We start from the raw sequence: 56,454 nt of genomic DNA, 5'->3' as shown, positions 1-56,454 counted from the left end.
CTGGGCAACTTCCCTCAGGCGTTCAGCCACATCGGCCTGGTGAACAGCGCCCTCGCCCTGTTTGGCGACGAGGAGGCAGGATAGGGCCATGGATCTTGGACTGAAGGACCGGGTGTACGTCGTCACCGGGGCCACCCGCGGGCTGGGCCACGCCTCCGCGCGGGCGCTCGTCGCCGAGGGCGCGAAGGTGGTCGTCACGGGGCGGAAGGAGGACGCGGTCGCCGAGGCCGTGTCCGCGCTGGGGCCGGACGCGGCGGCCGGGGTGGCCGTCGACAACGCCGACCCCGGGGCCGCCGAGCGGCTGATCGCGGCCGCGCGCGAGCGGTTCGGCCGCTTCGACGGCGTCCTCGTCAGCGTGGGCGGACCCCCGCCGGGGTTCGTCGCCGACACCACGGACGAGCAGTGGCAGGCGGCGTTCGAGTCGGTGTTCCTCGGCGCGGTACGGCTGGCCCGCGCGGCCGCCGCGGAGCTGGGCGAGGGGGGTGTCATCGGCTTCGTGCTGTCCGGCTCGGTGCACGAGCCGATCCCCGGCCTGACCATCTCCAACGGACTGCGCCCGGGCCTGGCCGGCTTCGCCAAGTCCCTCGCCGACGAACTGGGCCCCCGCGGCATCCGCGTGGTGGGCCTGCTGCCCGGACGCATCGACACCGACCGCGTGCGCGAGCTGGACTCCCTCTCCGCCGACCCGGAAGCCACCCGCCAGGCGGCCGAGTCCCGCATCCCCCTGCGCCGCTACGGCACCCCCGAGGAGTTCGGCCGCACGGCGGCGTTCCTCCTCTCCCCGGCGGCGTCGTACGTCACGGGCGTGATGCTGCCGGTGGACGGGGGCTCTCGGCACGGGTTCTGAATCCGGCTGATGTGACGTCAGGTGACGCGTTCCGGGCGGTGTTTCACCGCCCGGAGGCGCACCTCCGACGGAAGCTCCGGGAGGCCCGCCGAGGTGCGGGCGTGGGTCAACGGGCCCGCGGTGAAGGTGTCCAGGGCCGTGCCCGGGTTTACGTGGGGTTCCAGGAGGAGGACGACCCGGGTGTGCGGGGTGCCGCGGCGGCCGGTGAGCAGGACGCGGGCCTCGGCGACGCCGTCCTGACGATTCGCCTCCCCGGCGAGCGCGTGCTCCAGGGAGCGGCCCCGCAGCGTCGCGATCTCGCCGTCGCCGGTGTCGACCACGACCTCCGACATGCGCCGCCGCCGGAGCACGGAGACCAGCCACCACAGGCAGAGCAGCACCAGCACGGCGAGCGCGGCGATCACTGCCGGCCACCACCAGCCCTCGTCCCGCCACCGGGTCCGCTCGGAGTCGTCGAGCAGCACGTCGTTCCGTCCGTCGTGCAGCCACCAGGAGGGCGCGGGCGCGCCCAGGCCGATCGCCAGCACCGAGCCGCCCAGCGCGAACAGCACCAGCCCGGCCAGGGCGAGCAGCACACGGTTGACGGTCGTGTTCACGGTCACCGCCCCTTCCGGCCGGGCCGCCGCACACGCAGCGTCAGCGGGGACGGCCGCGCCAGGCCCAGCCCCCGGATCGCCCCTTCCAGCACGGCGGTCAGGTCCTTCCGTACGTCGTCCAGGTCGCGGAAGTGCGACACCGCCCGCACGTCCGTCCTCCTCCGCTTCACGGCCACCCGCACCGACTGCACACCGGCCACCTCCAGCGCCCGGTCCCGCAGCACCATGGCGGCCGCGTCCCGGTGGAGGCCGGCGCGGACGTCGGGGTGGGTGCGGTGCATCGTCAGCACGGACCGCAGTCCCGGGGTGAGGGCCAGCACCAGCAGCCACAGGCCGAGCGCGGCGGCGACGGCGGCACCGGTCAGCACCCACACGTCGTCCAACTGCCGTTCGGCGAGCTGCCGGGCGAGCTCGTGCCTCCAGCTCATCCCCGGCCGGTGGGCGCGTACCGCCGCGATGTCGTAGAGGAACCAGCCCGCGATCACCAGGACCGCCAGCGCCACCAGGCCCGCCGGCACGCGGCGGGCCGACCAGAAGCGCCGGCGTCCGCCGCTCGCGCCGCCCATGGTCGCACCGCTCTCCGCGGCCGGTGCCGTCGGACCGGCCGTCGTGTCCGGCGTCCCGCTCATGCCGGCCTCCCGACGGGCGTGTCGGGGTGGGCGGCCAGATGCAGCCGCTCCACCTGGACGACGACCTCCGGGACGGACATCCCCGCGAGGTCGCGCACCCGGTCGACGATCCGCCGCCGCACGCGCGCGCAGCGGCCGCCGACGTCGCCGGGATAGTCGAGTTCCACGTGCACCCGCACGCGGGCGTGGCCGTGCCGGACGACGACGCTCGCGTGCGGCGGCTCCGCGTCCCTCGGCAGCGTGCCGAGGGCCTCACGCGCCGCCTGGGACGCGATCTTCGCGACCACCCGGTCGGCGATCGTGGTCTCCCCGCGCTCCGCCGGAGGGACGACGGTCCGCGGGTCTCCGCCGAGCTCCACGGCCCCCGCGCCCACCCCCGTCACCGCCGCCGTTCGTCACGGGGACGGAAGAAGTCGCCGAGGTCCAGGTCGCCCTCGAGCAGCCGGCCGACCACGAAACCCACCGCGCCCAGGGCCGCCACCAGCAGGAAAGCCCCGAATCCGCCGAAATATCCGGCGAAGCCCAACGCCATGCCGGCGATCATGCCGACGACGGCCATCCTCATGCGTCGCTCCTCCGCTCAGCGTGTCTCACTGCAGCCGGGTCTCGGGCTCGTCCTCCTCCTCGTCGGGCAGTTTCACGTCGCTCACCGCGATGTTGACCTCGACGACCTCGAGTCCGGTCATCCGCTCGACGGCCGCGATGACGTTCTCCCGTACGTCCTTGGCGACGTCGGCGATGGACACGCCGTAGTCGACGACGATCTCCAGGTCCAGCGCGGTCTGCACCTCGCCGACCTCGGCCTTCACCCCGCGCGTCGCCGACTTCGACCCGCCGGGCACGCGCTCGCGCATCGCGCCGAAGGTGCGGGAGATGCCGCTGCCCATGGCGTGCACGCCCAGGACGTCCCGGGCGGCCAGATGGGCGATCTTCTCGACCACGCCGTCGGCGATGGTCGTACGGCCACGGGCCGCGGGGTCGCCGCCGCCACGCCGCGTGGACTGCCCCCGGCGCGTGCCGGAGTCGCCGAGCGTCTTGTCGCTGTCAGGAGCCCGTACCGAGCCGCCTTCGGTCATGTCGGTCATCGCCATACATCCCTTCGGTCGTCCTCCTTCGACCACATTATGCGCGGTTGCCCCGATCCGCTCCGGCAATACGGCAGGCTGGAGGAATGACGGCGGACCGATGGACGCGGATGGTGCGGCAACAGGTGCGGCTGGGCAGATTCCTGCCGCTGGGCGGGCCGTACGACGGCGCGTGGATCGCGGAACGGGCGGCGAGAGGGGCGCTGCGCGCGGCGGCGGAACGGGAGGTGCCGGAGGTACGCCTGGACGGGGTCCGGCTCGGCCTCGCAGACCTCGACACGGCCGTCGAGCCGGCGGTCCCTGCCCCGCCGAGCGCCCTCCCCCCGGGCCCGCTGCGACTCACGGCGGAGTTCGCGACGACGGCGGCGTGGCCCCTGCCGGAGACGGCGTCTCGACTGCGGACGGCGTTGGCGGTGGCCGCGACGGAACGGGTGGGGCTGGACGTGGTGGAGGTGGACCTCCGGGTCACGGAGCTGCTCGACGAGGAGCCGGGGGCGGGCCGGGGCGGGGCGGCGGAACCGCCGGAGGGTGCGGACGGGGCCGGGGGCGCGCGGACGCCCGGGGGTTCGGACGGGTCCGGGACGGCGGACACGCCCGAGGCCGCGGACAGCGCCGGGGGCGCGCGGACGCCCAAGGGTGCCGACGAGACCGGGGCGGCGGACACGCCCGAGGCCGCGGACAGCGCCGGGGGCGCGCGGACGCCCGGGGGTTCGGACGGGTCCGGGACGGCGGACACGCCCGAGGCCGCGGACAGCGCCGGGGGCGCGCGGACGCCCAAGGGTGCCGACGAGACCGGGGCGGCGGACACGCCCAAGGGTGCCGACGAGACCGGGGCGGCGGACACGCCCAAGGATGCGGACCGGACCCGGGGCGCGCGGACGCCCGGGGGTGCGGACGGGTCCGGGGCGGCGGACACGCCCGAGGGTGCCGACGAGGCCGGGGCGGCGGACGAGTCCGGGAGTGAGGGCAGGCCCGGAGCCGCGGGAACGCCCGGGGTCGTGGGCGCGGCCGGAGCCGCGGACGCTCCCGAGGGCGCGGGCGCGCCTGACGCGGGGCGGGTGGCCGGTGCCTCCGGCGGTGCGGGCGCGCGGGACACCGCACAGGCTTTCGGCAGTGGTGCCGCGGTTGACCGTGGTGCCGGGCCGGAAGGCGAGCGGGTCGCCGACGTGGTGTTGGGGGTGCCAGGGGTGAGCCGCCTGACCGGGGTGTGGGGGCGGGGGGTGCGGCTCGGCGAGCGGGCGTCGGCGGCCGGGGACGCTCTTCCCCGGCGGCACGCGCGCGTGGATCTCGCCGTCGCGGCCGGCTTCCGGCCGCTGGAGGTCGCCCGTGCCGTGCGGGCGGCCGTGGCGGAGGCGTCGGCGGACCGGCCGACGGTGGCCGTCCTGGTCACCGACCTGGACTGACCCGCCGTCGGCCGGTCACGGCCACCGGACTACTCGCCGAGCCCGGCCAGGTCCCGCAGGCGACGCGCCTGGGCCGCCCGCTCGGCGCCCCGCTGCTCGTCGTAGGTGCGCCCCTGCGCGCCCCGCAGCAGCGCCTTCGTCTCGATGACGGCGTCGCGCGGCGCGGCCAGCAGCGCCGCCGCGAGGTCCTGCACCGCGCCGTCGAGTTCGGCGCCGGGCACGGCGAGATTGGCGAGGCCGATGTTCACCGACTCCTCGGCCGTGACGAAACGGCCCGTCGCGCAGATCTCCAGCGCGCGGGCGTAGCCGACAAGGCCGACGAGGGGGTGCGTGCCGGTCAGGTCGGGCACCAGGCCGAGGCTGGTCTCACGCATGGCGAACTGCACGTCGTCCGCGACGACGCGCAGGTCACAGGCGAGGGCCAGTTGGAACCCGGCCCCGATGGCGTGTCCCTGCACGGCGGCGATGGACACGATGTCGTTGCGCCGCCACCAGGTGAACGCGTCCTGGTAGCCGGCGATGGCGGCGTCCAGCGCGGCGTCGTCACTGCGCGCCAGGTCGATGAAAGACGGCTCACCCGGGATTCCCTCGGGCGAGAGCATCTGCCGGTCGAGCCCGGCGGAGAACGACTTGCCCTCCCCGCGCAGCACCACGACCCGAACGGAGCCGGGCAGCAGCTGACCGGCCTCGGTCAGCGCCCGCCACAGAGCGGGGCTCTGCGCGTTGCGCTTGGCCGGGTTGGTCAGCGTCACCGTGGCGATCGCGTCGTCGACGGTGAGCCGTACGCCGTCCTTGTCGAGAACCGGACCGAGGTCCTGGGGGGACGAAGCCATGGGGCGCCTCCGATGGGTGCGGTCGTCTAAGTGACTGCACAGTAACCACCCGGCCGGTCGGACGGCCGACCGGGTGGCCACCATCGGGTCTGCGAGCCCCCGGGGATCAGGCCGACGGGGACTTCTTGCCCCGTGTCGCCCCGCCACGCCCTCGGAGCGTGACGCCCGACTCGCTCAGCATGCGGTGCACGAACCCGTAACTGCGGCCGGTCTCCTCGGCCAACGCACGGATGCTCGCACCGGCGTCGTACTTCTTCTTCAGGTCTGCCGCGAGCTTGTCGCGCGCGGCGCCGGTCACCCGGCTGCCCTTCTTCAGAGTCTCGGCCACCCGTGCCTCCTCATGGGAAGTGCGCTCTGGTCTCCTCATGATCACCCCTCCCGGGCCCGATGGCCACCCATTCGGCAAGGTCGATAAGACAACCTTGTGACGACGGGAGCGTGTCCCCACATCCGGAATGAGGAATTCCAAGCGGCTCCGACGCGACCGCCGAACGGGTTTCTCCAGGAATTCGCAGGTCAGAAAGACGCGACGGCCGAACCTTCGTTCCGAGAGGGTCCGGCCGCGAAATCCGTGTAGGACACACCTCAGGATGAGGAGATCTCACACGATTGATGGATCACCGATGGGCCGAATGATCCATACACAGTGGATCACGCATTCGATCAAACTCCGCTGACCCCGCCACAGGGGTTTTCGGATCAGGCGAGCGCGACCAGATCCGCGTAGTCGGAGCCCCACAGGTCCTCGACGCCGTCCGGCAGCAGAATGATCCGCTCCGGCTGGAGCGCCTCGACGGCGCCCTCGTCGTGGGTGACGAGGACGACCGCGCCCTTGTAGGTGCGCAGCGCGCCGAGGATCTCCTCACGGCTGGCCGGGTCGAGGTTGTTGGTGGGCTCGTCGAGCAGCAGCACGTTCGCCGAGGAGACGACGAGGGTCGCCAGCGCGAGACGGGTCTTCTCACCGCCGGAGAGGACCCCGGCCGGCTTGTCGACGTCGTCGCCGGAGAAGAGGAACGAGCCGAGCACCTTGCGGACCTCCACGAGGTCCAGATCGGGCGCGGCCGAGCGCATGTTCTCCAGGACCGTGCGGTCCGGGTCGAGGGTCTCGTGCTCCTGCGCGTAGTAGCCGAGCTTGAGGCCGTGACCGGGGACGACGGCGCCCGTGTCGGGCTGCTCGACGCCCGCGAGGAGCCGCAGCAGGGTGGTCTTGCCGGCGCCGTTCAGCCCGAGGATGACCACCCGGGAGCCCTTGTCGATCGCCAGGTCGACGTCGGTGAAGATCTCCAGCGAGCCGTACGACTTCGACAGGCCTTCCGCCATCAGCGGGGTCTTGCCGCAGGGCGCTGGCTCGGGGAAGCGCAGCTTGGCGACCTTGTCGGACTGGCGCGCCTCCTCCAGACCGGCGAGCAGCTTCTCCGCGCGGCGGGCCATGTTCTGCGCGGCCACCGTCTTGGTCGCCTTGGCGCGCATCTTGTCGGCCTGGGCGTTCAGCGCGGCGGCCTTCTTCTCGGCGTTCTGCCGCTCGCGGCGGCGGCGCTTCTCGTCGGCCTCGCGCTGCTGCTGGTAGAGCTTCCAGCCCATGTTGTAGACGTCGATCGTGGCGCGGTTGGCGTCCAGGTAGAACACCTTGTTGACGACCGTCTCGACCAGGTCGACGTCGTGGGAGATCACGATGAAGCCGCCGCGGTAGGTCTTCAGGTAGTCGCGCAGCCAGACGATGGAGTCGGCGTCGAGGTGGTTCGTCGGCTCGTCGAGGAGCAGGGTGTCCGCGTCGGAGAACAGGATGCGGGCGAGCTCCACGCGGCGGCGCTGACCGCCGGAGAGGGTGTGCAGCGGCTGGCCGAGCACCCGGTCGGGGAGGTTCAGCGCGGCGGCGATCGTGGCGGCCTCGGCCTCGGCGGCGTACCCGCCCTTGGTCAGGAACTCCGTCTCCTGGCGCTCGTACTGCTTCAGCGCCTTCTCGCGGGTGGCGCCCTGGCCGTTGGCGATGCGCTGCTCGTTCTCGCGCATCTTGCGGATCAGTACGTCGAGACCGCGGGCGGAGAGGATGCGGTCGCGGGCGAGGACGTCGAGGTCGCCGGTGCGGGGGTCCTGGGGCAGGTAGCCGACCTCGCCGGAGCGGGTGACCGTGCCGGCGGCGGGCATGCCCTGGCCGGCGAGGACCTTGGTGAGCGTGGTCTTTCCCGCGCCGTTGCGGCCGACCAGGCCGATGCGGTCGCCCTTGGCGACGCGGAAAGTGGCGCTTTCGATGAGGACACGGGCACCGGCGCGCAGCTCGATGCCGGAGGCGGAGATCACGGACAGACTCCAGGGCAGGTGTGGAGGGCGGTGGGCGGCTGAGGGCGTTCCCGCCGTCTAATGCGCGAGGAGAATGGCCATGCGAGCCATTCTAACGGGGCGGGGCAAGGGGTTTTCCGCGCGCGGACTGCTGTCTGTGGTTGTCGGTGGCGGGTGTCACACTGACCTGTGACGAGACATATCGGTGCGCTTCGGACACGAGGAAGTGATCGTCATGGCGGGTGCGAGCGTCGTCCCGACGCTGCTGTACGCGGACGCGAAGGCGGCGATCCGTCAGCTGACGGAGGGGCTCGGCTTCACGGAGGTGTCGGTGTACGAGGGGGAGGACGGCACGGTGGAGCACGCGGAACTGGCCCACGGGAACGGGGTGGTGATGCTGGGGTCCAAGGGGCGTGGGGGTGTGTTCGACAAGGCGATGGAGGGGGCGGGGCCGGCGGGGGTGTACGTCGTCGTGGACGACGTGGACGCGCATCATCGGCGGGCGGTGGAGCAGGGGGTGGAGGTGCTGATGCCTCCGGCGGATCAGGCGTATGGGTCGCGGGACTATATGGTCCGGGATCTGGAGGGCAACGTGTGGAGCTTCGGTACGTATGCGCCGGAGGTGGGGGGCTGATTGCGCGGTGGCCGTTGCGGCACCTGGGTACCGCGCCTCAGCTACCGCGTCCCGCGGGGGTGCCGCACCGTGCCCCCGTCCTCAGCCCCCCTTGTGGACCTGGAACGCCGCCCTTCGGACCGCCTTCGCGAAGGCCGGGTCCGGGTGGGCTGCTGCCAGGGCTACCAGGACCTGGACCGTGCGGGGGTGCCCCACCGCGCGGATCTCGGCCAGGAGGGCCGGCACCGTCGGCTGGACCGCCGTCTCCAGGTGACGCAGCAGCAGCGGCGCCTCCCCGTGGTCCGCGACCGCCGCGGCCGTGTCGACCCACAGCCACGTCGCCTCCTCCCGCGTCAGCACCTCGTGCGCGTCCTCGGGGTCCACCCCGTCGTGCTCGGCGAGCCACAGCAGGGCGTAAGGACGCAGCGCGGGCTCGTCGAGGGCGGCGCGTACCTCCGGCTCGGCGGGGGCTCCGACCACCCGGAGCGCCTCGAAGGCGAGCCCCCGCAGCAGCGCGTCCTCCCCGCGCGCGGCGGCGATCAGCTCGGTGACGGCGCTGCCGACGGGCCGGGCGGCGAGCCAGGCGCGGTACTCGGCGCGGGCCGCGGCCGGACGGAGCCGCGCGCACCCGCGCAGCATGTCCTCCGCGCCCTGCTCGATGTTGCCGGCCGGGCTCTGCGCGGCGACGCAGATCTGCTCGAGCTTGACCCACACCGCCCAGCTGCCGAGCGGTGTGAGGGTGGCCTGGCCGTCGCCGTAGGTGAGCGCGCCGACGGAGGCGAGGGCGCGCAGCGCCCAGTCGAGGAGCGGCTGGAGCGGGGCGTCCGCGGAGGGCGCGGGGCGCGGCTCCGGGGCGACGGCGGGCGCGTGGGGCGCGTCGGGCCGCGGCCCGTAGTCCACCTCGCAGCGCTCCGTGCGCAGTTCGGTGACCCGCTGCTCCAGCAGGTCGAGCAGCTGGGGCACGGGCACCGGCCCGGCGGAGAGCTGGAGGAAGGACAGCACCTGCGGCATGGCCGTCACGGCCTCGGCGACGGCGGAGGGCTCGTAGTCCTCGGGCTCGGGGCAGGCCAGCGACCAGGCGTCGCAGAGGGCGACCCAGCCGCGCAGCACGGCGCTGTCGTCGCGGTCCCAGGCGCGCAGCCGCCAGCCGGGGCGGGCGCTGTCGCCGTGCACCTCGATGAGGCCGGCCAGCCGGGCGGTGTCCCAGTCGGCACGGACCTGATCGACGGTCAGGCCGAGGGCCTCGGCGGCCCGGCGGGCGGTCACGTCGGACAGGGTGGCCTTGCCGTCGGCGGTGGCGCTGTCGCCGCCGGGGCCGAGGGCGCGGTCGGCCCAGCGGGCCACGCGGGCGGCCGCGGCAAGGACGGAGCGAGCCATTCCGGCCAGCTCGGCCGGTGCGGGCGTGCCCTCCGGAGGGCGTGGCGCGGGGCGGCGCACACGCCGCTGCTCGATCGCTGCGGGGGCGGCGGCCAGGGGTCGCGGGCGGACGAGTCGAAGCCTGGAGTCGCGCGGGATACGGGACGTCACGGGTGCAGTCTTCCGGTTGACGGTCCGAAAACCCAAACGGAATGCCGCGGGGCGCCTCGGCGACCGTCGTCGTACCGGCCCGGACGGTGCCGGAGGGACCTGATCAAGCCAATGGCCCGGCCGTAAACGGAATCCGTCGCACCGCCCGCCGCGGCACCCCTCGGGAGGGCCCGCCGCAATGGCGTCCACGCGCCGCGCCGGCTCACATCAGCGGGACGAGGAACCTCCGCAGCGACTCCTCGTACGTGGCGGGGTCGGCGTTCCACATCGCGGCGTGCGGGGCGCCCCTGACGGTCTGCAGGGTGACGGTGTTGGGGTGGGCGGCGGCGAGGCGGCGGGAGAACCGCCAGGGGGCCACCGTGTCGTCGGGGCCGTGGAAGATCTGCGTGGGGACCGCGATGCCGTCCAGGCGCACCGCGCCGGGCCGGTGGTCGCCGTAGAGGCCGGTGCGGCCCTGGGCGGCGCGGACGGCGAGCGGCAGGAGCACGCCGGGGGTGCGGCGGGCGCCGGCGAGGGCGCGCAGGGTGGACTCCCAGTCGAGCACCGGGGAGTCCAGGAGCAGCCCGGCGACGTGTTCGCGCAGTTCGGAGCGGGCGGCGGCGCGCAGCGCCATGGTCGCGCCGGTGGAGAAGCCGTACAGCACCACCTTGCGGGCGCCGGAGTCGACCGCGTGCCGCAGTACGGCGTCGAGGTCGCGCCACTCGGTCTCGCCGAGGTGGTTGAGCCCGTCCGGGGAGCGGGGCGCCTCCGGGTCGCCCCGGTAGGCGGGGACGAGCACCGGGAACTGGTTGCGGTGCAGGGCGTCGAGCACGTTGAGGACGTGTTCGCGGGTGGTGCCGAGGCCGTGCACGGCGATCACCCAGGTGTCCCGGGCTCCGGGCACGAACCACACGGGCAGCGGCCCGAGTTCGCCCGGCACGTCCAGGACGGTGTGGTCGACGCCGAGCGCGGTGGCCGGGTCGCCGACGTGGACGTTCGGGGCGAAACGGGCCCGGTCGCCGGGTTCGGGCGTCCCGTAGGTGACGCGTTCGAGGCGGCGTACGACGGTGTCGGCGGAGTGAGCCGTACCGGCCAGAACGGGTCCCACGACCGCGTGGAAGCGCTCGCCGACGAGTCCGTAGCGGCCGGGCCGCAGGGCGGCGAGGTCACGCGTGAGGGTGACCTGGCCCGCGGCGGTGGCGTGGACGGTGAGCCCGGGCTCGGTGGGCAGGGGCCGGCCCGAGGGAACCCTCAGGGCGGCGTCGCTGGCGAACCGGCCGGCGGCCACCGCGGCGGCGCCGGCCCCTATCACGGCGGTGACGGCTGCTGCCGTCGCAGTCACAGTGCGCACGCCTCCCAGTGTCGACTCCGGACGCGGACCCGGCCAGTGGGCGCGAGGCCCGGGTCCGCCCGGGTGCGGTCGGCCTCCGGCCACGTCAGCGGTCGGGGCCGGGGTGCGTCACCCGGTCCGACGGTGGGGTTCCCGGCGAGGCGGACATGACACCCGCGGGACGGCCCTCGGCCGACGGAGAGACGGCCCGGGGCCGGGGTCCCCGGGTGCGGTCGGCCTCCGGCCACGTGAGCGCTCACCCGCGTGAGCGGTCGGCCGAGTGAGCGGTCGGCCGAGTGCATCACCCGGGCCCGGTGGCGTTCCCGAGGCGGACATGACACCCGTGGGCGGACGGCCCTCGGCCGACGGAGAGACGGCCCGGGGCCGGGGTCCCCGGGTGCGGTCGGCCTCCGGCCAGGTGAGCGCTCACCCGCGTGAGCGGTCGGCCGGGTGAGCGGTCGGCCGAGTGCATCACCCGGGCCCGGTGGCGTTCCCGAGGCGGACATGACACCCGTGGGCGGACGGCCCTCGGTCGACGGAGCCTCCTCGCTGTCCGAGACGCCAGGCCGCCGGCCGGACGGGAAAGCGGGCGTCCGAGGCGGCACGCGGAGCCGCCCGAGTACAGACGCCCTACGACGCTCCACCGGTCGGTGCGGCTCTCTCCCGACGGGCCGAGCGGCCTGGCAGGGTCGCCCGGGCGGTGTCCCGCACCCGCCACACCACCAGCACCGCCACCCGCAGCGCGACCCCGCCCACCCCACTCCCCGGCCGGCGGGCAGCCCCGCCCGGACACCCCGGGCCCCAGGGCGTTCCCCTACCGGCCGCCAGGCCGACACCCCCTCACCCCCGCTGCCCGTACCCCCGCAACCGCTCCCCCGCCTCCGCGAGCTGTTCCGGGCTGAGCAGGGCCGGGGTCAGGCCCGGGACCGAGGAGGCCGTGAGCCAGACGCGGCACATCCACTCCAGCTGGGCCGTGCGGTCGTACGCCTGGGCGAGGCCGGCGCCGTACGTGAGGGTGCCGTGGTTGCGCATCAGACAGCCGGTGCGGCCTTCGAGGGCGTGGAGGGTGTTCTCGGCCAGTTCCGGGGTGCCGTAGGTGGCGTAGCGGGCCACGCGGACGGGGCCGCCGAGGGCCGCGGTCATGTAGTGGATCGCCGGAAGTTCGTCGACGAGCGTGGAGACGGCGGTGGCGTGCACGGCGTGCGTGTGGACGACGGCGCGCGCGTCGGTGGCGCGGTAGACGGCCAGGTGGAGGGGCAGTTCGCTGGTCGGGACCAGCGTGCCGAGCACCTGCCGGCCCGTGAGGTCCACGCCCGTCACGTCGTCCGGGGTGAGCCGGTCGTAGGGGACGCCCGTGGGGGTCACGAGGACGGTGTTCCCGACCCGTACGGAGACGTTGCCCGAGGTGCCGACGACGAGGCCGTCGGCGACGGTCCTGCGGGCCGTCCCGACCAGCTCCGACCAGGCCTCCGCCACCCCTTCGCCGGGCCCCGGAGAGCCCTCACCGCGCGTGCCCGGGACGCCACGCAGAGCGCCCTCCGCTTCCTGTCCTGTCCCGTACTGTTCGGCCATGTGGAGATCCTGCCAGGAGCCCAGGCCGCCTGGGCCGGACGGCGGAGCGCACACCCCCTCTTACGGTCACCCCGATGCCCGTTCCAGTTCATCTTCCGTTCACCCTGGTTACCTACGTTCGACCAGCCAATGACCTCGAACGATTGCCTGGGTAAATGGAAAGCTTCTCGCTGATCCTCGCGATTGTGGTGGTAACCGCACTCGCGTTCGATTTCACGAACGGTTTCCACGACACCGCGAACGCGATGGCAACGACCATTTCGACCGGTGCGCTCAAGCCCAAGGTCGCGGTGGCCATGTCCGCCGTGCTGAACCTTGTCGGCGCATTCCTTTCGGTGGAGGTCGCCAACACGATCTCCAAAGGCCTCGTCGACGAGGCCGGCATCCGTCCCGAGGTCATCTTCGCCGCGTTGGTCGGCGCGATCCTCTGGAACCTCCTCACCTGGCTGGTCGGCCTGCCGTCCAGCTCGTCGCACGCCCTCATGGGCGGTCTGATCGGCGCCACGGTCGCCTCCGCCGGCTTCGGCGCGGTCCACGGCGACGTGCTGGTCACCAAGGTCCTGCTCCCCGCGATCGCCGCCCCGCTGGTGGCCGGCATCGCCGCGATGTTCGCGACCCGGCTCACGTACCGCATGGGCCGCGGCGCCGACACCAAGGCCTCCGAGAAGGGCTACCGCGCCGGGCAGATCGCCTCGGCCGGCCTGGTCTCCCTGGCCCACGGCACCAACGACGCGCAGAAGACGATGGGCATCATCACCCTCGCCCTGGTCGCCGGCGGCGCCGTAGCCCCCGACTCCGACCCGCCGATGTGGGTCATCCTCTCCGCGGGTCTCGCCATCGCCCTCGGCACCTACCTGGGCGGCTGGCGCATCATCCGCACCATGGGCAAGGGCCTGACCGACCTCCAGCCGCAGCAGGGCTTCGCCGCCCAGACCAGCGCCGCGACGGTCATCCTGGCCTCCTCGCACCTGGGCTTCTCCCTCTCCACGACGCACTCCGTGTCCGGTTCCGTCATGGGCGCGGGCCTCGGCCGCAAGGGCGGCGTGGTCCGCTGGTCCACGGCCACCCGGATGTTCGTCGCCTGGGGCCTGACCCTGCCGGCCGCCGCGCTGGTCGCGGCGATCGCCGAGTGGGTGTGCGGCTTCGGCAGCTGGGGCACCGCCGTCGTGGCCGTCTTCCTGGTCGCCTCCAGCGCGGCCATCTGGAAGATCTCCCGGCGCGAGGTCGTCGACCACACCAACGTCAACGACCACGACACCCCCGAGGCCGCCTCCGAGGAGCCCGCCGGTGTGGTCACCCAGGCGATCGCCGCCGTGACCCCGCCCCCGGCCGGCCCCTCCGAGGAACTGTCGGCCACCATCCCGGCCCCGGCCACCGCCGACCCGCAGGCCCCGTCGGCCGCCTCGACCGTCTGACCGCGTCCGGCACGAAGGAAGTAGCAGCATGAAGATCGACTGGGCGGCCCTCGGCTCCGTGTTCGGCGTCAGCCTCGTGGTCACCGTGGCCCTGGTGGCCCTGTTCACCCTCGGCATCTCGGGTCTGTCCCGCCGCGAGCGGGCGTCCGCCGAGGGCCGGTCCGCGGCCCTCGCGGTCACCGGCGCCTACGCCTGCTTCGCCACCTGCGCGGCGGCCGTGGGCTACGGCATCTACCTGATCATGGCCTGACCGACGGGCCGCACGCGTGAGCGGGCGGGACGGGAGCAGCGGCTCCCGTCCCGCCCGTCGCCGTGTCCCCGCCCGTGCCGGACGTGCGCGCGCGTCCACGGGCCGCTCACGGCGTTCACCCACGTGAGCCCCTCTGTGGGCCTCGGCACACTTCAGCCCCGCAGGTCAAAGGCAAGTTGACGGCCCTTCCAGGGGCATGGTGGACTGCCTCCGCCAATACGGCGGCAGGAGAGGAAGCCGGTGCGAATCCGGCGCGGTCCCGCCACTGTCACCGGGGTGCGAACCCCGGGAGCCAGGAACTCTCGCCGCCGGTCTCGTCGAACCAGGGCGCGGACACCCTGAGTGAGGACATATCGCCATGCGCGGCAGCCTGCCGAGGTCGACCAGCGACACCCCACCCCCCTTCGGGGCCGTACCCTCCGGATCCGTCACCGGCTGAACCCATGGGTGCCGATCGCGTGTTCGCGTACGGCGCCGCCGCCGGCCTCCTCGGCGACCTGCTGCTCGGCGATCCCCGCCGCGGTCACCCGGTCGCCGCTTTCGGGCGGGCCGCGGCTGCCGTGGAGCGGGTGCTGTGGCGGGACGACCGTGGCCGCGGGGCCGTGCACACCGCCGTGTGCGTCGGCGGCGCCGTCACGCTCGCCGGCCTGGCCGCCCGCGCCGTACGCCGTTCCCCCGCCGCCTCCGTCGCCCTGACCGGCGTCGCCACCTGGGCCGTCGTCGGCGGGACCTCGCTGGCCCGGGAGGCGCGCGCCGTCGGGCGGGCGCTCCAGGACGGGGACGTCGAGGCCGCCCGCGCGCGGCTGCCGCACCTGTGCGGCCGTGACCCGCAGGCGCTGGACGCCGACGGAATCGCCCGCGCCGTGGTGGAGTCCGTCGCCGAGAACACCTCCGACGCCGTGGTGGGCGCCCTGGTGTGGGGCGCGGTCGCCGGGGTGCCGGGCCTGGTGGGCTTCCGGGCCGTCAACACCCTGGACGCGATGGTGGGTCACAGGTCGCCCCGGTACCTCCGCTACGGCTGGGCGTCCGCCCGGCTCGACGACGTCGCCGGCTGGCCGGGCGCGCGCCTGACGGCCGTCCTCGCCGCGCTCACCGGTCCCGACCGGCGCGGGGCGGTACGGGCCTGGCGCGCGGACGCGGCGAAGCACCCCAGCCCCAACGCCGGTCCCGTGGAGGCGTCCTTCGCGGGCGCGCTCGGCGTGCGGCTCGGCGGAACCCTCTCCTACGGCGGGCGGGTCGAGCACCGGCCCGTCCTCAACGGCGGCGGACGCCCCGTCGCCGTCACCGACATCGACCGGGCGGTGCGCCTGTCGCGGCGCGTCGGCTGGCTGGCGCTGGCGGCCGGGGTGGCCGCGCGGCGCGTGCTGAAGGGACGTGCCCAGTGAGCGGTCGCGGACTGCTGGTCGCCGGGACCACCTCGGACGCAGGCAAGAGCGTGGTCACCGCCGGAATCTGCCGGTGGCTGGTGCGCCAGGGGGTGAGGGTCGCGCCGTTCAAGGCGCAGAACATGTCGCTGAACTCGTTCGTCACCCGCGAGGGCGCCGAGATCGGCCGCGCGCAGGCCATGCAGGCGCAGGCGTGCCGGGTGGAGCCGACGGCGCTGATGAACCCGGTGCTGCTGAAGCCGGGCGGCGACCGGTCCAGCCAGGTGGTGCTGATGGGCCGCCCGGTCGGCGAGATGAGCGCCCGCGGCTACCACGGCGGCCGCCAGGAGAAGCTTCTCGGCACGGTCCTGGGCTGCCTGGAGCAGCTGCGCGCCGCGTACGACGCGGTGATCTGCGAGGGCGCCGGAAGCCCCGCCGAGATCAACCTGCGCCGCACCGACATCGTGAACATGGGGATCGCGCGGGGCGCCCGGCTGCCCGTGCTGGTCGTCGGGGACATCGACCGGGGCGGCGTCTTCGCCTCCTTCTTCGGCACGGTCGCCCTGCTCTCCCCCGAGGACCAGCAGCTGGTCGCCGGGTTCCTGGTGAACAAGTTCCGCGGGGACGTCTCCCTGCTGGAGCCGGGCCTGGAGATGCTGCACGGCCTCACCGGGCGGCGCACCTACGGCGTGCTGCCGTTCCGGCACGGGCTCGGCATCGACGAGGAGGACGGGCTGCGCGTCTCCCTGCGCGGCGCCGTGCGGGAGTCCGAGGTGGCCGCGCCGGCCGGCGAGGAGGTGCTGCGGGTCGCGGTGTGCGCGGTGCCGCTGATGTCCAACTTCACCGACGTCGACGCGCTGGCCGCCGAACCGGGCGTCGTGGTGCGGTTCGTGGACCGGCCGGACGAACTCGCCGATGCCGACCTGGTGGTGGTGCCCGGCACCCGCGGCACCGTGAAGGCGCTGCGCTGGCTGCGCGAGCGGGGTCTCGCGGACGCGCTGGTGCGGCGGGCCGCCGAGGGCCGGCCGGTGCTGGGCATCTGCGGCGGCTTCCAGCTGCTCGGCGAGCACATCGAGGACGACGTGGAGAGCCGCGCGGGACATGTGGACGGGCTCGGCGTGCTGCCCGTCCGGGTGCGGTTCGCCCGCGAGAAGACCCTGGCCCGCCCCGTCGGCGAGGCCCTCGGCGAGCGCGTCGAGGGCTACGAGATCCACCACGGGATCGCCGACGTCAACGGCGGAGACGCCTTCCTGGACGGCTGCCGGGTCGGCGGCACGTGGGGCACGCACTGGCACGGGGCGCTGGAGTCGGACGGGTTCCGGCGGGCGTTCCTGCGCGCGGTCGCCGAGCGCGCGGGACGCCGTTTCGTGCCGGCCCCCGACACCTCCTTCGCCGCGCTGCGCGAGGAGCAGCTCGACCGGCTCGGCGACCTGATCGAACAGCACGCGGACACGGACGCGCTGTGGCGGCTCATCGAGTCCGGCGCGCCACGAGGACTGCCCTTCATTCCACCGGGAGCGCCCGCATGAGCACTGTGTTGTTGTTGTCGACCGCCGACACGGACCTGCTGGCGGCCCGGGCCTCCGGCGCCGGCTACCGCATCGGCAACCCCACCCGCGTCGACGTCGCGGAGGAACTGCCCGCGCTGCTCGACGGCGCCGACCTGGCCGTGGTGCGGCTGCTCGGCGGCAAGCGCGCCTGGGAGGACGGCCTGGCCGCGCTGAAGGCGTCCGGCGTCCCCACGGTGCTGCTCGGCGGGGAGAGCGTGCCGGACGCGGAGCTGATGGCCGAGTCGAGCGTCCCGGCGGGCGTGGTGGCCGAGGCGCTGCGCTACCTCGTCGAGGGCGGCCCGGAGAACCTCGCCGAGCTGGCGCGCTTCCTGTCGGACACCGTGCTGCTGACCGGCGAGGGCTTCGAACAGCCCCGCAGGATGCCGGAGTTCGGCGTGCACGGCTCAAGGGTCGAGCAGCCGGGACGCCCGACCGTCGGGGTGCTCTTCTACCGCGCCCACGAACTCAGCGGCAACACCGCGTTCGTGGACACCCTGTGCGACGCGATCGAGGCACGCGGCGCCAACGCGCTTCCCGTGTACTGCGGTTCCCTGCGCGGCGCCGACCCGGAGCTGTACGCGCTGCTGGGCCGGGCGGACGCGCTGGTCGCCACCGTGCTCGCGGCCGGCGGCAGCCACGCCTCGCAGGCGTCGGCGGGCGGCGAGGAGGAGGCCTGGGACGTCGGCGCGCTCGCCGAGCTGAACGTCCCCGTGCTGCAAGGCCTGTGCCTCACCACCTCACGGGCCGCCTGGGAGGAGTCCGACGCGGCCCTCTCCCCCATGGACGCGGCCATGCAGGTCGCCATCCCCGAGTTCGACGGCCGGCTGATCACCGTGCCGTTCTCCTTCAAGGAGCAGGGCCAGGACGACGTGCCGGTGTACGTCGCCGACCCCGAGCGCGCCGCGCGGGTCGCCGGGATCGCCGTACGGCACGCTGCTCTGCGGCACAAGCCGAACGCCGAGAAGAAGCTGGCGCTGGTCTTCACCGCCTACCCGACAAAGCACTCGCGCGTCGGCAACGCGGTCGGCCTGGACACGCCCGCGTCGGCGGTGCGCGTACTCGACGCGCTCAGGGACGCCGGGTACGCCGTCGAGGGGCATCCGTCCGAGGGCGACGAGCTGATCCACCGGCTGATCGAGGCGGGCGGGCACGACGTCGAGTGGCTGACGGAGGACCAGCTGGCCGCCGCCCCCGCACGGGTGCCGCTGGCCGACTACCGGGCGTGGTTCGAGAAACTCGACCCCGAACTGCGGGACGCGATGACCGAGGCGTGGGGCGAGCCGCCGGGCTCCCTGTACGTCGACGGGGACGACATCGTGCTGGCGTCGCTGCGGTTCGGGAACGTCGTCGTGATGATCCAGCCGCCGCGTGGCTTCGGCGAGAACCCCATCGCGATCTACCACGACCCCGACATGCCGCCCTCGCACCACTACCTGGCCGCCTACCGCTGGCTGGAGGCCGCACCGTCGGAGGGGGGCTTCGGCGCCGACGCGGTCGTCCACATGGGCAAGCACGGCACGATGGAGTGGCTGCCCGGCAAGGGCCTCGGGCTGAGCGCGGGCTGCGCCCCGGACGCGGTGCTGGGCGACCTGCCGCTGGTGTACCCGTTCATCGTGAACGACCCCGGCGAGGGCACCCAGGCCAAGCGGCGCGGCCACGCCACGGTCGTCGACCACCTGGTGCCGCCGATGGCCCGCGCCGACACCTACGGCGACCTCGCCAAGCTGGAGCAGCTGCTCGACGAGTACGCGCTGGTCAGCGACCTGGACCCGGCGAAGGCCCCGGCGGTGCGGGCGCAGATCTGGACGCTGGTGAAGGCCGCCGAGCTGCACCACGACCTGCATGTCGACGACCAGCCGGACGACGACGCGTTCGACGAGTTCGTGATGCACATCGACGGCTATCTGTGCGAGATCAAGGACGTGCAGATCCGCGACGGTCTGCACATCCTGGGCGGCGGCCCGGTAGGTGAGCCGCGCGTGAACCTGGTGCTGGCGGTGCTGCGCGCCTCCCAGGTGTGGGGCGGGCGGGCGAACGCCCTGCCGGGCCTGCGGGCCTGCCTCGCCGCGCACTTCGGGCTGGTGGAGAAGGAGCTGCTGGCCGAGCCCGGCGCCCCGGTGAAGGCGCCGGTGGAGCTGACGGACCTGGCCGACGGCCCCTCCCGCACGGCCGCCGACGCGATCGACCTCCTGGAGCAGCTGTGCCGGCGGCTCGCGGAGGGCATGGAGGAACGCGGCTGGGCGGCGGACGCGGTGCCGGGCCTGGTGCGGGACGTGCTGGGCACCGAACTCCCGGACGCGGTAGCCGTGTTGCGGTTCGCGTGCGACGAGGTCGTACCCCGGCTGGAACGGACGACGGACGAGATCGGGCACATCCTGCGCGCGCTGGACGGCGGGTACGTCCCGGCGGGCCCGTCGGGATCGCCGACGCGCGGACTGGTCAACGTCCTTCCGACCGGCCGCAACTTCTACTCTGTCGACCCCAAGGCGATTCCCTCGCGCCTGAGTTGGGAGGTCGGGCAGTCGCTTGCGGACTCGCTGGTGCAGCGGTATCTGCAGGACACGGGCGCCTACCCGACGTCCGTCGGCCTGACGGTGTGGGGCACGTCGGCGATGCGCACCCAGGGCGACGACATCGCCGAGATCCTGGCGCTGCTGGGCTGCCGCCCGGTGTGGGACGACGCGTCCCGGCGCGTGACCGGCTTCGAGGTCGTCCCCCTGGAGGAGCTGGGCCGGCCCCGCATCGACGTCACGGTCCGCATCTCCGGCTTCTTCCGGGACGCGTTCCCGCACGTCGTGGGGCTGATCGACGACGCGGTACGGGCGGTGGCCGAGCTGGACGAGCCCGCGTCGCAGAACTTCGTCAAGGCGCACGCCGACGAGGACACCGCCGAGCACGGCGACCGCCGGCGGGCCACCGCGCGCATCTTCGGCTCCAAGCCGGGGGCGTACGGGGCGGGGCTGCTGCCGCTGATCGACGCCCGGAACTGGCGCTCCGACGCGGACCTCGCCGAGGTGTACGCGGTCTGGGGCGGCTACGCCTACGGCCGCGGGCTCGACGGGCGCGCGGCGCGCGGCGACATGGAGACGGCGTTCCGGCGGATCGCGGTGGCGGCGAAGAACGTGGACACGAGAGAGCACGATCTCGTCGACGCGGACGACTACTTCCAGTACCACGGCGGCATGGTCGCCATGGTCCGGCACCTGACGGGGGCCTCCCCCGAGGCGTACGTCGGTGACTCGGCGACCCCGGACCAGGTGAAGACGCGCACGCTGGGCGAGGAGACGCACCGGGTGTTCCGGGCGCGGGTGGTGAACCCGCGCTGGATGGCGGCGATGCGCCGGCACGGCTACAAGGGCGCCTTCGAGATGGCGGCCACCGTGGACTACCTGTTCGGCTACGACGCCACGGCCGGGGTCGTGGACGACTGGATGTACGAGAAGCTCAGCGCGGAGTACGTGTTCTCGCCGGAGAACCGGGACTTCATGAAGAAGTCCAACCCGTGGGCGCTGCGCGGCATCACGGAACGGCTCCTGGAGGCGGCGGACCGGGGGCTGTGGGCGGAGCCGGACCAGGAGACCCTGGACCGGCTCCGGGCGACCTACCTCGAGCTTGAGGGAGATCTGGAGGGAGACGGGTGATCTCCCGGGAATTCCCCGCAGGTGCGGGGAGCACGCTCTGCGTCAGATCGCAGCGACCTGTGCCGCAGGACCACCCCCGCGCGTGCGAGGAGCAGAACCTCAGCCTGGCATCCAACCTTGCACCCGTCGCGCAGTCATCGCACCAACCACTCGAAGGAGTGATCACCGCGTGAGCACCCCCTATCCGTTCACAGCCGTCGTCGGCCAGGACGACCTGCGTCTGGCGCTGCTTCTCAACGCTGTGAGTCCAGCCGTCGGTGGCGTCCTTGTGCGTGGCGAGAAGGGGACCGCGAAAAGCACCGCCGTACGCGCTCTGGCCACGCTGCTCCCAGAGATTGGTGTCGTACCCGGGTGCCGTTTCTCCTGCGACCCGATTGCCCCTGACCCGACCTGTCCCGACGCGCCGCACGAGCCGGGTGTTGCCATGTCGCGGCCCGCCCGCATGGTCGAACTCCCCGTAGGCGCCTCCGAGGACCGGCTGGTCGGCGCACTCGACATCGAACGGGCGCTGGCCGAGGGCGTGAAGGCGTTCGAGCCGGGACTGCTGGCCGCCGCACACCGGGGAATCCTCTACGTCGACGAAGTCAACTTGCTGCACGACCACTTGGTCGACCTGTTGCTCGACGCTGCCGCCATGGGCGCCTCGTACATCGAGCGCGAGGGTGTCTCCGTACGGCATGCCGCCCGCTTTCTGCTCGTCGGGACCATGAACCCCGAGGAAGGCGAACTGCGGCCCCAGTTGCTGGACCGGTTCGGGCTGACCGTCGAGGTGGCCGCCTCCCGCGAGCCCGACCAGCGGGTGGAGGTCGTCCGACGGCGTCTGGCGTACGACGACGATCCGGCCGCCTTCGCCGCCTCTTGGGGCGACGAGGAGACCGCCGTACGGCAACGGATCGTCGCCGCACGCACGTTGTTGCCGCGGGTGCGCCTCGGTGACTCTGCGCTGCGGCAGATCGCCACGGTGTGCAGTGCATTCGAGGTCGACGGGATGCGGGCCGACATCGTGATGGCGCGTACGGCGACCGCTCTGGCGGCCTGGGCGGGGCGGACGGACGTACTCGCCGAGGATGTGCGGCAGGCGGCGCTGCTGGCCCTCCCCCACCGGCGGCGGCGCAATCCCTTCGACGCGCCGGGGCTGGACGAGGACAAGCTCGATCAGACGCTGGAGGAGTTCTCCGACTCCTCCGGGGACGACGACCCCGGCCCGGACGGGGACGGCGGCGGCCCCGGTGGGGGCGGTGGGCGGCCGGAGCCGGACGAGGGTCCCGCGGGTGACGGCGCCGACGCCGGCGCCCGGCCCGAGGAGGGTGAGGGTGAGCCCGCGCCCGGTGGGGCCGGGGAGCAGTCCCCCGTGCGGGCGGCGGAGCCCTTCCGTACCAAGGCGCTGAGCGTCCCCGGCATCGGTGAGGGGGCCGCCGGGCGGCGGTCGCGGGCGCGGACCGAGCACGGGCGGACGACGGGGGCGCGCCGGCCCCAGGGCGCGCTCACCAAGCTGCACCTGGCGGCGACCGTCCAGGCGGCGGCTCCGCATCAGCGGGCACGGGGGCGCTCGGGGCGGGGGCTCGTCGTGCGCCGGGACGATCTGCGGCAGGCGACCAGGGAGGGCCGCGAGGGCAACCTCGTGCTGTTCGTCGTGGACGCCTCCGGGTCGATGGCCGCGCGGCAGCGGATGAGCGCCGTGAAGGGCGCCGTGCTGTCGCTGCTGCTGGACGCCTATCAGCGGCGCGACAAGGTGGGTCTGGTGACCTTCCGGGGGTCGGCGGCCGATGTCGCGCTGCCGCCCACCTCGTCGGTGGACGCGGCGGCGGCCCGGCTGGAGTCGCTGCCGACCGGCGGACGCACCCCGCTGGCGGCGGGGCTGCTCAAGGCGCACGACGTGCTGCGGGTGGAGCGGCTGCGGGATCCCGCGCGCCGGGCGCTGGTCGTGGTGGTGACGGACGGACGGGCGACCGGTGGGCCCGAGCCGGTCGCACTGGCCTCGCGTGCGGCGCGGCTGTTCGCGGCGGAGGGCATCGCCTCCGTGGTCGTGGACTGCGAGTCGGGGCCGGTGCGGCTCGGGCTCGCCGGGCAGCTCGCGGATGAGCTGGGCGGGACCGCCGTGACGCTGGACGAGCTGCGGGCCGACTCGATCGCCGGTCTGGTGAAGGACGTGCAGAGGAGGGCCGCGTAGTGCCCAAGGGACAGCCGAGTGTCGTGCCGGACGACGGTCTGACGACGCGGCAGCGGAGGAACCGGCCGCTGGTCGTGGTGCACACGGGCGTCGGCAAGGGCAAGTCGACCGCCGCGTTCGGGCTGGCGTTGCGCGCCTGGAACCAGGGGTGGCCGGTCGGGGTGTTCCAGTTCGTCAAGTCGGCGAAGTGGAAGGTCGGCGAGGAGCGGGCGCTGCGGGTGCTCGGGGATTCCGGTGAGGGCGGGTCCGTCGCCTGGCACAAGATGGGCGAGGGCTGGTCCTGGGTGCAGCGCGACGCGCAGATGGACAACGAGGAGAAGGCCCGCGAGGGCTGGGAGCAGGTCAAGCGGGACCTCGCCGCCGAGACGTACAAGCTGTACGTGCTGGACGAGTTCGCCTACCCGATGCACTGGGGGTGGGTGGACACCGCCGAGGTCGTGTCCGTGCTGCGGGAGCGGCCGGGGACGCAGCATGTGGTGATCACGGGGCGTAACGCGCCGGCCGAGCTGGTCGATTTCGCGGATCTGGTGACCGACATGTCCAAGGTGAAGCATCCGATGGACGTCGGGCAGAAGGGGCAGAGGGGGATCGAGTGGTGACGGGGGTGGGCTCCGCCGGCTCCGTTCCCCGGCTGGTCGTCGCCGCGCCCTCCTCGGGGAGCGGGAAGACCACCGTCGCCACGGGGTTGATGGCCGCCCTGTCCGCGCGCGGGACGGCCGTGTCGCCGCACAAGGTCGGGCCCGACTACATCGACCCCGGCTATCACGCGCTCGCCACGGGGCGGGTGGGGCGGAACCTCGACGCGTACCTGTGCGGGGCCGAACTGGTGGCCCCGTTGTTCGCGCACGGCGCACGGGGGTGTGACATCGCCGTCGTCGAGGGCGTGATGGGGCTGTTCGACGGGGCCGCCGGGGAGGGGGAGCTGGCGTCCACCGCGCAGGTCGCGAAGGTGCTGCGGGCGCCGGTGGTGCTGGTGGTCGACGCGTCGGCGCAGGCTCGGTCGGTGGCGGCGCTGGTGCACGGGTTCGTGAGCTTTGATCCTGAGGTGCGGGTCGGGGGGGTGATTCTCAACAAGGTCGGGTCGGAGCGGCATGAGGGTCTGCTGCGGGAGGCGTTGGAGGCTGTCGGGGTTCCTGTGCTGGGGGTGTTGCGGCGGGGGGCTCGGGTGGAGACTCCGTCTCGGCATCTTGGGTTGGTGCCTGTGGCTGAGCGGGCGGCTGACGCCGTTGCCGCCGTTGACGCGATGGGGGCGATGGTCGCCGAGGGGTGTGATCTGGCCGGGCTTGTCGCCCTCGCTTCCAGTGCGGGGCCTCTCGTCGGTGCGGCTTGGGATGCGGATGAGGCGCTTGTTTCTTCTCCCCCGCCGCCCCTTCCCTTCCCGTCCCTGGGGGCTGCGCCCCCAGACCCCCCTGCCGGCCCTGGCGGGCCTCGTCCTCAAACGCCGGACGGGCTGACAATGCCGGTCGTCGCCCTCGCCGGTGGAGCCGCGTTCTCCTTTTCCTATGCCGAGCATGCCGAGTTGTTGACGGCCGCAGGAGCGGAGGTCGTCACCTTCGACCCCCTCCGCGACGAGGAGTTGCCCGAGGGGACCTCCGGGGTCGTCATCGGTGGGGGTTTTCCCGAGGTGTACGCCTCCGAGCTGTCCGCCAACGAGAGCCTGCGCAAGCAGATCGCCGAGCTGGCCGCGAGTGGCGCTCCCGTTGCCGCCGAGTGTGCCGGGTTGCTGTATCTGTGCCGGGAGTTGGACGGGATGCCCATGTGCGGCGTGCTGGACGCGTCCGCTCGGATGTCGGAGCGGTTGACGCTCGGGTATCGGGATGCCGTCGCCGTGAACGACAGCGTGCTGGCGGCGGCCGGGACGCGCATGCGGGGGCACGAGTTTCATCGGACCGTCGTCGAGCCGGGGGCCGGAAGCTCCCCCGCGTGGGGAGTGCGTGTGCCCGAGCGGCGGATCGAGGGGTTCGTCGTGGGCGGCGTGCACGCCAGTTATCTGCACACCCACTGGGCGTCGGCGCCCGGTGTCGCCCGTCGGTTCGTGGAGAGGTGCCGGACGTCATGAGCAGCAGGCTGATCGGGGTGGGCGTCGGGCCCGGGGACCCGGAACTGGTGACCGTCAAGGGGGTCAACGCGCTCCGGGCCGCCGATGTCGTCGTCGTGCCCGTGATGGACACGGGTGAGCGGGGGCGGGCCGAGGCGACCGTGCTGCACTACGTGCCCGCCGAGAAGGTCGTCCGGGTGGTGTTCGCGCTGAACGAGCGGACGGACCGGGCGCGGCGGGAGGCCGCCTGGGACGCCGCAGGCCAGCGGGTCGCCGGGATGCTGCGGGAGCGCCGCTCTGTGGCGTTCGCGACCATCGGGGACCCCAACGTCTATTCGACGTTCACCTATCTCGCGCAGACCGTCGGTGAGCTCGTGCCGGGGGTGGTGGTCGAGACCGTGCCCGGGATCACCGCCATGCAGGACCTCGCCGCCCGGTCCGGGGCCGTGCTGACCGAGGGGACCGAGCCGTTGACGCTGGTGCCGGTCACCGCCGGGAGTGCCGTGCTCAAGGAGGCACTGGCCGGGCCCGGCACGGTCGTCGCGTACAAGTTCGGGCGGCAGGCCGGTGAGGTCGCGGAGGTGCTGCGGGAGACCGGGCGGCTCGACGACGCCGTGTGGGGGTCCGCGCTGGGGCTGCCGGAGGAGTCCGTGCGGTCGGCGGCGGAGATGGACGGGACGCCGTTGCCGTATCTGTCGACGCTCATCGCGCCGCCCCGGCGGGGCGGCGGGCGGGGCGGCAAGCTGTGAACGGGACCGACGGGCGGTCAATGGGCCGCGCCTACGACCAGCCAGATGAACAGCACCCCGGCGACCGTGCACACGAGTGTGGAGCGGGCCGGGTGGGCGTGGTGGGCCTCGGGGAGGATCTCGGCCGCCGCGAGGTAGAGCAGCGCGCCGCCGAACAGGCCGAGGTAGCCGCCGAGCAGCGGCTCCGGGATCGTGAAGAACAGGGTGGACGCGGCGCCCGCGACCGGCGCCACCGCGTCCGCCCACAGCATCGCGAGGGCACGGCGGCGGGCGTTGCCGTAGGCGTGGGCGAGCGTGTACGTGTTGAAGCCGTCCGCGAAGTCGTGGGCGATCACGGCGACCGCGACGGCGGCGCCCATGCCCCCGCCGACCTGGAAGGCGGCGCCGATCGCCACGCCGTCCATCGCGCTGTGCCCGACCATCGCCGCCGCCGCGGTGAGGCCCACCTCCGGTGTGCGGCCGTGGTTCTCGGCCGCCCCGTGCGCCGCCTGACGGTGCGCGAGGAGCCGTTCCACCAGGTGGGCCAGCAGGAAGCCGGTGACGAAGAGGAGCAGCGCCACCGGCACGCCGTACAGCTCGGTGCCGGCGGCCTCCAGGGACTCCGGGAGGAGTTCCAGGCCGACCACGCCGAGCATCAGTCCGCCGGCCAGGCCCAGCACGAGGTGGCGGCGGTCGGTCACACGGTGTGCCGACCAGCCGCCGGCCAGCGTCATCAGGAACGCGCCCAGCGCGACGAGGACCGCCATGTGCTCTTCGTATCCGATCGGCCTGTGTCCGCGCACGCGTGACAGCCGCTCGGCCCCCCTTCGACTTCCGACCGTCTTCAGGGAAGGACCCTTTTCCATGTCCGACGCCCCCACCGGCAAGGTGACCTTCGTCGGGGCCGGTCCCGGCGCCGCCGATCTGCTGACGTTCCGCGCCGCGCGGGCCATCGCCGAGGCGGACGTGGTGATCTGGGCCGCCAGCCTGGTCCAGGCGGAGGTCCTGGAGCACGCGCGTGAGGACGCGGAGATCCTCGACTCGGCGACGATGTCGCTGGAGGACGTGGTGGCCGTGTACGCGCGGGCCCGTGACGAGGGGCTGAAGGTCGCGCGGATCCACTCGGGTGACCCCGCGCTGTGGGGCGGCACCCAGGAGCAGTTCGACCGGTGCGTGGAGCTGGGCATCGCCACGGAGATCGTGCCGGGGGTGTCGTCCTTCTCGGCGGTGGCGGCGCTCGCGGGGCGGGAGCTGACGATCCCGGAGGTGGCGCAGTCGGTGATCCTCACCCGGCTGGGCGGCGGGAAGACGCCGATGCCTCCGGGCGAGGAGGTGCGGGAGTTCGCGCGGCACGGCACCACGATGGCGGTGTTCCTGTCGGCGGCGCGGAGCGGGCAGCTGGTGCGGGAGCTGCTGGAGGGCGGCTATCCGACGTCCACGCCGGTCGTGGTGGCGTACCAGGCGACCTGGCCGGAGGAGCTGGTGGTGCGGTGCACGATCGGCACGCTGGAGGAGACCGTCAAGGAGCACAAGCTGTGGAAGCACACGCTGTTCCTGGTCGGCCCCGCCCTCGACGCGCACGGCACCCGCTCGCACCTGTACCACCCGGGCCACTTCCACGGCTTCCGCAAGGCCGACCCGCGGGCGCGCAGGGAGCTGCGGGAGCGGGGGGCGAGCACATGATCACCGTGGTGGGGACGGGTACGGGCGCGCCGGTCGGCCTGCCCGAGGTGGGGAAGGCCTCGCTCGTCGTCGGCGGGCGGCGGCATCTGGACGCCGTGGAGGTGCCGGAGGACGCCGAGCGGATCGTGCTGGGGCCGCTGGCTCCCGCGCTCGACACGATCGCCGCGTACGTGGCCGAGGAGCGGCCGGTGGTGGTGCTGGCCTCCGGTGATCCCGGGTTCTTCGGGATCGTGCGGGCGCTGGCCGAGCGGTTCGGTCCTGAGCGGCTGGACGTGCGGCCGGGGGTGTCGTCCGTGGCCGCCGCGTTCGCGCGGGCCGGGCTGCCGTGGGACGACGCGGTGGTCGTGAGCGCGCACGGGCGGAATCCGAGGACGGCGGTGAACGTGTGCCGGGCGCATCCGAAGGTCGCCGTGCTGACCGGGCCCGGCGCCGGTCCGGCCGAGCTGGGGGCGGCGCTGCGCGGTGAGCGGCGGGTGCTGGTCGTGGCGTCGGCGCTGGGGTCGGCCGGGGAGTCGGTGGAGCGGGTGACGCCCGAGGAGGCGGCAGGCCGGGACTGGGGTTCCGCGGTGAGCGTGGTGCTGTGTCTGGACGAGGAGCGGGCGCTGGGTCCTGTGCGTACGGTCGCGGGGCTCGGGGAGCGGCCGGCCGGATGGGCGCTGCCGGAGGCGGAGTTCGCGTACCGGGACTCGATGATCACCAAGTTCGAGGTGCGGGCGCTGGCGCTGGCGCGGCTGGGGCCTCGCCCGGGCGACCTGGTGTGGGACGTCGGCGCGGGGTCGGGGTCGGTGGCCGTGGAGTGCGCGCGGCTCGGCGCGGCCGTCGTGGCCGTGGAGCGGGACGCGGACGGTGCGGAGCGGGTACGCGCCAACGCCACCGCGCACGGGGTCGGCGTGACGGTCGTGCACGGGGAGGCGCCCGGGGCGCTGGACGGGCTGGGTGACGATCCGGACGCCGTGTTCGTCGGCGGCGGGGGCCGGGAGCTGCCGGCGGTCGTCGGCGCGTGCGCGCGCCGGGCGCGGCGGACGGTCGTCGTCGCGATGGCCGCGCTGGACCGGGTGCCGGCCGCGCGGGCCGCGCTGACCGACGCGGGTCTGGTCTGTGACGGCGTGCTGCTGCAGTCGTCGCGGCTGGCGCCGCTGCCGGGGGACGTGACCCGGCTGGCGGCCACCAATCCGGTTTTCCTGCTGTGGGGCGTCCGGCCCCCGGCGCACAGTGAAGGAGTCTGCGAGTGATCGGCCTCATCTCCGCCACGGCGGCGGGAGCGGCGGCGCGGGACCGGCTGGCAGCCGCCTGGCCGGACCGCACACGCGTGTACGGCGGTCCGGTGGCGGACGCGGTACGGGCCGCGTTCGCCGAGTGCGACCGGCTGGTGTGTTTCCTCGCCACCGGGGCCGTGGTGCGGCTGGTGGCGCCGTTGCTGCACGGCAAGGCGGACGACCCGGGCGTGGTGTGCGTGGACGAGGCCGGGCGGTTCGCGGTGTCGCTGCTCGGCGGGCACGGCGGCGGCGCGAACGCACTCGCCCGCGAGGTGGGCGAGGTGCTGGGCGCGGAGCCGGTGGTGACGACCGCGACGGACGCGGTGGGGCTGCCGGGTCTGGACACGCTGGGCCTCCCCGTGGAGGGCGATGTGGCGGCCGTGTCGCGGGCGCTGCTGGACGGGGAGGCGGTGGCGCTGCGCGCCGAGGTGACCTGGCCGCTGCCTCCGCTGCCGGTCGCCGACGAGGGCGCCTACACGGTCCGGGTGACGGACCGGCTGGTCGAACCGGCGGACGGGGAGGCTGTGTTGAGGCCGCCGACGCTCGTCGTCGGGGTGGGCGCGTCGAAGGGCGCCCCCGTCGAGGAGGTGCTCGGGCTCGTCGAGGAGGTGCTGCGGGAGGCGGGGCTGTCGGCGGCGTCCGTGGCCGCACTGGCCACCGTGGACGCCAAGGCCGGGGAGCCCGGGCTCGTGGAGGCCGCCCGGCGGCTCGGCGTGCCCCTGGTGACGCACCCGGCGGAGGAGCTGGCGCGGGTGGAGGTGCCGAACCCGTCGGACGCGCCGCTCGCCGCCGTCGGCACCCCCTCCGTCGCGGAGGCCGCCGCGCTCGTCGGCGGCGGTGAACTCCTCGTGCCGAAGCGGAAGTCGGCGGGCTCGGGAGGCTCCCCCGCCATGGCGACCTGTGCGGTCGTGCGGCGTCCGGGGCGAGGTCGGCTCGCGGTGGTCGGGCTGGGTCCCGGCGCGCGGGACCTGCTCACCCCCCGCGCCCGCGACGAACTGCGGCGCGCGTCGGTGCTGGTGGGGCTCGACCAGTACGTCGACCAGATCCGCGACCTGCTGCGGCCCGGCACACGCGTGCTGGAGTCGGGACTCGGCGCGGAGGAGGAGCGGGCGCGTACGGCAGTCGAGGAGGCCCGGCGCGGGCAGGCGGTCGCGCTGATCGGCAGCGGCGACGCGGGCGTCTACGCGATGGCGTCCCCGGCGCTCGCGGAGGCGTCCGACGACATCGACGTGATCGGCGTACCGGGGGTGACGGCGGCGCTCGCGGCGGGCGCGCTGCTCGGGGCGCCGCTGGGCCACGACCACGTGTCCGTCAGCCTGTCCGACCTGCACACGCCGTGGGAGGTCATCGAGCGGCGGGTGCGGGCGGCGGCCGAGGCGGACCTGGTGGTGACGTTCTACAACCCGCGCAGCCGGGGCCGTGACTGGCAGCTGCCGAAGGCGCTCGCCCTGCTCGCCGAACACCGGACGCCCGCCACCCCCGTCGGGGTCGTGCGGAACGCGTCCCGCGTGGACGAGTCGGTGCGGCTGACCACGCTGGCCGCGCTGGACCCGGCGACGGTCGACATGATGACGGTCGTGACCGTGGGCAACACGGCGACCCGGGAGATCGCGGGGCGCATGGTCACCCCGCGCGGCTACCGCTGGCAGGAGGAGACCCGGTGAACCGCGTGATCCACCCCATCGAGCAGGAGTCGTTCCGGCGGCTGCGCGCCCGTCTCGACACGTCCCGCTTCCCGCCGCTGACGCGGGCGGTCGTGGAGCGGGTCGTGCACTCCTCCGCCGACCTGGAGTACGCCGCCGACCTCGTCATGGACGAGGCCGAACTGGAGCGCGCGCACGCCGCGTTGCACGCGGGCGCGCCCGTCGTCGCGGACGTGGAGATGGTCGCGGCCGGGATCACCCGCCGGGAGACCGTCTGCCGGCTGCGCGAAGCGCGGTCCGGGCCGGGACTGACCCGGTCCGCGCACGCCGTGCGGCTCGCGTACGAGGAGGTCGGGCCCGGCGCCCTGTGGGTGATCGGGTGCGCGCCCACCGCGCTGGAGGAGCTGCTGACCCTGGACGCCTCCCCCGCGCTGGTGATCGGCCTGCCCGTCGGGTTCGTCGGCGCGGCCGAGTCCAAGGCGGCGCTGCGGGAGAGCGGACTGCCCGCCGTGAGCAACGTGTCCGAGAAGGGCGGGTCGGCGGTCGCCGCCGCCGCGCTCAACGCCCTGCTGTACCACCCCGTTTCGACCGAGGAGACCCTGTGACCACCCCGCCCGCCCTGCTTATCGCCGGCCACGGCACCCGGGACGACGCCGGAGCGGAGGCGTTCCGCGCCTTCGTGCGGGAACTGGGCCGCCGCCGGCCCGGCCTGCCCGTCGCGGGCGGCTTCATCGAACTGTCCCCGCCTCCGCTGGGCGAGGCCGTCGCCGAACTGGTGGAGCGGGGGGTGCGGCGGTTCGCGGCCGTGCCGCTGATGCTGGTGTCCGCCGGGCACGCCAAGGGCGACATCCCGGCCGCGCTGGCCCGCGAGAAGGAACGCCACCCCGGCGTCTCGTACACGTACGGCCGTCCCCTGGGCCCGCACCCCGCGCTGCTGCGGGTGCTGGAGCGGCGGCTCGCCGAGGCGGTGGACCCGTCCTGGGACCCCGCCGAGGTGACGGTGCTGCTGGTGGGACGCGGGTCGACGGACCCGGACGCCAACGCGGAGGTGTTCAAGGCGGCCCGGCTGCTGTGGGAGGGGCGCGGGTACGCGGGCGTGGAGACGGCGTTCGTGTCGCTGGCGAAGCCGGACGTGCCGGGCGGTCTCGACCGGTGCGCACGGCTCGGGGCGCGGCGGATCGTCGTGCTGCCGTACTTCCTGTTCACCGGCATCCTGCCGGACCGGGTGCGGACGCAGACGGAGGAGTGGGCCGCGGCGCACCCGGACGCCGAGGTGCGGTCGGCGGACGTCATCGGCCCGGAGCCGGAGCTGCTGGACCTGGTCCTGGAGCGGTACGAGGAGGCCGTGAAGGGCGATCTGCGGATGAACTGCGACTCCTGCGTGTACCGGATCGCGCTGCCCGGGTTCGAGGACAAGGTGGGGCTGCCGCAGCAGCCGCATTTCCACCCGGACGACGACGGGCACCACGACGGGCACCATCACGGTCATGGTCACGCGCACGCCCACAGTCATGCCCACTGAGCCGGGGCCGCTTCACGACCTGCGTCATCACGGCGACGCCGAGGTCCGTGACGACGGCGGCACGCTCGTCGACCTCGCGGTCAACGTCCGCGCGGACACGCCCCCGGCGTGGCTGCGGGACCGTATCGCCGCGTCGCTGGCGGGGCTCGCCGCCTACCCGGACGGGCGGGACGCGCGGGCCGCGGTCGCGGCGCGGCACGGACTGCCGGTGGAGCGGGTGCTGCTGACGGCGGGCGCGGCGGAGGCGTTCGTGCTGCTGGCGCGGGCGCTGAAGGTGTCGCGGCCGGTGGTGGTGCACCCGCAGTTCACGGAGCCGGAGGCGGCGCTGCGGGACGCGGGGCACACGGTGGACCGGGTGCTGCTGCGGGAGGCCGACGGCTTCCGCCTCGACCCGGCGGCGGTCCCGGAGGACGCGGACCTGGTGGTGATCGGCAACCCGACCAACCCGACGTCGGTGCTGCACCCGGCGTCCTCGGTCGCCCAACTCGCCCGTCCTGGGCGGACGCTGGTGGTGGACGAGGCGTTCATGGACGCGGTGCCGGGCGAACGGGAGGCGCTGGCGGGGCGGACGGACGTCCCGGGGCTGGTGGTGCTGCGCAGCCTGACGAAGACGTGGGGGCTGGCGGGCCTGCGCATCGGGTACGTGCTGGCGGCCCCGGAGACCGTCGCTGAGCTGGAGCGGGCGCAGCCGCTGTGGCCGGTGTCCACGCCGGCGCTGGCGGCGGCGGAGGCGTGTGTGGCGCCCGCGGCGCTGGCGGAGGCGGAGGAGGCGGCGGGGGCGATTGCGGCGGACCGCGCGTTTCTGCTCGCAGGGTTGCGGGATTTCGCGCCGTTCGGCGTGAGGGTGGTGGAGCCGGCGGAGGCTCCCTTCGTGCTGGTGCGCGTCCCGGACGCGGCGGGGGTCCGCCGACGGCTGCGCACGCTTGGCTATGCGGCCCGGCGCGGGGATACGTTCCCGGGGCTTGACGGGGACTGGCTGCGCCTGGCGGTGCGGGACCGGGGGACGACGGAGGGGTTCCTGGGGGCCCTGGGGCGGGTGCTGAGGGCCTGACGTCGACTGTGACGGACGGCCGCCGGACTGCCAGTTGTGCACCTCGATGTCGGCGTACCGGTCCGGGGTGAGGATGGCGCGGGCCGTGGTCGGGTCGGTGCTCGGACCAGGGCCGCGGTGCCCGGCCAGGTGGCACCGTCGTCCGACGGCAGCGGTCCGTGGGCGATCACCTGCTGGCGGTAGCGGTCCGCAGTTCCCCGCGCCCCTTGAGTACGCCTGCGCCACGGCCGCCGGCAGTGTCCCGCCGCCGCAGCGCGAGCCGCCCGCCGCTGCGGGCAGTTGAGCCCCCAGTGCCTCAAGGGCCTGGGAGGTGCCCCCAGGGCGATGGGGGTACTTCCCCCTCGAGCGAAGCCGAGAGTAAGGGAGGGTGGGCGCAGGGTCACCTCTACGACGCCGGGTGCGGGCAATCCGTGGCCGGTCGCGCAGTTCCCCGCGCCCCCTTGGTGGCGTCTCCGCCGCAGGCGCTGAAAGGGACCCGCCGCCGCTGCGGGCAGTCGTGCCGCTGGGGCGGCACGGGTGGGCGCAGCGGCACCCTCAGCGGCGCGCCTCTGTTGCAGCGCCCCCCAGGCACCGGCGGGTGCGGGGCGCGAAGTGTACCCCGCACCCCCGACCCCCTCGGGTCAGTTCCTCCGCCCCCGCCGCGACATCAGCACCGCTCCCCCGCCCGCCGCCAGCAGCGCCACCGCGCCCGCTGCCACGTACGGCGTCGCGGAATCCCCGCCGGTTTCCGCGAGGTTGGTCTCCGCTCGGGCGCCCTGGGGTTCGACCGCGGGGTCCGCCTTCTCGGGTGACCCGGGGGCCTCGGGGGCGGCGGCCTCCGGAGCCTCCTCAGCAGCAGCCGCCGCAGGCGTCTCGCACTTCGACGCCGCCAGCGTCAACCGCCCCTCCACCTCCGCCACGTTCAGCTTGGCCGGATTCACGGACACCTCCAGCTTCAGCGCGGTCGCCGCCGCCGTCGACGTCGTCGTCTCGGTCGTGGACAGGTCGAGGCGGACCGTCCCCACCCCCGGCACCTCGACGTGCGTCGGGCCGCCCGCGCTCAGCGAGACCCGCTTGCCGAGGACGGTGACCGCGGCGGGCAGGGTGACCGAGGCGTGCGGGGTCCGGCCCACCTCGCAGACCGCCTTGGAGCTGACCGCCTCCAGTTCGACGAGCGACAGCAGCGGCAGTCCGGGGACGTGCAGGCGGGCGTCGGCGAGGGTGGTGGACGCCTCCGCCCTGTCCCCCTCGACGGTGGCGACCGCGTCGGCCACCTCGGCGCGCAGCACGCTGAACGGCTTGCCGTGGTTCACGCCGTCGAGCGTGGCGGTGAGGGCCGTCTGCCGCGCGCTCTCCGGCGCCTCGACCTCGTTGAGGGAGACGGTGAGCGGGACCTGCACCGACTTGTTGAGGAGGGACACGTCGAGGTCGGTGCGCAGCACGGAGGCGCTCGCGTGGCCGTGGCCCTCGGTGGCGTACGCCGGCGCGGCGCCGACGAGGGCGACGGGTCCCGCAGCGATGGCACAGGCGACTGCGGCGGTGGACCAACGGCGGGCAGACGTACGGGAGTTGATGGTGTACAAGGTGGTGGGACCCCCATGAGATGTTGCTGGGACCCGGAAAGAATGTCCGCGCCCGCGCCGTCCCGTCAGCGATCCGGCGACTCTTCACCCCTTCGGGGAAGATCGGACAGCATTTTCGATTTTCGGGGTACGGCTGTTCCCCACCGTCACCCCCCGGGGCCCCACCGGTGGGCGCGTCCTACGCGACGACGCGCCCGTCGAGCACCACCCGGCGCGGAGCGGTGAGCACCCGCAGGTCCGCGCGCGGGTCGGCGTCGTGGACCACCAGATCGGCCGGGGCGCCCTCCTCCAGACCGGGGCGGCCGAGCCACGCCCTGGCCTTCCAGGTGCCGGCGGCGAGCGCCTCGACGGGCGGGAGTCCGGCCTTGGCCAGTTCCGCCACCTCCTCGGCGGCGAGCCCGTGCGGGAGGGTGCCGCCGGCGTCGGTGCCGACGAAGACGGGGATGCCGGCGTCGTAGGCGGAGCGCACGGTGTCGTAGCGGCGCTCGTGGAGCCGGCGCATATGGGCGGACCAGCGCGGGAACTTGCTCTCGCCGCCGTCCGCGAGCGCGGGGAAGGTGGCGATGTTGACCAGGGTGGGGACGATCGCGACGCCCCTTTCGGCGAACAGCGGGATGGTGTCGTCGGTGAGCCCGGTGGCGTGCTCGACGCAGTCGATGCCCGCCTCGACGAGGTCGCGCAGGGAGTCCTCGGCGAAGCAGTGGGCGGTGACGCGGGCGCCCAGCCGGTGTGCCTCGGCGATGGCCGCCTCCACGGCGCCGCGCGGCCAGCAGGCCGACAGGTCGCCCAGGTCGCGGTCGATCCAGTCGCCGACCAGCTTCACCCAGCCGTCGCCACGCCGGGCCTCCTGGGCGACGTACGCGGCGAGGTCGTCGGGCTCGACCTCCCAGGCGTAGTTGCGGATGTACCGGCGGGTGCGGGCGATGTGCCGCCCGGCCCGGATGATCTTCGGGAGGTCCTCGCGGTCGTCGATCCACCGGGTGTCGGAGGGCGATCCGGCGTCGCGCAGCAGCAGCGCGCCCGCGTCCCGGTCGGTGAGGGCCTGCTTCTCCGCGACGTCCTCGGGGACGGCGCCGTGCCGGTCGAGACCCACGTGGCAGTGGGCGTCGACCAGGCCGGGCAGCACCCAGCCGTCGACGGTCCGGACGTCACGGGCGCGGGCGGGACGGTCGTAGGAGATGCGTCCGTCGACCACCCACAGCTCGTCGCGGACCTCGTCCGGGCCGACGAGGATCCGCCCCTTCACGTGCAGCACCGCCTGATCGCTCATGCCCCGCACGATAGTTCGTCGCCCGCGGCCCCGTCCGGGCGCTCCCGCCGCCACCGGCCCTCCTGTCACGGACGGTCGTTCTTCCTGGAGCCGGCCCGCTCACTCGACGATCCGATGTTCGAGATCCGGGTCCGCGTCGGCCTCCTCGACATGCGCCTGTACGACGTCCATGACCCCGGCGAGCCGCGGGCGGCGGCCGGCCGGGCGGAGCACGCGGTCGAGGTGGCGTGGGCATCCACTCCCCGTATCCGCTGGCAGCGTGCCGGAGGGGCCGCCGGGCTGCGGGAGGCGGCGGGTGGGTCCGACGCCGCGCGGGAGCCGGCCGGTGAGGCGGCCGCCGTACGGGCCCGCGCCGGGGCTGAGACCGCGGAGCGCACCGTACCTCATGGCTGTGCACACCTGTGTACCGCCTGTGTGCCGGCCGTATTACGGCGGGTGACACAGTGCCTGTCGGTGACGTGACGCACCGGCAGGCACGCGTGCCTCCCTGGCGTATCGCCGTCACCGACGTCAAGTGAGCGTCCGGGCCGTCGTCCCGGGCGGTCTCTTCAGTGAGACTTCAGGGGGAACACCCAGTGGGACACAAGGGACGCGCCGTTCTCGCGGCCGCCGCGGTCATCACCGTCGGACTCGGACTGTCGGCGTGCAACGAGGACGGCGACGGGGACGCGGCGGCGAAGGAGTCGCCGGTGGCCTCGGTGTCGGCGCAGGCCCCGGCGTCGGCGGAGCCGGCCGAGGAGAGCCCCGCGGCCGGCGGTGACGTCACCGCCCCCGGCACGAAGCTCACGGTCGGCGACCGGGCCGTCCTGCCGTTCGAGTACACGAGCGAGAAGAAGAAGGTGGAGAACGTCGGCGGCACCGACCTGTCCTACGCCTCGCTCAAGCTGGACGGCGACCTGGAGGGCGGCGCCGGCACGGGGGTCGTCCTGATCGGCGACCTCCCCGGCAAGTGCGAGCGGGAGTCCGCGCCGGCCGACTTCACGACCAAGGGCGCGTCGTTCGAGACCTGCTCGCTGAGCGCGACGAAGACCGCGCCGGTCGTCGCGGCGTCGTTCGACGAGGGTGACGCCTACGAGGACGAGCCGGTCGTCTGGGCCGCCGGCTGAGAGCTGCCGCCGCACGGGGGTCCGCCCTCCCGGAGCGCCCTGCGGGGCGGGCCTCCGGGAGGGCGGCTCTTGCCGTACAGCGCGTCTAGCCGGACTTCCCCACCTGGTCCGACGTCTCCTCCTCGACCTCCGCCATGGCCGGGTCGAGGAGCCGGGACAGGAAGTGCCGGGTGCGCTCGTGCTGGGGCGCCCCGATGACCCGCTCGGGGGTGCCGTCCTCGACGACCACGCCGCCGTCCATGAAGACGACCCGGTCGGCGACCTCGCGGGCGAAGGTCATCTCGTGGGTGACGACCATCATCGTCATGCCCTCGTCGGCGAGCATCCGCATCACCGCGAGGACGTCGCCGACCAGTTCGGGGTCGAGCGCCGAGGTGGGCTCGTCGAACAGCATCACCTCGGGGCCCATGGCGAGCGCCCGGGCGATGGCGACGCGCTGCTGCTGGCCGCCGGAGAGGGAGGACGGGTAGGCGTCCGCCTTCTCGGCGAGGCCGACCCGCTCCAGGTTCTGCGCGGCGACCTTCGCGGCCTCCGCCTTGCCGCGCCTGAGCACGCGACGCTGCGGCAGGGTGAGGTTCTCCGTCACGGTCAGGTGCGGGAACAGGTTGAACTGCTGGAACACCATGCCGATACGCCGGCGTGCGGCGTCGATGTCGACGTCCGGGTCGGTCAGCTCGATGCCGCCGACGAAGACCTGGCCCTCGGTGGGCTCCTCCAGGAGGTTCACGCAGCGCAGGAGCGTGGACTTGCCGGAGCCGGACGGGCCGATGACGCAGACGACCTCACCCTGGCCGATCTCCAGGTCGATGCCGCGCAGCACATGGTTGTCGCCGAACGACTTGTGCAGTCCGCTGACGCGGATCTCGGGGCGGCTCATCTGACGGCCTCCTGAGCCTTGGCCTCCATGCGGCGCACGACGAAGCCGAGCGGGATGGTGATCAGCAGGTAGCACAGGCCGGCCACCAGGATGGGCGTGGAGTTGGCGGTCTGGCTGGCCAGGTCGCGGCCGTACTTGGACAGCTCGCGCTCCTCCAGGGTGACGCCGAGGAACAGCACCAGCGAGGAGTCCTTGAACAGCAGGACCAGTTCGTTGGTGAGCGGCGGCAGGATGATCCGGAAGGCCTGCGGGATGATGATCGACACCATGGCGCGGCCGGGTGAGAAGCCCAGCGAGCGGGCCGCCTCCATCTGCCCCTTGGGCACGGCCTGGATGCCGGCCCGGATGGTCTCCGCCATGTAGGCGGCGGCCACCAGGCCGAGCGCGAGGGCGACCTTGCCGTACGTGCCGCCGATGATCTCCGTGCCGGGGAAGGCGAGCGGGACGGCGACGCCGATGAAGATGAAGATCAGCAGGGCGGGCAGGCCGCGGAAGATCTCGATGTAGATGCCGGCCAGCCAGCGGTAGGGGCCGACGGACGACAGCCGCATCAGGGCGATGACCATGCCGAGCGCGAGGCCGACGCCGAAGCCGGTCACCGTGTAGAGGACGGTGTTCTTCAGCGCGAGCGTGATGACCTCGGGGAACATCCGCTCGGCGATCTCGGCCTGCGCGAACTGGTTCTGCAGCCGTCCCCAGTCGGCCGTGACGCCGAAGGCGGTCACGGCCGCGACGAACACGGCGTACTGGATGCCGCGCGAGATGCTCCGCTTCTGGCGCCGGGTCAGGCCCTTCCGCCGGGGGACGGGCGTCTTCTCCGTGTCGGCCATGAGGTCAGGAGGCGGCCGGCGAGGCGGCGGACTCGTCGTACGGGCCGATCCACTGCTCGTACAGCTTCTTGTACGTGCCGTCGGCCTTGGCGTCCGCGAGCGCCTTGTTCACGGCCTCGCGCAGGGCGGTGTTGCCCTTCTTCACGGTGAAGCCGTACTCCTCGCCGGTGTCGATCTGCTCGGCGACGGTGAAGGCGTCGGCGTTGGCCTTGTCCTTCAGCCAGCCCTGGACGACGGGGTAGTCGATGACGACGGCCTTGACCTGGCCGGTGCGCAGGCCGTTGAGGACGGCGTCGGAGGACTCGAAGGAGACCGGGTCGTAGCCCTGGCCCTTGACGTAGTCCTCGCCGGTGGTCTGCGCCTGGGCGCCCAGCTTGACGTTCTTCGCCTTCACGTCGGCGAGGGAGCCGACGCCGCTGTCCTTGGCGACGAGGACGGCCTGGGTGGCCTTGAAGTACGGGTCGGAGAAGTCGACGTTCTTCTTCCGCTCCTCGGTGATGGTCATGCCGGCCGCGGCCAGGTCGCACTCGCCGGAGTTGAGGAAGGCGCCGGTCTTGAAGTTCTCGAACGGCGTGTCGAGGATCTCCTGCTTCACGCCGAGGTCGTCGGCGACGAGGTCGATCAGGGCGACGTCGAAGCCCTGCACCTTACCGTCGATCTCCGACTGGAACGGCGGGTACGGCAGGTGGGTGCAGGTGGTGAGCTGCCCCGCCTTGACGAGCTCGACCCCGCCGGCGGTCGTGGAGCCGCCGCCCCCGTCGTCGGTGGACGTGCAGGCGGCGAGGAGCACCATCCCGGCCGTCGCGGTGGTGGCAACCAGGACCCGGGTCCTGCGGCCGGGAAGCGTGTTCACGAGGGGCCTCCTGTGAGCGAAACGAGAAGTTCCGATTATAAGGAAACGTTTGGGCACCTCACATCAATCGGAGGAGGACTACGCCGTTCGGCCTCCGATCTTCCGCCCGCGCTCCGCGGCCGCCCCTCCCCCCACGCCGACGGCCCGGACCGCGGGGAGCGGTCCGGGCCGTCGGCCGGCGGGGGATGCGAGGGCCGTGCGCCTACTTGTTGGCGAAGGCGTCCCGCAGCCGCATCTCGTTGAACTCGTTCCCGTCGTAGTCGTCCGAGTACGTCAGGGACAGCCGGCCGTCCGGCGCCAGGGTGACCGCGGGACCGCCCTGTCCGCCGCCCGAGACGACGTTCATCCGCCGGGCCGGGAGACGTCCGGTGGTGCTGCCGTCGAAGTCGAAGCCACGGGCCCACACGTCGTCGAGGCCGTCGACGAAGGTCTCCTTCCACGCCACCACGAAGTCGCCGGCGTCGGAGACGGTGACGTCCGGGTCGGCCTGGGTGCCGATCGGACGGTCGCCCGGCACCTCGGCCGAGTCCGGCGTGGTGCGCGTCTCGGCGCCGCCGGGGGCGCCGGTGGCCGAGAACGTGCGGTGGTACACCCGCTGCCCGCGGACCACCGTGCCGCTGCCGGTGGTGTACTCGTCCGCCCACGCGGCCACGATCCGGCCGTCGCCGGTCACCGCGACCGCGGGCCGGGTCTGCCGGCCGTCGGTGAGCGAGTTGGCGGTCTTACGGGCGACCGCGAAGCCGCCCGAGGTGTTCAGCGTGGCCAGGCCGATGTTCAGCCCGCCGTTGCCGTCGGCGTCCTCCTCCCACACGACCGTCGCCCGCCCGGCGTCGTCCACGGCCACGTCCGGGCGGCGGTTGGAGCCGGCGGCGCCGGAGTTGATCGTGCTGACCTGGACGTCCTGGTAGCGCAGGGCGCCGGTGCCGGACCAGCTCGCGGCGTACACCTGGTTGAGGGTGGACCCGTCGGCCGTGGACTCCCATGCCACCGCGTAGGAGCCGTCCGGGGCGACGGCGACGGTCGGGCGGAGCTGGTCGCCGTCGCCCGAGGCGTGCGGACGCGGCAGCGTGGTCACGGTCCCGTCCGGGGCGACCCTGCGCACGGCGATGTCACCGTACTTGTTGCCGTCCTCGTCGGCGGTCCACACGACGACCGCGTTGCCGTTCGCGTCGACGCCCACGTCGGGCTTCTGGTGGGACCAGGTCGCGTTGGTGCCGCTCGTGCTGAGCTTCTTCTCGTTCCACAGCGGCACGCCGTCCTTGTACATGCGGATGTAGACGTCGGTGCCGAGTTCGGTGTCCGAGGAGTCGTGGCGGTCGCCCTCCTCGTAGACCACCGCGGTCCAGGTGGCGGAGGCGGTGCCGCCGGAGGCGACCGCGCTGTAGTGCTGGTCGCCCTCGGCCTTGGTGTTGACCCGCGAGTAGTGCTGGGCGGTGGAGCCGTAGACGGTGGAGTCGATGTCGTACGTGCCCTGGCGCACCGCGTTGAAGTTGTCGACGTACGCCTGGTAGATCCCCGGGTCGTCGATCCTCAGCAGCGTCTCGTCGTTGCGCTGGAGCGCGCCCTTGGTCCAGTTGTGCGAGCCGGTGAAGACGTGCCGGACCTGGGTGCCGTCGGCCTTCATCCACTCGGTGAGCAGGTACTTGGAGTGGGTGGTGCCGCGGTTGCAGGTGATGGTCGAGTAGCGGCAGCCGCCGGGGCGGTTGGCGTACACGGGGATGTCCAGGCCGGTGAGCTCGTTGACCCCGGCGTTGTCGCCGTCGCCGTTGGGGTCGCTCAGGTCCCGGCCGTTGATCTCGATGGCGCAGCCGGCCGCCTTCTTCGCCGCCAGCGCGGTGTGGATCGCGGGCCGTGAGCTGCGCTCGTCGAGCTCGGCCGCGGAGATCCGGATGCGGCCGTCGCGGGCGCAGTCGACGTCGTCGATGAACGAGGCGACGATGTCGGCGTTGCCGTAGTGCGAGGCGTCGGAGGCGGTGTCGCGTGGGAAGAAGAACGCCTCCACCGGGGCGTCCGGGTCGCTCGTGGTGTGGTCGTACGTGGTGTGCAGGCTGTCGCCCGCGTGCTTGACCTGGTCCTGGAAGTGCGCGATGTACCGCGCGGCCAGCTGCGCGTTGTTGGAGACCACCAGCGCGTTGTTGAGCTCGCCGGACTGGGAGAGGGCGATGTTCTGCGAGCTCTGCCAGACCACGTTCTTCCGCCCGTCGTCCAGGGCGGTGAAGACGAAGTACTTGTCGTGGCTGATGGCGTTGACGTCGTCGGGACCGTTGCCGAGGCAGCTGTTCGTGCACCACGTCCAGGTGGAGCCGTTCTTCAGCTCGGCGGCGGTGAAGGGCGTGCTGATGGACTCGTTGCGCTTCTCCGCGACCATGCGGAGGGTGACGCCGCGGTCCTGCGCCTCGAGCATCTTCGCCTTCAGCTCGGCGAGCCCGAACCAGTACATCCCCATGTACACGGTGGAGCCCGGCGCCGCCCGGTCGACCAGACCGGCGAGGTCGTTGAGGATCGAGTGGTCCAGCGTGGTGCTGCCCGGCTTGGTGTAGTTGAACACCGCCTTGTGGTCGCCGGACGTGACGTCCGCGGCCTGGGCGGTGGTGGGGGCCAGCAGGCTCAGGCCCAGCAGGGCGGGTACGGCGAGTGAGCCGGCGAGCCGTATTCGTCTTCGCACGTGAGCGCTTCCTAGATGTGGGGGTCGTCCTCCAGCAGGGGCGTCACGGTAGTGGTCCGACGGGCAAGATCACAGAGGGCCTTCGGACAACCTGCGGGCGGTCCCCGGGGACGGGTTAGGCTCGCAGGCGCGTACCGCGTACCGCGATCCTGAGCGAAAGAGCACCACCGTGACGAACCTCCTCCTGGACCTGCCCCCGCTGAGCGCAGCGCGCTTCGCCTCGATCGAGGACCGGGTGGCGCGGCTGCTGGGCACCGGGCAGGACGTCCTGATCACCCAGGGCGAGGCGCTGCTGCCGCTGGAGGGCGCGATCCGCGCGGCGGCCGGGCCCGGGACGACCGCGCTGAACGTCATCACCGGCCCCTACGGGCAGACCTTCGGCGACTGGCTGCGGGACTGCGGCGCCACGGTCATCGACCTGACGGTGCCGTTCCACACGGCGGTGACCGCCCAGCAGGTGCGGGACGCGTTCGCGGAGCACCCGGAGATCGACTTCGTGTCGCTGGTGCACGCCGAGGCGGCCACCGGCAACACCAACCCGGTCGCCGCGATCGGCGAGGTGGTGCGGGAGCACGGCGCGCTGTTCTACCTGGACGCGGTCGCCTCGGTGGGCGCGGAGCCGGTGCTGCCGGACGCCTGGGGCGTCGACCTGTGCGTCATCGGGGCGCAGAAGGCGATGGGCGGGCCGGCCGGGGTGTCGGCGGTGTCGGTGAGCGAGCGGGCCTGGGCCCGTATGGCGGCCAACCCGAACGCACCGCGCCGGTCCTACCTCTCCCTCCTCGACTGGAAGGAGCGGTGGATCGACGGCGGCCGCAAGACGCTGCTGCACGCGCCGGCGCAGTTGGAGATGCTCGCGCTGGAGGCGTGCGTGGAGCGGATCGAGGCGGAGGGGCTGGAGACGGTGATGGCCCGGCACGCGTCGGCTGCCGCGGCGACGCGGGCGGGGGTTGTGGCGCTGGGCGGGGGGATCTCGCCGTACGTGCGTGACGCGGGGGATGCGGCGCCGGTCGCCACGACGGTGCGGGTGCCTTCCGGCACGACGGCGTCGGACCTGGTGGCTCGCGCCCTGGCCGCGGACCCTGAGCTGCCGCTCGCGGCGGGGGGCGGCGCTTTGGCGCGGGAGATGATCCGGGTGAACCACTACGGCCCGGACGCGACGCGGGGGACGGTGCGGACGTGTCTTTCCGCTTTGGCGACGGCCCTGACGGACGCGGGGCTGTCCGTGGACCTGCCGGCGGCGTTGTCGGCGGCGGAGCGGGCCTGGGCCTGAGCGGGGGTTGTTACTGGGCGTCGGCGCTGGTGCGGACCGGGGGGCACCGCGCAGCCCGGCGCCGACAGGGTGCCGCCTGCGCCCACCCGTGCCGCCCCGAGCCGCACGACTCCCGCGGACTGGGCGCCCTCCAGCGGCGCGGGGAACTGCGCGACCAGCCCCCACGGGCCGCAGCACACGGCAGACCGCAGGTCCCGGCAGACGGGATACCGCCCGGCTCAAGGACACGGATCCAGGCGAGGCACGCTGCGAAGGCGTCGCCCGGCGCCCAGCTGATGCGCGCATCTACAGAGTGATCGGGGCGTGAATTCCAAGGGGATTAGTGAAATCCCTCGCACAGATACTCCCGCGACATTATCCGGCTTATTTCCCTATTACTCTGCTGAACAGCTTCCCGTTCTCTTCTGCCCGCTCTTCCGGACCCTAAACGCCCCGATCCGGGAAGCGGCAACCGGACGTTTCCGGTCGCGGTCACGAGAGTTACACGGATGTGACCGGTTCCACATCGTGCCTGATTCACCCCACTTTGCACCGTGCGAAACGGTACATTTCGCCGACCCCTCGCGCGGACACGCCCGCACACGCGATAACACATGACACGCTCGTGCGTAAACCCCGCAGGACGATGCAATTTTGAATTTACCTCGGTAAGTTCAATTCGCATGACTGCCGCACAAGCAGACCTGCAAATCGACCGCCCGACCGTGGCGGACGGAGCCGTGCTGTGGCGGATAGCCAGGGACTCGAAGGTCCTCGACCTGAACTCGTCGTACAGCTATCTGCTGTGGTGCCGTGACTTCGCCGCCACCTCGGCCGTCGCTCGCGACGAGCGCGGAGAGGCGGTCGGCTTCATCACCGGCTACCTCCGGCCGGACAGCCCGCGCACCCTGCTGGTCTGGCAGGTCGCCGTCGACGAGGCGCACCGCGGCCGCGGTCTGGCCGCCGCCATGCTCGACGCGCTGGCCGCCCGGACCGCCGCGGAGCACGGCGTGGACACCGTGGAGACCACCGTGTCCCCCGGCAACACCGCCTCCGAGCGCCTGTTCACCGCGTTCGCGGAGCGTCACGGCGCCCTGCTGGAGCGCGAGGTGCTCTTCGACGCCTCGGACTTCCCCGACGGACCGCACGACCCCGAGGTTCTCCACCGCATCGGGCCGTTCGCCCTCTGACGGACCGGCCCGGCCCCCAGTCTTCCGACTCCCTCTGACTTCCCACGCCACCGAGGAGCGATTCGTCGTGACCATCACCCAGCCCGACCTCAGCGTCTTCGAGACCCTCGAGTCCGAGGTGCGCAGCTACTGCCGCGGCTGGCCCACCGTCTTCGACCGCGCGCACGGCAGCCGCATGTACGACGAGGACGGCCACGAGTACCTCGACTTCTTCGCCGGAGCCGGTTCACTCAACTACGGCCACAACAACCCCGTCCTGAAACGCGCCCTGATCGACTACCTGGAGCGGGACGGCGTCACGCACGGTCTCGACATGTCGACGACGGCCAAGCGCGCGTTCCTGGAGTCCTTCCAGAACTACATCCTCCGCCCGCGTGACCTGCCGTACAAGGTCATGTTCCCGGGCCCGACGGGCACCAACGCCGTGGAGTCCGCGCTGAAGCTGGCGCGGAAGGTGAAGGGCCGCGAGTCGGTCGTGTCGTTCACCAACGCCTTCCACGGCATGTCGCTGGGCTCGCTCGCCGTGACCGGCAACGCCTTCAAGCGGGCCGGCGCCGGCGTCCCGCTGGTGCACGGCACGCCGATGCCGTTCGACAACTACTTCGACGGCCAGGTCCCGGACTTCCTGTGGTTCGAGCGCATCCTGGAGGACCAGGGCTCGGGCCTCAACAAGCCGGCGGCCGTGATCGTCGAGACGGTGCAGGGCGAGGGCGGCATCAACGTGGCCCGGCCCGAGTGGCTGCGCGCCCTGTCCGAGCTGTGCGAGCGGCAGGACATGCTGCTCATCGTCGACGACATCCAGATGGGCTGCGGCCGCACCGGCGCGTTCTTCTCCTTCGAGGAGGCGGGCATCACGCCGGACATCGTCACCGTCTCCAAGTCGATCAGCGGCTACGGCCTGCCCATGGCGCTGACCATGTTCAAGCCGGAGCTGGACGTCTGGGAGCCGGGCGAGCACAACGGCACGTTCCGCGGCAACAACCCCGCGTTCGTGACGGCCACCGCCGCCCTGGAGGCGTACTGGGCGGACGGCTCCGCGATGGAGAAGCAGACCCGCAAGCGCGGCGAACAGGTGGAGCAGGCGATGATCGCCATCACCGAGGAGAACCTCGCCGACGTCAAGGAGTACCGCGGCCGCGGCCTCGTGTGGGGCCTGGAGTTCCACGACAAGGCGCGCGCCGGCCGGGTCGCCAGGCGCGCCTTCGAGCTCGGTCTGCTGATCGAGACGTCCGGCCCGGAGAGCGAGGTCGTCAAGCTGCTCCCCGCCCTGACCATCACCCCGGACGAGCTGGACGAGGGCCTCAGGGTCCTGGCCCGCGCCGTCCGTGAAACCGCCTGAAACACACCCCAGCCGAGGAGGCATCGCAACACCGTGATCGTCCGTTCGTTCAAGGAGCTCGAAGGCACCGACCGGCACGTCAAGAGCGCGTCCGGCACGTGGGAGAGCAAGCGCATCGTCCTCGCCAAGGAGAAGGTCGGCTTCTCCGTGCACGAGACGATCCTGTACGCGGGTACGGAAACGAACATGTGGTACGCGAACCACATCGAGGCCGTCGTCTGCACCAAGGGCGACGCCGAGCTGACCGACCGCGAGACCGGGAAGACGTACCACATCACCCCCGGCACGATGTACCTCCTCAACGGCCATGAGCGGCACACGCTCAAGGTCAAGGAGGACTTCCACTGCATCTGTGTCTTCAACCCGCCCGTGACCGGACGGGAGGACCACGACGAGAACGGCGTCTACCCGCTGCTCACCGAGGAGGTGTGATCCACCGTGACCACGACCACACGCGTCACCGATCTGTACCCGACCCGCGGTGCCACCGAGGTGGTCACCCCGCGCCAGGACCCGGTCGTCTGGGGTTCCCCGGACACGCCCGGCCCCGTCTCGGCCGGTGACCTCCAGGCGCTGGACCGCGACGGCTTCCTGGCCGTCGACCAGCTGATCGGCCCGGACGAGGTCGAGGTCTACAAGCGCGAACTGGACCGGCTGGTGAGCGACCCGGCGATCCGCGCGGACGAGCGCTCGATCGTCGAGCCGAAGTCGCAGGAGATCCGCTCGGTCTTCGAGGTGCACAAGATCAGCGAGGTGTTCGCCCGGCTGGTGCGTGACGAGCGGGTCGTCGGACGCGCCCGGCAGATCCTCGGCTCGGACGTGTACGTCCACCAGTCGCGGATCAACGTCAAGCCCGGCTTCGGCGCGAGCGGCTTCTACTGGCACTCGGACTTCGAGACCTGGCACGCCGAGGACGGTCTGCCGAACATGCGCACCATCTCGGTCTCGATCGCGCTGACCGAGAACTACGACACCAACGGCGGTCTGATGATCATGCCGGGGTCGCACAAGACGTTCCTCGGCTGCGCGGGCGCCACCCCGAAGGACAACTACAAGAAGTCCCTGCAGATGCAGGACGCGGGGACGCCGTCCGACGAGGCGCTGACCACGATGGCGTCGGAGTACGGCATCAAGCTGTTCACCGGCAAGCCCGGCTCGGCGACCTGGTTCGACTGCAACTGCATGCACGGCTCCGGCGACAACATCACGCCGTACCCGCGCAGCAACGTGTTCATCGTGTTCAACAGCGTCGAGAACGCGGCGGTCGAGCCGTTCGCGGCCCCGATCCGCCGCCCCGAGTTCATCGGCGCGCGGGACTTCACCCCCGTGAAGTAGGGACACGCACGGCGGTGACGTGTGCGCACCGCCTCATCGACTGCGGGCCGGGCCTCCTCGTGTGGGACAAGGAGGCGCCGGCCCGCTGCCGTGCGCTCAGCCGGACAGCGCGTCGAGCAGCCGGTCCACGTCGGCGGCCGTGTTGTAGAGGTGGAAGGACGCCCGCAGGTTGCCGGCGCGGTTGGACACCTCGATGCCGGCCCGCGACAGCTCCGGCTGGAGCCGTCCCAGTTCCGGCACGGACACGATGGGCGAGCCGGGCGCGGGCACGGGCTCGTGGCCCAGTGAGGCGAGCCCGGTACGGAACCGGTCGGCGAGGGTGAGGTCGTGGGCGCGGACGGCGTCCACGCCGAGCTCCTCGAGGAGCGTGAGGGACGCCCGCAGGGCCGCGTAGCTGAACAGCGCGGGCGTGGTGTCGAACCGCCGTGCGCTGCGGGCGAGTTCGGCGACGGGGCCGTAGCAGCTGCCCCACGGGTCCTCCCCCGAGGTCCAGCCCGCCTGCACCGGGACCAGATCGCCGAAGTCCTCGGGGACGGTGAGGAAGGCGGCGCCGTGCGCGCCCAGCAGCCACTTGAAGGTGATGGCGACGGTGTAGTCGTACGCGCCCGCCTCCACGGGCAGCCAGCCCGCCGCCTGGGAGAAGTCGACGTAGGTGCGCGCCCCGTGGGAGCGGGCCGCCTCGCGCAGCGCGGGCAGGCCGGCGATCCGGCCGTCGGCGGACTGCGCGGCGCTGACCGCGACCAGCGCGGTGCCCGGCCGCACGGCGTCGGCGAGCCCCTCCAGCGGGGCGGACCGCACCTTGAGGTCGCCGCGCGCGTGGAAGGGGTTCAGCACGGAGGTGAAGTCGTCGTCGGCGGTGAGGACTTCGGCGCCCGGCGGCAGGGACGCGGCCACCAGCGAGGAGAACAGGGCGACGGTGGCCCCGGCCGCGACCCGCTCGACGGGCACCCCGGCCAGCCGGGCGTAGGCGGCGCGGCACACCTCGACGTCGGCGAACAGCGGGTCGAGCGGGCGCCCCTCCGCGCGCAGCCGTACGGCGGCGTCGAGCGCGGCCACGGCCCGGGCGGGCAGCAGGGCGCTGCTCGCGGTGTTCAGGTAGGTGTTCTTCGGGGTGAACTCGGCACGGACGAGGCTCTCGAAGGTCTCCATGGGACCACTCTGCGACCCCGCCGCGCCCCCGTCCATCGCATATGTCTGCGCGGTACCGCTAAGGAACGCTTATACGTTCCCGCCGGCCTGCGGGTTCGCTCCTACGCGTTCCGCGCCCGCGTGTCCTCCTGCCCGGGCACCGCGCACCCGTCCGGGCCGCAGGCCTCGGCGCCCGCGCCGCCGTCGACGAGGGTCAGCGGGGACCGCTCGCCCCAGGCCTGGGTGAGGGCGCGGGTGAAGACCTCGACGGGCTGGGCGCCGGAGACGCCGTACGTCCGGTCGAGCACGAAGAACGGCACGCCGCGTGCGCCGAGCTCGGCGGCCTCCCGCTCGTCCTGGCGGACCTCGGCGGCGTACGCCTCCGGGTCGGCGAGCACCGCGCGGGCGGCCTCGGGGTCGAGGCCGGCGGCCTCGGCGAGTCCGACGAGCCGCTCGTCGTCGCCGAACAGGGAGCGCTCCTCGGCGAAGTTGGCCCGGTAGAGCAGGTCGAGCAGCTTCTCCTGGCGGCCGTGCTCGCGGGCGAGGTGGAGCAGGCGGTGCATGTCGAAGGTGCCGCCGTGGTCGCGGCCCCGGGTGCGGTAGGGCAGGCCCTCGGCGGCGGCCTGGGCGCCCAGGTTGTCCTCGCCGGCCTCGGCCTGCGCCTGGCTCATGCCGTACTTCTTGGTGAGCATGGTGAGCACCGGCTCGACGTCGTCCTTGGCGCGGCCCGGGTCGAGCTCGAAGGAGCGGTGGACCACCTCGACCCCGTCGCGGTGCGGGAAGGAGGCCAGCGCCTTCTCGAAGCGGGCTTTTCCGACATAGCACCAGGGGCAGGCGATGTCGGACCAGATCTCGACGCGCATGGGCGGGCTCTCTCCAGGGTCGGCACGGCTGCGGAGACCTCCTCCGCAACCGGATGAACGTTCAAGTACCCGCCGGCATTCCCACCGGGGACCTGGCCTCGCTCAGCTGCCGTCGCGCAGGTCCGGGGGCCAGTGCAGCCGGTACTCGATGTGGTCGAAGGTCACCACGCACCCCTCCCCCATCGGCGACTGGGTCGCGAATCCGACCAGGGCCGCCCCCGTCTCCTTCTCGTCGCCGAGGGTGAACAGCCGGACGAAGGTCCACTGCTTGCCGTCGCAGGAGGCGTGGAAGGCGAAGGCGCGCCCGGTGCGGCTCACCCGCAGCCAGACCGTCTTGCCCTCCACGGTGAAGGAGTTGGCGTCGTCGGAGTGGCCCCGGGTGACGACCGTGCAGACGGTGGGCACGTCCGGGGAGTATTCCAGGCACAGCTTGGCCCACGCGCGCTCGCCGACGTGGACGTAGAGCACCCCGGCGTCGAAGGAGCCGGCGAAGCCGACCGTGACCCGGGCGATCAGCTGGAAGTCGCCCTCGGGCGCGCCGAGCAGCCGGGGCGCGTCGGCGGCGGACTCCAGGGACTCGCCGGTGGGCGGCACGAAGCGGTCCTGCCGCGGTCCCGCCCATCCGGTGAGCACGCCGTCCTCGTAGGACCAGGAGCCGTCGGGGCCGTAGGTCCGCAGCGGGAAGGGGAGTTCGGGTATGTCCAGGTCCATGGCGGGATTGTCCCAGGAGCGGCCCCGCCGCGCGGAGCGGGTCCCGGTCAGCGGCCGTGGAAGGTGTCCAGGGCGACCGCCTGGGCGACGGCGAGCCGCAGGTCGAGGGCGGGGTCGGTCACCTCGACGCGGTAGCGGTCGCGCAGGCCGAGTTTCTTGTCGACGCTCATCACGGGCTTGCCGTCGCTCTCGAAGTCGAAGTGGTACGGCCAGGCGAACGGCACCAGGTCCAGCGGCAGCCAGTCCCAGGCCCGGCGCAGGACGGCCACGAACCGGTTGCGCTCGCGGCCCACGGCGTCGGGCGCGCCCGGCTGCTCCAGCACCCAGGTGGAGCGGACCAGGGAGGTGAGGAACCGCTCGTGGAAGGAGCCGATCGGCTTGCCCTCCGCGTCCAGCACGTCGAAGCCCTCGCCGGGGTCCAGCAAGGTGCGCTCCTTGACGGTGAACGCGACCTGGCTCCTGGACTCGTCCGTCCAGAAGGTCAGTTCCTCCTTGAGGGAGAACCTCTTCAGCACGGCGTGGGCGAGGACCCTGCCCTCGGAGCCGTCCCGCGCGGTCTCGGTGACGAGGTAGCGGTCGGTCTTCAGGGTGGCCTTCTGCGTGACGGTGAAGCGTCGGCCCGACCAGGCTCCCGTTGCGTCCACTGCTGCGCTCCCGGTGTCGATGGAGGGTGTGCCGCCGGCGGAGGTCCTCACCGGCGTCCCCATCGTCGCGGGACGCGCCGGGTGGGCGCAGTCTCCGGAAGTCGCGTGCTTCAACGACCAAAGAGAATGTGGACGTTGACGGGCGTCGTTCACTTTCGTCGTTCGGGGCCGCTACGGAGGGAGGATGCCGGCGCCCCGGTGCGGGCCCCTAGGGTCGGGCGCGTGGACTCAGCGCAGACCTCCCGCCCCGCCCCTCCCCTGCTGTCCCGGCTGGCCGCCGCCGCCTCCTGGTCCCGCGGCCGGATCGCCGGGGAGGCCGTGCTGCTCCTGGTGCTCGCGGGCATCGCGGGCACGATGTACGGCACGGAGAGCGGCTCCGCCGCGAAGGGCGGGGCGCTGGCCCTGCTCGTCGCCCTGCTCTCGCTGGTCAGACGGTCACTGCCGGCCACCGTGCTGCTCGTCTCCTCCGTCCTGGCCGGCTCGGTCCTCGGCTGCGGCCCGCTGCTGATCTACGCGAGCTGGTCCGCGGGCAGCCGCATCAGACGCCCCTGGCGCGCGGTCGGCGCGTACGCCGCCGGGCTGGTGCTGTACGTCGTCCCCGCCCTGCTCGCCGACGGAGGCGAGGGGATACCGGGGCTGTCGCTGCTGATGACGGCGGTGCTGGGGGCGGGCCCCTACCTGGTGCTGGCGGTCGTGCCGGGGCTCGCCTCCCGGTACCGCGCGCAACGCCGTGACCTGCTGGAGGCGCTCCGCCGGCACAACGCCCAACTGGTGCGCGAACAGGCGATGGTGGCGCGGCAGGCGCGGCTGCTGGAGCGGCAGCGGATCGCCCAGGACATGCACGACAGCCTCGGCCACCAGCTCGCCCTGATCGCCGTGCACGCGGGGGCGCTGGAGGTGGACCCGGGCCTCGGCGACCGGCAGCGGGAGGGGGTCGGCATCCTGCGGGAGGCCGCCAGGTCCGCGATGCGGGAACTGCGCGAGGCGGTCGGCATCCTCCGGGACGACACCGACGAGCCGACCGTGCCCGCGGCCACCCCAGAACCGGAGGCGGCCGGGGCGCCTCCCGCCCGGGGCGCGGCCGGGGTGGACGCGCTGGTCGCGTCGTCGCGGAGCGCGGGCGCGCCGGTGGGACTGCGCCGCTCGGGCGAGCGGCGGCCGCTCGCCCCGGCCGCGGACCACGCGGTGTACCGCATCGTCCAGGAGGGCCTCACCAACGCGCACAAGCACGCGCCGGGCGCCCCGATCACCGTGGAGCTGCGCTACGAGCCGGACAGTCTGGTGGTGGAGGTGGCCAACGCGCCCGTGCCGGAGGGGGCGCCCGCGGGGCCGCCCGCGATCAGCGGCGGCCAGGGCCTGGCGGGGCTGGAGGAGAGGGCCCGGCTGGTGGGCGGCATGGTGCACAGCGGCCCCTCCCCCGACGGCGGCTTCCGCCTCGCCGGTGTGCTGCCGTACGGCGACGGCGCCTCGCCCGTGGGCCGTGAGGACGCGACGTCCGTCGCCGCGGGACGCGACTTCCGGGGGCAGATCCGGGAGGGCGCCGCGGGCGACGGTGGAGCGGACATCGACCGCTCCGACCCGAAGGAGTACGCCGCCATCATGAGCAGCAAGAAGAACGTCGCCCTGGGCTGCGCCCTCGTCTCCGTCGTCCTCGTCGCCGGTGTCGGCGCCCTGCTGGTGTGGGGGGTGAACAAGGCGATCGACGAGGTGCAGAAGGGGGTCATACCGGCGTACGTGTACGAGGACGCGCGCGTCGGCGACTCCGAGGCGAGCCTGCGCAAGCAGTTCCCCGAGGGCGACTCGCTGCTCACCGAGGGCGTGGAGAAGCAGGGTCCGCCGCTGCCCGAGGACGCGGTGTGCGAGCACTTCGTGGACGACGAGGCGGACATCGTGTACCGGTTCTGCTTCCGCGACGGGAAGCTGGCCGGCAAGGCGTTTTACCCGCACGAGATCTGACGGGCCGCCGGCTCCGGGCCGGCGGGGGGATCGGGCATGATGGCATGGCTCCGCCATCCGCCCGTCCCACCGCACCGCGCAGGAGGCCGCGTGATCCGGGTCCTGGTCGCCGACGACGAGCCGCTCATCCGGGCCGGCATCAGGATGATCCTCACCTCGGCCGACGACATCGACGTCGTCGCCGAGGCGCGGAACGGCCGGGAGGCGGTGGAGACCGCCCGCTCCACCGCCGTCGACGTGGCGCTGCTGGACATCCAGATGCCGGAGCTGGACGGGCTGACGGCGCTGGCCGAGATCGGCCGGACAGCGCCCCAGGTGCGGGTGCTGATCCTGACGACGTTCGGGGAGCGGGAGAACGTGCTGCGGGCGCTGGGCCACGGCGGCGCCGGGTTCCTGCTGAAGGACTCCGCGCCGCAGGAGCTGATCCACGCGGTCCGCGCGGCGGCGGCCGGGAACGCCTATCTCTCCCCGGCCGCCACCCGGCACGTGGTGGACACCCTGGCCTCGCCCGCCGCGACCGCGCGCGGCGAGGAGGCGCGCCGCCGGCTGTCCGCGCTCACCGAGCGGGAGCTGCAGGTGCTGGCGCTCCTCGGGGAGGGGCTGTCCAACGCGGACGCCGGGGCGCGGCTGCACATGAGCGAGGCCACGGTGAAGACGTACGTCAGCCGCATACTGACCAAGCTGGACTGCGACAACCGGGTGCAGGCCGCGCTCCTGGCGCGGGACGCGGGCCTGGAGCCGGCCGGCGGGTGAACGCCGGCCGGACGGACGGGGTCAGCGCTCCAGGCGGCCGTTGAAGCGGCGGGGCAGCCCGAGCGGGTTGTCGTCCTTGAGCTCCGGCGGCAGCAGCGCCTCGGGGGCGCCCTGGTAGACCACGGGCCGCAGCCAGCGCTCGATCGCCGTGCCGCCCACGGAGGTGGACGTGGAGGTGGTCGCCGGGTAAGGGCCGCCGTGGTGCTGGGCGGGGGCGACGGCGACGCCGGTCGGCCAGCCGTTCACCAGGACGCGGCCCGCCAACGGCGTCAGCTCCCGCACCAGTTCGGCGCCGCTGCCCTGTCCGGCCGCCTCCTCGGAGGACAGGTGCACCGTCGCGGTGAGGTTGCCGGGGAGCCGGGACAGCACCGCCCGCACCTCCGCCTCGTCCGTGTAGCGGGCGATCACGGTGACCGGTCCGAAGCACTCCTCCAGCAGCAGGTCGTGCGCGCCCTCGCGGGTCAGCCGCTCCGCGGGGACGGTGAGGAAGCCGGCGCTGACGGTGTGCTCGCCGCCCGCGCCCGCGGTCACGGGGGACTCCACGTCGGGGAGCTGGGCGCGCTCGGTGACCCCGGCGAGGAAGGTGTCGCGCATGCGGTGGTCGAGCAGGACGCCGGGGTCGGTGTCGCTGACCGCGTCCGTGAGGGACTTCAGCAGGGCGTCGCCCGCGGCGGAGGCCGGGGCGAGGACCAGGCCGGGCTTCACGCAGAACTGGCCGACGCCCAGCGTCATCGAGCCGGCCAGCCCGGCGCCGATCGCCTCGCCGCGCTCGGCGGCGGCGGCCTCGGTCACCAGGACCGGGTTGAGCGAGCCGAGTTCGCCGTGGAACGGGATCGGCACGGGGCGGGCGGTGGCCTCGTCGAAGAGGGCGCGTCCGCCGCGGACCGAGCCGGTGAAGCCGGCCGCCGCGACCAGCGGGTGCCGGATCAGCTCGATGCCGGCGTCGAAGCCGTGCACCAGGCCGAGCACGCCGTCGGGCACCCCGTGCCGGGCTGCGGCCCGGCGGATCACCTTGGCGACCAGCTCCGACAGGGCGGGGTGGTCGGGGTGGGCCTTGACGACGACGGGGCAGCCGGCGGCCAGGGCGCTCGCGGTGTCGCCGCCGGCCACGGAGAACGCGAACGGGAAGTTGGACGCCGAGTAGACGGCGACGACGCCCAGCGGGATCTTGCAGCGGCGCAGGTCGGGGACGGGCGGGGTGGCCGTGTCGTCGGGGTGGTCGATGACGACGTCGAGGAAGGCGCCCTCCTCGACGATGCCGGCGAAGGCGCGCAACTGGTAGCAGGTGCGGGCGAGTTCACCGGTGAGGCGGACCGGGCCGAGCGCGGTCTCGGCGTCGGCGGCCTCGACGAGCCGGTCGCGGGCGGCCTCCAGTTCGTCGGCGGCGGAGCGCAGGAAGGCGGCGCGGACGGTGCGGTCGGCCAGCGCCTCGCGCGCGGCGTGGGCGTCGCGGACGGCGGCGTCCACCTCCTGGGCTGTGGCCTCCACCGCAACCTGTTCACGCTGCTTCCCGGTTCGGGGGTCGACACTCCAGACTGGTGCTGCTGCCACCGCGGGTCCCTCCACTTGAATGCCGCATGCAATGCCGCAGTATGTACGTCACCCACCGCCGATGTTCGATATACTGAACACTGTCTCTGTGGGTGAATGCGCTTCGGAGACTATTTCCCGGCGAACGAAGGGGTCAAGGGCGATGTCGGCTGGCGAGACGGGCGGCGGGGCGCAGGTCAAGTCCGCGGTACGGACCGTTGAACTGCTCGAATACTTCGCCGGACGCCCCGGGATGCACTCCCTGGCGGCGGTCCAGGAGGCCGTCGGCTACCCCAAGTCCAGCCTGTACATGCTGCTGCGCACGCTGGTCGACCTCGGCTGGGTGGAGACGGACGCGACGGGCACCCGGTACGGCATCGGCGTACGGGCGCTGCTGGTCGGCACCTCGTACATCGACGGCGACGAGGTCGTCGCGGCGGCCCGGCCCACGCTGGACCGGCTCTCCGACGACACCACCGAGACCATCCACCTGGCGCGTCTCGACGGCACCAACGTGGTCTACCTCGCCACCCGCCAGTCCCAGCACTACCTGCGCCCCTTCACCCGCGTCGGACGCCGGCTGCCCGCGCACTCCACCTCGCTGGGCAAGGCGCTGCTGAGCACCTACACGGACGAGCAGGTCCGCAAGATGCTCCCCGAGACGCTGCCCGCGCTCACCGAGAACACCATCACCGACCGGGAGAAGCTCATCGAGGAGCTGCACCAGGTGCGGGAGCAGGGCTTCGCCGTGGACCGCGAGGAGAACACCCTGGGGCTGCGCTGCTTCGGCGTGGCGATCCCCTACCGCACGCCCGCCCGGGACGCCATCAGCTGCTCGGTGCCGGTGGCCCGGCTCACCCCCGCACACGAACAGATGGTGAAGGACGCCCTGTTCGACGCCCGCGACCGGCTGACCCTGGCCACCCGGAGGCTCTGACCCGTGGACATCGCCCTGCGCCCGGTGCACGACAGCGACCTGCCGGTCTTCTTCCGGCAGACGAACGACCCGGAGTCGGTGCGGATGGCCGCCTTCACCCCGCAGGACCCGGCCGACCGGGACCGCTTCGACGCGAAGTGGGCGCACATCCGCAGCTCGCCGGAGATCGTGGCGCGCACGGTGCTCGCGGACGGGGACGTGGTGGGCTCCGTGTCCGTCTTCGGCGAGGCGGGCGAGCGCGAGGTGACGTACTGGATCGACCGCGCCTACTGGGGCAAGGGCATCGCCACGGCAGCGCTCCGCGCCCTGCTCGCGGAAGTCGCCGACCGCCCCCTCTACGCACGCGTGGCCGCCGACAACACGGGCTCGCTGCGGGTGTTGCGCAAGTGCGGCTTCGAGATCACGGGCAAGGCCAGGGGCTACGCGCCGGGCCGCGGCGAGGAGACGGACGAACTGGTCCTGGCGCTGGAGCGCTGAGGCGCGCCTCGCGGGGTGCTCGTGGACGGGTGGCCTTCGGGCGCCGGCCGGAACAGCCCCCTCAGGGGCGCGGGGAACTGCGCGACCGGCCCCCACCGGGCCCGCACCCGCCATGGGTGAGCGACCTCACGCCCGGTGGGCGCCCGTATGAACCCCCGATGAGAATCGGCCCGGACG

Annotated in this window: 53 protein-coding genes, 1 pseudogene and 1 riboswitch (1 of these 55 only partly in view); of the genes and pseudogenes, 29 read left to right on the top strand and 25 right to left on the bottom strand. The window is 73.4% G+C overall.

Annotation, left to right across the window (positions count from 1 at the left end; translation table 11 throughout):
• Positions 1-84, top strand: the 3' portion of a protein-coding gene (locus ACQY0Z_RS16330) for a glycoside hydrolase family 15 protein (protein ID WP_347225523.1). It extends 1,698 nt beyond the left edge of the window; 84 of the gene's 1,782 nt are visible here — the last part of the coding sequence; the start codon falls outside the window, past its left edge; its stop codon occupies positions 82-84.
• 4 nt (positions 85-88) lie between these two features.
• Positions 89-847: an SDR family oxidoreductase gene (locus tag ACQY0Z_RS16325; protein ID WP_254588306.1), complete on the top strand. Its 759-nt coding sequence runs from the start codon at positions 89-91 to the stop codon at positions 845-847.
• 17 nt (positions 848-864) lie between these two features.
• Here ACQY0Z_RS16325 and amaP read toward each other — a convergent pair whose 3' ends face one another.
• Genes amaP through ACQY0Z_RS16300 form a run of 5 tightly spaced genes read right to left on the bottom strand, consistent with a single transcriptional unit; the run spans position 865 to position 3,157 of the window.
• Positions 865-1,449, bottom strand: a complete 585-nt coding sequence (amaP, locus tag ACQY0Z_RS16320; RefSeq protein ID WP_439812457.1) for an alkaline shock response membrane anchor protein AmaP — start codon at positions 1,447-1,449, stop codon at positions 865-867.
• Positions 1,446-2,072 (bottom strand): DUF6286 domain-containing protein, encoded by a 627-nt coding sequence (locus tag ACQY0Z_RS16315; RefSeq protein ID WP_189899659.1) that lies wholly within the window; start codon positions 2,070-2,072, stop codon positions 1,446-1,448. Before ACQY0Z_RS16315 ends, amaP begins: the two co-directional genes overlap by 4 nt.
• Entirely contained in the window at positions 2,069-2,455 is a 387-nt protein-coding gene (locus tag ACQY0Z_RS16310; protein WP_189899658.1) for an Asp23/Gls24 family envelope stress response protein, read from the bottom strand. Before ACQY0Z_RS16310 ends, ACQY0Z_RS16315 begins: the two co-directional genes overlap by 4 nt.
• Positions 2,452-2,637, bottom strand: coding sequence for a hypothetical protein (locus ACQY0Z_RS16305; RefSeq protein WP_026243403.1), 186 nt, complete (start codon positions 2,635-2,637; stop codon positions 2,452-2,454). Before ACQY0Z_RS16305 ends, ACQY0Z_RS16310 begins: the two co-directional genes overlap by 4 nt.
• 25 nt (positions 2,638-2,662) lie before the next feature.
• Positions 2,663-3,157 (bottom strand): Asp23/Gls24 family envelope stress response protein, encoded by a 495-nt coding sequence (locus ACQY0Z_RS16300; protein ID WP_189899657.1) that lies wholly within the window; start codon positions 3,155-3,157, stop codon positions 2,663-2,665.
• A gap of 86 nt (positions 3,158-3,243) precedes the next feature.
• Here ACQY0Z_RS16300 and ACQY0Z_RS16295 point away from each other — a divergent pair, with 86 nt between their 5' ends.
• Positions 3,244-4,560 carry a hypothetical protein gene (locus tag ACQY0Z_RS16295; RefSeq protein WP_439812456.1) on the top strand — a complete coding sequence of 439 codons (1,317 nt, stop codon included), beginning with the start codon at positions 3,244-3,246 and terminating at the stop codon, positions 4,558-4,560.
• 29 nt (positions 4,561-4,589) lie between these two features.
• Here the strand turns inward: ACQY0Z_RS16295 and ACQY0Z_RS16290 are convergent, their stop codons facing one another.
• The 3 genes from ACQY0Z_RS16290 to ACQY0Z_RS16280 form a co-directional block, all read right to left on the bottom strand.
• Positions 4,590-5,393, bottom strand: coding sequence for an enoyl-CoA hydratase/isomerase family protein (locus tag ACQY0Z_RS16290; protein ID WP_028960728.1), 804 nt, complete (start codon positions 5,391-5,393; stop codon positions 4,590-4,592).
• A 106-nt stretch (positions 5,394-5,499) separates the two neighbouring features.
• Entirely contained in the window at positions 5,500-5,721 is a 222-nt protein-coding gene (locus ACQY0Z_RS16285) for a helix-turn-helix domain-containing protein (RefSeq protein ID WP_006132657.1), read from the bottom strand.
• Positions 5,722-6,092: 371 nt separating this feature from the next.
• The gene (locus ACQY0Z_RS16280) at positions 6,093-7,691 is read right to left on the bottom strand and encodes an ABC-F family ATP-binding cassette domain-containing protein (protein ID WP_189899655.1); all 1,599 of its coding nucleotides are present in this window, start codon (positions 7,689-7,691) and stop codon (positions 6,093-6,095) included.
• 214 nt (positions 7,692-7,905) lie between these two features.
• On the opposite strand from ACQY0Z_RS16280, the gene ACQY0Z_RS16275 reads away from it, so the two are divergent.
• On the top strand, positions 7,906-8,304 hold the full coding sequence (locus ACQY0Z_RS16275) for a VOC family protein (RefSeq protein ID WP_439812455.1): 399 nt from the start codon (positions 7,906-7,908) through the stop codon (positions 8,302-8,304).
• Between the two features lie 81 nt (positions 8,305-8,385).
• Here ACQY0Z_RS16275 and ACQY0Z_RS16270 read toward each other — a convergent pair whose 3' ends face one another.
• The 3 genes from ACQY0Z_RS16270 to ACQY0Z_RS16260 all read right to left on the bottom strand — a co-directional run bounded on the left by ACQY0Z_RS16270 (position 8,386) and on the right by ACQY0Z_RS16260 (position 12,691).
• Positions 8,386-9,660: a hypothetical protein gene (locus tag ACQY0Z_RS16270; RefSeq protein ID WP_254588714.1), complete on the bottom strand. Its 1,275-nt coding sequence runs from the start codon at positions 9,658-9,660 to the stop codon at positions 8,386-8,388.
• Between the two features lie 352 nt (positions 9,661-10,012).
• Positions 10,013-11,140, bottom strand: coding sequence for an alpha/beta hydrolase (locus ACQY0Z_RS16265; RefSeq protein ID WP_254588715.1), 1,128 nt, complete (start codon positions 11,138-11,140; stop codon positions 10,013-10,015).
• An 819-nt stretch (positions 11,141-11,959) separates the two neighbouring features.
• Positions 11,960-12,691 carry a class II aldolase/adducin family protein gene (locus ACQY0Z_RS16260; RefSeq protein ID WP_254587594.1) on the bottom strand — a complete coding sequence of 244 codons (732 nt, stop codon included), beginning with the start codon at positions 12,689-12,691 and terminating at the stop codon, positions 11,960-11,962.
• Positions 12,692-12,846: 155 nt separating this feature from the next.
• Here ACQY0Z_RS16260 and ACQY0Z_RS16255 point away from each other — a divergent pair, with 155 nt between their 5' ends.
• The 9 genes from ACQY0Z_RS16255 (at position 12,847) to cobI (ending at position 25,868) form a co-directional block, all read left to right on the top strand.
• The gene (locus tag ACQY0Z_RS16255; RefSeq protein ID WP_189899645.1) at positions 12,847-14,106 is read left to right on the top strand and encodes an inorganic phosphate transporter; all 1,260 of its coding nucleotides are present in this window, start codon (positions 12,847-12,849) and stop codon (positions 14,104-14,106) included.
• A 28-nt stretch (positions 14,107-14,134) separates the two neighbouring features.
• Positions 14,135-14,356, top strand: a complete 222-nt coding sequence (locus ACQY0Z_RS16250) for a hypothetical protein (RefSeq protein WP_189899643.1) — start codon at positions 14,135-14,137, stop codon at positions 14,354-14,356.
• Between the two features lie 183 nt (positions 14,357-14,539).
• A riboswitch (cobalamin riboswitch) is annotated at positions 14,540-14,680 on the top strand.
• 119 nt (positions 14,681-14,799) lie between these two features.
• Entirely contained in the window at positions 14,800-15,741 is a 942-nt protein-coding gene (locus tag ACQY0Z_RS16245) for a cobalamin biosynthesis protein (protein WP_189899641.1), read from the top strand.
• Entirely contained in the window at positions 15,738-17,249 is a 1,512-nt protein-coding gene (locus ACQY0Z_RS16240) for a cobyric acid synthase (protein ID WP_254587595.1), read from the top strand. Before ACQY0Z_RS16245 ends, ACQY0Z_RS16240 begins: the two co-directional genes overlap by 4 nt.
• A complete protein-coding gene (cobN, locus tag ACQY0Z_RS16235; protein WP_189899638.1) occupies positions 17,246-20,911 on the top strand; it encodes a cobaltochelatase subunit CobN in 3,666 nt (1,221 codons plus the stop codon). Before ACQY0Z_RS16240 ends, cobN begins: the two co-directional genes overlap by 4 nt.
• Positions 20,912-21,080: 169 nt before the next feature.
• Positions 21,081-23,081: a putative cobaltochelatase gene (locus ACQY0Z_RS16230; protein WP_189899636.1), complete on the top strand. Its 2,001-nt coding sequence runs from the start codon at positions 21,081-21,083 to the stop codon at positions 23,079-23,081.
• On the top strand, positions 23,081-23,680 hold the full coding sequence (gene cobO, locus ACQY0Z_RS16225) for a cob(I)yrinic acid a,c-diamide adenosyltransferase (RefSeq protein WP_189899634.1): 600 nt from the start codon (positions 23,081-23,083) through the stop codon (positions 23,678-23,680). The genes ACQY0Z_RS16230 and cobO overlap by 1 nt, the downstream gene beginning before the upstream one ends.
• Positions 23,677-25,140: a cobyrinate a,c-diamide synthase gene (locus ACQY0Z_RS16220; protein WP_439813364.1), complete on the top strand. Its 1,464-nt coding sequence runs from the start codon at positions 23,677-23,679 to the stop codon at positions 25,138-25,140. The genes cobO and ACQY0Z_RS16220 overlap by 4 nt, the downstream gene beginning before the upstream one ends.
• Positions 25,137-25,868 carry a precorrin-2 C(20)-methyltransferase gene (gene cobI / locus ACQY0Z_RS16215; RefSeq protein WP_189899632.1) on the top strand — a complete coding sequence of 244 codons (732 nt, stop codon included), beginning with the start codon at positions 25,137-25,139 and terminating at the stop codon, positions 25,866-25,868. The genes ACQY0Z_RS16220 and cobI overlap by 4 nt, the downstream gene beginning before the upstream one ends.
• A 17-nt stretch (positions 25,869-25,885) precedes the next feature.
• On the opposite strand, the gene ACQY0Z_RS16210 is transcribed toward cobI, so the two are convergent.
• Positions 25,886-26,614, bottom strand: a complete 729-nt coding sequence (locus ACQY0Z_RS16210; protein WP_189899630.1) for a ZIP family metal transporter — start codon at positions 26,612-26,614, stop codon at positions 25,886-25,888.
• 97 nt (positions 26,615-26,711) lie between these two features.
• Here ACQY0Z_RS16210 and cobM point away from each other — a divergent pair, with 97 nt between their 5' ends.
• Genes cobM through cobC form a run of 6 tightly spaced genes read left to right on the top strand, consistent with a single transcriptional unit; the run spans position 26,712 to position 33,002 of the window.
• Positions 26,712-27,530: a precorrin-4 C(11)-methyltransferase gene (cobM, locus tag ACQY0Z_RS16205; protein ID WP_189899628.1), complete on the top strand. Its 819-nt coding sequence runs from the start codon at positions 26,712-26,714 to the stop codon at positions 27,528-27,530.
• Entirely contained in the window at positions 27,527-28,762 is a 1,236-nt protein-coding gene (cbiE, locus tag ACQY0Z_RS16200; RefSeq protein ID WP_439812454.1) for a precorrin-6y C5,15-methyltransferase (decarboxylating) subunit CbiE, read from the top strand. The genes cobM and cbiE overlap by 4 nt, the downstream gene beginning before the upstream one ends.
• Positions 28,759-30,450: a precorrin-3B C(17)-methyltransferase gene (gene cobJ / locus ACQY0Z_RS16195; protein WP_439812453.1), complete on the top strand. Its 1,692-nt coding sequence runs from the start codon at positions 28,759-28,761 to the stop codon at positions 30,448-30,450. The genes cbiE and cobJ overlap by 4 nt, the downstream gene beginning before the upstream one ends.
• Positions 30,447-31,034 carry a precorrin-8X methylmutase gene (locus tag ACQY0Z_RS16190; protein ID WP_189899622.1) on the top strand — a complete coding sequence of 196 codons (588 nt, stop codon included), beginning with the start codon at positions 30,447-30,449 and terminating at the stop codon, positions 31,032-31,034. The genes cobJ and ACQY0Z_RS16190 overlap by 4 nt, the downstream gene beginning before the upstream one ends.
• A complete protein-coding gene (locus tag ACQY0Z_RS16185) occupies positions 31,031-31,951 on the top strand; it encodes a sirohydrochlorin chelatase (protein WP_254587600.1) in 921 nt (306 codons plus the stop codon). Before ACQY0Z_RS16190 ends, ACQY0Z_RS16185 begins: the two co-directional genes overlap by 4 nt.
• A complete protein-coding gene (cobC, locus tag ACQY0Z_RS16180; RefSeq protein WP_439812452.1) occupies positions 31,941-33,002 on the top strand; it encodes an Rv2231c family pyridoxal phosphate-dependent protein CobC in 1,062 nt (353 codons plus the stop codon). Before ACQY0Z_RS16185 ends, cobC begins: the two co-directional genes overlap by 11 nt.
• A gap of 9 nt (positions 33,003-33,011) precedes the next feature.
• Here cobC and ACQY0Z_RS16175 read toward each other — a convergent pair.
• From ACQY0Z_RS16175 to ACQY0Z_RS16160, 4 genes and pseudogenes are all read right to left on the bottom strand, one after another.
• Positions 33,012-33,181, bottom strand: a pseudogene (locus ACQY0Z_RS16175) (YciI family protein); the annotation flags it as partial.
• 441 nt (positions 33,182-33,622) lie between these two features.
• A complete protein-coding gene (locus ACQY0Z_RS16170; protein WP_381731063.1) occupies positions 33,623-34,564 on the bottom strand; it encodes an SCO1860 family LAETG-anchored protein in 942 nt (313 codons plus the stop codon).
• A gap of 178 nt (positions 34,565-34,742) precedes the next feature.
• A complete protein-coding gene (locus ACQY0Z_RS16165) occupies positions 34,743-35,834 on the bottom strand; it encodes an amidohydrolase family protein (RefSeq protein ID WP_189899614.1) in 1,092 nt (363 codons plus the stop codon).
• A gap of 99 nt (positions 35,835-35,933) precedes the next feature.
• Entirely contained in the window at positions 35,934-36,221 is a 288-nt protein-coding gene (locus ACQY0Z_RS16160; protein WP_439812451.1) for a hypothetical protein, read from the bottom strand.
• A 188-nt stretch (positions 36,222-36,409) separates the two neighbouring features.
• On the opposite strand from ACQY0Z_RS16160, the gene ACQY0Z_RS16155 reads away from it, so the two are divergent.
• Positions 36,410-36,940, top strand: coding sequence for a hypothetical protein (locus ACQY0Z_RS16155; RefSeq protein ID WP_347225535.1), 531 nt, complete (start codon positions 36,410-36,412; stop codon positions 36,938-36,940).
• Between the two features lie 85 nt (positions 36,941-37,025).
• Here ACQY0Z_RS16155 and ACQY0Z_RS16150 read toward each other — a convergent pair whose 3' ends face one another.
• From ACQY0Z_RS16150 to ACQY0Z_RS16135, 4 genes are all read right to left on the bottom strand, one after another.
• On the bottom strand, positions 37,026-37,817 hold the full coding sequence (locus ACQY0Z_RS16150) for an amino acid ABC transporter ATP-binding protein (protein ID WP_189899612.1): 792 nt from the start codon (positions 37,815-37,817) through the stop codon (positions 37,026-37,028).
• Positions 37,814-38,647, bottom strand: coding sequence for an amino acid ABC transporter permease (locus ACQY0Z_RS16145; RefSeq protein WP_189899610.1), 834 nt, complete (start codon positions 38,645-38,647; stop codon positions 37,814-37,816). Before ACQY0Z_RS16145 ends, ACQY0Z_RS16150 begins: the two co-directional genes overlap by 4 nt.
• Before the next feature lie 4 nt (positions 38,648-38,651).
• Positions 38,652-39,500: a transporter substrate-binding domain-containing protein gene (locus ACQY0Z_RS16140; protein WP_381731059.1), complete on the bottom strand. Its 849-nt coding sequence runs from the start codon at positions 39,498-39,500 to the stop codon at positions 38,652-38,654.
• 202 nt (positions 39,501-39,702) lie between these two features.
• The gene (locus ACQY0Z_RS16135) at positions 39,703-42,165 is read right to left on the bottom strand and encodes a phospholipase D-like domain-containing protein (RefSeq protein ID WP_439812450.1); all 2,463 of its coding nucleotides are present in this window, start codon (positions 42,163-42,165) and stop codon (positions 39,703-39,705) included.
• A gap of 169 nt (positions 42,166-42,334) precedes the next feature.
• On the opposite strand from ACQY0Z_RS16135, the gene ACQY0Z_RS16130 reads away from it, so the two are divergent.
• The 5 genes from ACQY0Z_RS16130 (at position 42,335) to thpD (ending at position 47,278) form a co-directional block, all read left to right on the top strand.
• Entirely contained in the window at positions 42,335-43,435 is a 1,101-nt protein-coding gene (locus ACQY0Z_RS16130) for a pyridoxal-phosphate-dependent aminotransferase family protein (RefSeq protein WP_439812449.1), read from the top strand.
• A 662-nt stretch (positions 43,436-44,097) separates the two neighbouring features.
• Entirely contained in the window at positions 44,098-44,604 is a 507-nt protein-coding gene (gene ectA, locus ACQY0Z_RS16125; RefSeq protein ID WP_189899601.1) for a diaminobutyrate acetyltransferase, read from the top strand.
• Between the two features lie 67 nt (positions 44,605-44,671).
• On the top strand, positions 44,672-45,943 hold the full coding sequence (ectB, locus tag ACQY0Z_RS16120) for a diaminobutyrate--2-oxoglutarate transaminase (RefSeq protein WP_189899599.1): 1,272 nt from the start codon (positions 44,672-44,674) through the stop codon (positions 45,941-45,943).
• 33 nt (positions 45,944-45,976) lie between these two features.
• Positions 45,977-46,375, top strand: coding sequence for an ectoine synthase (locus ACQY0Z_RS16115; protein WP_019522164.1), 399 nt, complete (start codon positions 45,977-45,979; stop codon positions 46,373-46,375).
• Between the two features lie 6 nt (positions 46,376-46,381).
• On the top strand, positions 46,382-47,278 hold the full coding sequence (gene thpD, locus ACQY0Z_RS16110) for an ectoine hydroxylase (protein ID WP_019522165.1): 897 nt from the start codon (positions 46,382-46,384) through the stop codon (positions 47,276-47,278).
• A gap of 96 nt (positions 47,279-47,374) precedes the next feature.
• On the opposite strand, the gene ACQY0Z_RS16105 is transcribed toward thpD, so the two are convergent.
• From ACQY0Z_RS16105 to ACQY0Z_RS16090, 4 genes are all read right to left on the bottom strand, one after another.
• Positions 47,375-48,427 (bottom strand): aminotransferase class V-fold PLP-dependent enzyme, encoded by a 1,053-nt coding sequence (locus ACQY0Z_RS16105; protein WP_439812448.1) that lies wholly within the window; start codon positions 48,425-48,427, stop codon positions 47,375-47,377.
• A 101-nt stretch (positions 48,428-48,528) separates the two neighbouring features.
• Positions 48,529-49,269: a DsbA family oxidoreductase gene (locus ACQY0Z_RS16100; protein ID WP_189899596.1), complete on the bottom strand. Its 741-nt coding sequence runs from the start codon at positions 49,267-49,269 to the stop codon at positions 48,529-48,531.
• Positions 49,270-49,371: 102 nt separating this feature from the next.
• Positions 49,372-49,980 (bottom strand): DUF1349 domain-containing protein, encoded by a 609-nt coding sequence (locus ACQY0Z_RS16095; RefSeq protein ID WP_439812447.1) that lies wholly within the window; start codon positions 49,978-49,980, stop codon positions 49,372-49,374.
• A 47-nt stretch (positions 49,981-50,027) separates the two neighbouring features.
• Positions 50,028-50,624 (bottom strand): hypothetical protein, encoded by a 597-nt coding sequence (locus tag ACQY0Z_RS16090; protein ID WP_439812446.1) that lies wholly within the window; start codon positions 50,622-50,624, stop codon positions 50,028-50,030.
• A gap of 222 nt (positions 50,625-50,846) precedes the next feature.
• On the opposite strand from ACQY0Z_RS16090, the gene ACQY0Z_RS16085 reads away from it, so the two are divergent.
• Positions 50,847-52,580, top strand: coding sequence for a sensor histidine kinase (locus ACQY0Z_RS16085; protein WP_439812445.1), 1,734 nt, complete (start codon positions 50,847-50,849; stop codon positions 52,578-52,580).
• A 90-nt stretch (positions 52,581-52,670) separates the two neighbouring features.
• A complete protein-coding gene (locus ACQY0Z_RS16080) occupies positions 52,671-53,333 on the top strand; it encodes a response regulator transcription factor (protein ID WP_189899588.1) in 663 nt (220 codons plus the stop codon).
• 21 nt (positions 53,334-53,354) lie between these two features.
• Here the strand turns inward: ACQY0Z_RS16080 and ACQY0Z_RS16075 are convergent, their stop codons facing one another.
• Positions 53,355-54,884, bottom strand: a complete 1,530-nt coding sequence (locus ACQY0Z_RS16075; protein ID WP_254585949.1) for an aldehyde dehydrogenase (NADP(+)) — start codon at positions 54,882-54,884, stop codon at positions 53,355-53,357.
• 142 nt (positions 54,885-55,026) lie between these two features.
• Between ACQY0Z_RS16075 and ACQY0Z_RS16070 the strand changes: the two genes are divergently transcribed.
• Positions 55,027-55,800 carry an IclR family transcriptional regulator gene (locus ACQY0Z_RS16070; RefSeq protein WP_004989734.1) on the top strand — a complete coding sequence of 258 codons (774 nt, stop codon included), beginning with the start codon at positions 55,027-55,029 and terminating at the stop codon, positions 55,798-55,800.
• Between the two features lie 3 nt (positions 55,801-55,803).
• Positions 55,804-56,277 carry a GNAT family N-acetyltransferase gene (locus tag ACQY0Z_RS16065; protein ID WP_254585948.1) on the top strand — a complete coding sequence of 158 codons (474 nt, stop codon included), beginning with the start codon at positions 55,804-55,806 and terminating at the stop codon, positions 56,275-56,277.
• The last annotated feature ends 177 nt before the right edge of the window (positions 56,278-56,454 follow it).

The organism is Streptomyces sp. P9-2 (assembly GCF_051903975.1).
Lineage (GTDB): Bacteria > Actinomycetota > Actinomycetes > Streptomycetales > Streptomycetaceae > Streptomyces > Streptomyces cellulosae.
This window is presented reverse-complemented; position numbering and strand designations above follow the sequence as displayed.

Bases quoted from the DNA above. Each gene is read 5' to 3' on its own strand.
- ACQY0Z_RS16325 (WP_254588306.1), top strand. From the start codon at position 89: ATGGATCTTGGACTGAAGGACCGGGTGTACGTCGTCACCGGGGCCACC.
- ACQY0Z_RS16315 (WP_189899659.1), bottom strand. From the start codon at position 2,072: ATGAGCGGGACGCCGGACACGACGGCCGGTCCGACGGCACCGGCCGCG.
- ACQY0Z_RS16305 (WP_026243403.1), bottom strand. From the start codon at position 2,637: ATGAGGATGGCCGTCGTCGGCATGATCGCCGGCATGGCGTTGGGCTTC.
- ACQY0Z_RS16300 (WP_189899657.1), bottom strand. From the start codon at position 3,157: ATGACCGACATGACCGAAGGCGGCTCGGTACGGGCTCCTGACAGCGAC.
- ACQY0Z_RS16295 (WP_439812456.1), top strand. From the start codon at position 3,244: ATGACGGCGGACCGATGGACGCGGATGGTGCGGCAACAGGTGCGGCTG.
- ACQY0Z_RS16290 (WP_028960728.1), bottom strand. From the start codon at position 5,393: ATGGCTTCGTCCCCCCAGGACCTCGGTCCGGTTCTCGACAAGGACGGC.
- ACQY0Z_RS16275 (WP_439812455.1), top strand. From the start codon at position 7,906: ATGGCGGGTGCGAGCGTCGTCCCGACGCTGCTGTACGCGGACGCGAAG.
- ACQY0Z_RS16270 (WP_254588714.1), bottom strand. From the start codon at position 9,660: ATGGCTCGCTCCGTCCTTGCCGCGGCCGCCCGCGTGGCCCGCTGGGCC.
- ACQY0Z_RS16260 (WP_254587594.1), bottom strand. From the start codon at position 12,691: ATGGCCGAACAGTACGGGACAGGACAGGAAGCGGAGGGCGCTCTGCGT.
- ACQY0Z_RS16255 (WP_189899645.1), top strand. From the start codon at position 12,847: ATGGAAAGCTTCTCGCTGATCCTCGCGATTGTGGTGGTAACCGCACTC.
- ACQY0Z_RS16250 (WP_189899643.1), top strand. From the start codon at position 14,135: ATGAAGATCGACTGGGCGGCCCTCGGCTCCGTGTTCGGCGTCAGCCTC.
- ACQY0Z_RS16245 (WP_189899641.1), top strand. From the start codon at position 14,800: ATGGGTGCCGATCGCGTGTTCGCGTACGGCGCCGCCGCCGGCCTCCTC.
- cobN (WP_189899638.1), top strand. From the start codon at position 17,246: ATGAGCACTGTGTTGTTGTTGTCGACCGCCGACACGGACCTGCTGGCG.
- cobI (WP_189899632.1), top strand. From the start codon at position 25,137: ATGAGCAGCAGGCTGATCGGGGTGGGCGTCGGGCCCGGGGACCCGGAA.
- ACQY0Z_RS16210 (WP_189899630.1), bottom strand. From the start codon at position 26,614: ATGGCGGTCCTCGTCGCGCTGGGCGCGTTCCTGATGACGCTGGCCGGC.
- cobM (WP_189899628.1), top strand. From the start codon at position 26,712: ATGTCCGACGCCCCCACCGGCAAGGTGACCTTCGTCGGGGCCGGTCCC.
- cbiE (WP_439812454.1), top strand. From the start codon at position 27,527: ATGATCACCGTGGTGGGGACGGGTACGGGCGCGCCGGTCGGCCTGCCC.
- cobC (WP_439812452.1), top strand. From the start codon at position 31,941: ATGCCCACTGAGCCGGGGCCGCTTCACGACCTGCGTCATCACGGCGAC.
- ACQY0Z_RS16165 (WP_189899614.1), bottom strand. From the start codon at position 35,834: ATGAGCGATCAGGCGGTGCTGCACGTGAAGGGGCGGATCCTCGTCGGC.
- ACQY0Z_RS16160 (WP_439812451.1), bottom strand. From the start codon at position 36,221: ATGAGGTACGGTGCGCTCCGCGGTCTCAGCCCCGGCGCGGGCCCGTAC.
- ACQY0Z_RS16150 (WP_189899612.1), bottom strand. From the start codon at position 37,817: ATGAGCCGCCCCGAGATCCGCGTCAGCGGACTGCACAAGTCGTTCGGC.
- ACQY0Z_RS16145 (WP_189899610.1), bottom strand. From the start codon at position 38,647: ATGGCCGACACGGAGAAGACGCCCGTCCCCCGGCGGAAGGGCCTGACC.
- ectA (WP_189899601.1), top strand. From the start codon at position 44,098: ATGACTGCCGCACAAGCAGACCTGCAAATCGACCGCCCGACCGTGGCG.
- ACQY0Z_RS16105 (WP_439812448.1), bottom strand. From the start codon at position 48,427: ATGGAGACCTTCGAGAGCCTCGTCCGTGCCGAGTTCACCCCGAAGAAC.
- ACQY0Z_RS16100 (WP_189899596.1), bottom strand. From the start codon at position 49,269: ATGCGCGTCGAGATCTGGTCCGACATCGCCTGCCCCTGGTGCTATGTC.
- ACQY0Z_RS16095 (WP_439812447.1), bottom strand. From the start codon at position 49,980: ATGGACCTGGACATACCCGAACTCCCCTTCCCGCTGCGGACCTACGGC.
- ACQY0Z_RS16070 (WP_004989734.1), top strand. From the start codon at position 55,027: ATGTCGGCTGGCGAGACGGGCGGCGGGGCGCAGGTCAAGTCCGCGGTA.